Here is a 57,671-nt window from a genome sequence, read left to right on the forward strand (position 1 = left end):
TTGATAATGGTATGGCACGGTTTAGTGAAAACAATAGCGGGAAGTTTGATGTTATTTTTCAGAGGCACACAAGAATTAGGTTGTTAAGCAGGAATGCATTTGACTTGGCTACGTTGGAAATCCCGATCCTGACATTTGGAAGCTTTGAGCAAAAAATGGAGTATTTACAGGCTGTAACTTATAACATTGAAGATGGAAAAGTAATTGCTATGCCTGTTGATAAAAGTGCCATTATTGTTGAGAAAAATAAAAAGTTCAAAGTTACAAAACTCACATTGCCTAACATAAAAGAAGGTTCTATCATAGAGTTTGCCTATTCGGTAAGAAGCCCTGGCAATTATTTACCCGAATGGAGTTTTCAGGGTAGCTATCCGAAGCTGTGGAGTGAGTATGATATTACCATCCCTTTTTTCTACAATTATAATGTATATAAGAGAGGCACTCTGAATTTTTCGATGGATAGCATCAGGAGCTTTCATGTAGATTACGATTATTATAATAATGTACCTAATAAAAACAATACTACAAAACGTGTATGGGGCATTAAAGATGTACCTGCATTAAAGCGAGAGCCCTACACTACTACAACAGATAATTATATATCTAAAATAGAATTTCACTTAGCTGCTTATACAAGAACCGACGGCAACACGTTTCCTGTCAACGAAGATTGGGCGACAGTTTGTAATCACCTTTTTGCGGATGAATCATTTGCTTACAGTCTTACCTTGCCTTTAAAATGGCTTAATAGCGAAGTAAATAAAGCAGTAGGCGCTGCAGCTACACCCCTCGATAAAGTAAGGAATATTTTTGCTTATGTAAGAGATGAATATACCTGTACAGATAGAAGTGCAAGGTCTTTATCGCAAGAGCTTAAGCAAACGGTACAAACAAAGGAGGGAAATGTGGCAGATATTAATATGCTGCTTACGGCAATGCTGTTGAATATAAAAGTGGATGCCAAGCCTGCTATATTAAGTACAACAGATAATGGCAGAGCTTTTCCTTCCATGCCTTTTCTTTCGCAGTATAATTATGTTGTTTGTTTCGCGTACATCGACAGGAATGTGTATCTGTTAGATGCTTCCAATAGGCTCTTAGGTTTCAACAAACTGGACAATGAATGCTATAATGGTTATGTGCAGGTAATCGCGCCATGGTACAGTGCCAATGCCATCAACCTTGTAGCAGACTCTTTACAAGAAACAGAGGCTACCGCAGTCTTTATAATGAATGCGCAAAATGGTAAAGCTACTGCTACCGTTACCAATCATTTCAGCTATCAGCCTTCTTTGCAACTAAAAGAGGACATTAGAAGTGAGGATAGTGCTTCGTTTTTCGAAAAAGTAAAAGCAGATTACCCGATAGATATTGATATAAGTAATGCTGCCATAGAAAACCTGCGCGACCCGGAAAAAAATATTGCTATAAAATACCAGTTTGTTACAGATTTAGGACATGATAGTTTAATATACTTCAATCCCATGCTTGCAGGACAGGAAAAAGAAAATCCCTTTTTTGCAGCGAAAAGGTTTTACCCTGTAGAAATGCCTTTTTGTATGAATAAAACATACACACTCAATATGGAGATACCTGCAGGCTATACGCTAGATGCACTACCAAAATCTTTAACAACAAAGTTTAATGGCAATGATGGATTATTTTGCTATTCCATTGATGAGAAGGATAATCACGTACAATTGAATGTAATATTAAAGCTTACAAAGGCTACCTACGAGCCGGAGGATTATCAAAACTTAAGAGACTTTTTTACAATGGTTGTAAAGAAAGAAGCGGAACAAATTGTATTTAAAAAAAAGAAGTAATTATATTATGAAATACCTGTTGTTATTAATGGCATTAGGATGCCTGAACATTTTGAAAGCACAGGATTACAACGTAGCACTCATACCCGACTCGCTAAAAGCAAATGCGGATGTGGTAAAAAGAACGGAGGAACTGCACGTAATCATTAAAGACGAAGGTAAAGCCATCATTAAGCATAAATACGCTATTACTGTATTTAACGAGTCGGGCGATGAATATGCGATGTATGCAAACTCATATCGTAAGATGGAATCGTTGTACGATATAGATGGTAACCTGTATGATGCTGCCGGAAAACGATTGAAAAGCGTAAAGAAGAAAGACATAGCTGACGTATCAGGCGATGAAGAAAGCCTGGTATCTGATAGCAGAACAAAGTATCACAATTTTTATTGTCGCAGCTATCCTTATACTGTAGAATATGAAGATGAGCAGGAATTGAATGGTATATTCTTTTTGCCATACTGGTGGCCGCAGATTGATGAAAAATATGCTGTGCAGCAAAGCCGCTATATAGTAGAAGCACCAGCTAATTATGTGTTGAACTTCAAGCAATTTAACTATCCGACGAAGCCTGACATAACAAAGACAGAAAAGAACGTTACATACACTTGGCAAATCAATAATCAGAAAGCAATTATCAGCGAATACTTTCAGCCTTCATGGCAGGATGTTACTACTGCTGTGTACATAGCGCCAAAAAGTTTTACTGTGGGTGGATACACCGGCGATATGAGCACCTGGCAGAATTTAGGCAAGTTTATTCTTTCTTTAAACCAGGGCAGAGACCAGCTTCCTGATGGTGTAAAGCAAGATATACACCGCATAGCTGATACTGCAAAAACAGTAGAACAAAAGGTAAACCTGCTGTATCAGTACCTGCAAAACAATACACGCTATATCAGCATTCAGTTAGGTATTGGTAGCTGGCAGCCTTTTGATGCAAACTATGTTGCTACAAAAAAATACGGTGATTGTAAGGCGCTTTCCAACTACATGCACAGCATATTGAAGGAAGCTGGCGTACCTTCCAATTATGTATTAATAACTGCCGGTAAAGGAAGAAAGGGATTGTGGGAAGATTTTCCGTCACCTTATTTTAACCATGCGGTGCTGTGTGTTCCAAATGGTAAGGACACTATTTGGCTGGAGTGTACCAGTCAAACAAAAGCGGCCGGTTTTATGGGTTCATTCACCGGCAACCGTAAGGCATTATTAATTGCAAGTGATGGTGGACATGTGGTAAATACGCCGGTTTATAAATCAACTGATAATTTACAACTCCGAAAAGTTTATGCTACTATAGATGATAATGGTGATTTAGATGCCGCTATTCTCACCACTTTCAGCGGCGAACAGGAAGAGCCTTTACATTCATTGATGTATAGTACCAATAAAGAATTACGGGAAGAAATCTTAAATAATGCAATCAATCTACCCACTTATAAGGTAGAGAAAAATGATTACTCCGAAGTAAAAGGACGCATTCCGGTGATACACGAAGACCTGCATATTACATCACCAAACTATGCATCAATTACCGGCAAACGCTTGTTTATAAAGCCTAATTTATTTAATAAAACAGGCACTAAATTGTCTAAAGACAGTGCCCGCGTTTACGATATAGCCATCTCGTCTTCTTATATGGATGTAGATACCGTAATAATTCAAATACCTGCAGGTTATACAGTGGAAGCCATGCCGAAAGATGTTGCTTTGGAAAGCAAGTTTGGTAAATACAGTATCAACTTCAAAGTGGCTGATAGCGCTATCACCATGTTGCGTACAAACGAAGTGTCTGCTGTTATGCTGCCTGCATCCGAATATGAAGCTTTAGTCAATTACTACGATGCTATGTATAAGGCCGACCGCAGCCAGATAGTCTTTGTAAAAAAGGATAATTAAAAGGCTATTATTGTATATACTAAAAAACAGCGGTTACATGCAATAGCAGTAATCGCCGTTTTTTATTAATCCTATTTCATTAATGATTTTAACTTCAAATAAAAAGATGCTGTTATTACAACAGCATCTTTTTTTACATATATCAATTTTACACTCTAAACTTGTGAACCCGTAAATCAGTAAACTTCTAAACTTCAAAAACTATCCCGTCGCCATTGCTTTTGCAAAATTCTCCGGTTTTACTTCTGCATTAATGGTGCTAATAAGGCGAACAGTAGTAGCTGTAAATTCTTCAAAAGCTTTTTTAGTTATTGTATCATCACTTAGCATTACCGGTATGCCTATATCACCCCCCTCGCAGATGCTTTGTACCAGCGGAATTTGCCCCAGTAAATTAAGGTCGTATTCATCTGCAAGGCGCTTACCACCTTCTTTACCAAAAAGGTAATATTTATTATTAGGCAGCTCTGCAGGTGTAAAATAAGCCATGTTTTCTACCAGTCCGATAATAGGTACATTTAGTTGCGCCTGTGCAAACATGGCAATGCCCTTTCTGGCATCGGCCAATGCTACCTGTTGTGGGGTAGTTACAATAATGGCTCCGGTTACCGGTACCAGTTGCATCAAGGTCAGGTGAATGTCGCCTGTACCTGGTGGCATATCAATTACCAGATAATCCAGTTCGCCCCAATCCACATCGGTTACAAACTGGCGGATAGCACTGCTTGCCATTGGTCCGCGCCATACAACGGCACTTTTTTCATCTACCAGCAAGCCAATACTCATCAGTTTAATGCCAAAGCGTTCCAATGGCATAATAAAGCCTTTACCTTTTACTTCGCGCATCATCGGGCGCTCGCCGCGCACACCAAACATAATGGGTACACTCGGTCCGTAAATATCGGCATCCATCAGTCCAACGTTGGCACCATCCTGTGCAAGTGCAAGTGCTAAGTTAGCTGCCACTGTGCTTTTGCCTACACCGCCTTTACCACTCACAACAGCTATAATATTTTTTACACCGGGCAGCACTTTCCCTTCATCGCTGCGCTTAGAAGTAGTGTGCGAAGTGAAGTTTACATTCACTACAGCATCTTTATGTACCAATAACTTTATAGCATTTACACACGCACTGCCAATCCTGTCTTTCATAGGGCAGGCAGGTGTAGTAAGCACTACTGTAAAAGATACATTATTGCCATTAATTTGTATATCTTTTACCATGTTCAGGGTTACAATATCCTTACCCAAATCAGGTTCTTCTACATTGCTGAGCGCCTTCAATATTTCGGTTTCTGTCATCATACATATTTTTGTTAAATAAACTATTGCTAACGCAAAATTACTCCCTATGTGGGTTATTTTGTCGTTAAGGTTAAATAAAGGAACTTTATCGCTAATGAAGCATTTAATACAATATCTATTGATTGTTTTACTACTTTGCTTTGTGCAGCGCGCTGCTGCGCAAATGCAGGTAAAGAAAGATACGGTAGTACAATTGTATGGAGTGGTAATGACTGCTGATAGCCTGCAAGCTATTCCCGGTGCCAGCGTAATTGTAGAAGATAAAGGCCGCGGCACTATTACCAACAATCAAGGGGTTTTTTCTATTGTTGTTTTGAAAGGTGATAAGGTGCGGTTTTCGGTAGTAGGGTTTAAAGATAAAATAATTGATATTCCCGATAATATTCCCGGTAACCAATATAGCTTAATTCAATTGATGGTTACAGACACGGCTTACCTGCCAGCTACCATCATCAAAGCACGTCCTTCGCGCGCGCAGTTTGAGCGCGATTTTGTAAATACCGATATACCTGCCGATCAGTTGGAGATAGCCCGTCGAAATACGGATGAAGCTACGCGGCGCATCCTGCTTGCTACGCTGCCTGCCGATGGCCGCGAAGCAGTGAACATGCAATTTCGCCAGCAGGCAGTTAAGTATTCTTATATGGGGCAGCAACCACCTGTTAATTTGCTGAACCCCATGGCTTGGGCTGATTTTATTCAGGCATGGAAACGTGGCGATTTCCGTAAGAAGAGTGAGTAGATTTTCGAGTCACATGCTTCCTCTATAATTCGCTTAAGTAATACTACATTCATAATTTATAATCTGAGACTTTTAGTCCAGCCCCATTCGTTAACCTCCTCAGGAGCGATATGTTAGTAGTTAGTAGAAAGGGATGGCAATAAAAGTTCTCAATGAGCTCCGCAGGAGCGACACATATTAACGCTAAATATATTGCTTCTGTGAAGCTTAACTGCATGTAATATTTTTATATCTACTGGTGTACCACTGTTACAGGGCTTTGAAATACTTGTTTGATGGATGATTTGAATCAGGTTCTGTCAGTACCTTACATATTAAAGTTAATAAAAGTTAGTTTCTAAACTTAATTCATTCACCCTCTTACCATATTCTGTTACGCTCACTTCGTACTTTTTACCCGCTAAGCTTTTTCCAGCGATATTTGCAGCAGCACTATGGAAAAAAACAACTTTATAGATTATATCCGCATCTTTTGCCGGAGCGGGCATGGCGGTGCCGGCAGCCGGCATTTCATGCGCAATAAACTAACCTCTAAAGGTGGTCCCGATGGCGGTGATGGTGGGGGTGGCGGGCACATCATTTTGCGCGGTAACAAGCAGTTGTGGACGTTGCTGCATTTACGCTACTACAAAAATGTATTGGCAGAGAACGGTGAAAGCGGCAGCAAAAACAATCGTACGGGGCATACAGGTGCAGACATTATTTTGGAAGTGCCGCTCGGCACCATTGCGCGCGATGAAGAAACGGGTAAAATAGAAGCCGAAATATTGGAAGATGGCCAGGAGTTTATCTGGCTGCATGGCGGTCGTGGCGGCTTGGGCAATAGTCATTTTGCTACGCCTACCAACCAGGCGCCCGACTATGCCCAACCTGGTGAACCCGGGACGGAAGGCTGGAAAATTCTGGAACTGAAAGTATTGGCAGATGTGGGCTTGGTAGGATTTCCAAATGCTGGAAAATCTACCTTATTATCTGTTATTACGGCGGCAAAACCAAAGATTGCTAATTATGCTTTTACTACACTCGTTCCGCAGTTGGGCATGGTAGAATACCGCGATGGCAAAAGCTTTTGTGTAGCCGATTTGCCCGGTATTATTGAAGGCGCGGCAGAAGGCAAAGGACTGGGCCATCGCTTTTTACGCCATATTGAACGTAATGCTGCTTTACTTTTTTTAATACCTGCCGACAGCCCCAACCATAAACAGGAATTTGAAATATTGGTGAATGAGCTGGAGCAGTACAATCCTGAATTATTGCAAAAAGACTTTCTTATTGCCATCAGTAAGAGCGATATGCTGGATGAGGAGTTGAGGCAGGCGATCACCAAAGATTTACCCTCAAATATTCCGCATGTATTTATTTCATCTATCACTAATCAGGGGCTGGTAGAACTGAAGGACAAGTTGTGGCAAATATTGAATAAGCCAGTGAGCAGTTAGGGGTTATCAGTTTACAAGTTTACGGGTTTATGAGTTTTAAAGTTCAATCGTTCATAGGTTAAATTTATTCAATTTGCCGGTGTGGTTGAAAAGTTTAAAATTTACAGGTTTACAAGCTTGCACAGACTTGTAAACCTGTGATATTAAAAATAATTACTTATTATACTGCCTTAATAAATTATTATAACCTGTAAACAGCGAACTCGTGAACTAATAAGCACTTTATAACAACTTTCTAATTATGCTTGGCAACTGCACTGTTTTTCTTCTCAAATTTTACCACCTTATTATTCACCGGTTTTACGGTGCGCAGGTATGCATAAATAGCTTCCAGATCGCTTTGTTGCATATCTTTATACATCATCCAGGGCATCAGCGTATTTACTTCATCCGGGCTTACCTTGTGAGGTTTGTAAGAAGAATCGGCATACATTTTAAAACGTTGTACAAACATCTCTTTTGTCCACGTGCCAATGCCGGTTTCTTTATCCGGCGTAATGTTGGCAACGCGCAGGATGCCGGCCGGTTGCTGCATTTCGTTGCCGCCGGCAAACTCACCTTTATCTTTATTATTATGGCACTCGCCGCAACTGGCTACCTGCACTAAGTATTTGCCATAATTAATGGTATCACCCGGCGAAGGTTTATGGGTAAAAGCCGCTTTGGTGGGCATAGTGTGCATGATGATATTAAAAGGAAAAGCAGGTTCGGCTTTCGGCACATCCGTTTTTACCGGCTGCAACGTGCGGATGTAGGCAATAATGCTATACACATCTTCTTTATCCATTTTACCATAGTTCAAATACGGCATCATCGGGAAAAGTGCATTGCCATCTTTGCTCACACCGGTAGTAATAGCTCTGAATAATTCACCATCGGTCCACTTGCCTAAAGCATACGGCGTTAGGTTTCTGGAATAAAATACACCGGGAAAGCCTAAACTTTGGTCAAAGCGGTCGCCACCACCGCCAAAGCTGCCTTCTTTAACAGGTGCAGCATACAAGCTCCAGTCGCGGGTGCTGTGGCAGTCCATACAGGCAGCAACATTGTTGGCTAAGTATTTGCCCCTCGCTATGCGTTCGGGTGTTCTTTCGATGGTTAATGATTCGGGGCTGCCGGTGTTGGGTAAAAAAGCTACAACATAAGCGGCTGCGCCGGCAATTAATACAACTAACGACAATACAATAATTACAACTGTTTTGAAGATTTTGCGTTTCATAATTATAATGTAGGGTTGAGTATTTTAGTTTTTGGTATAAAATAATACTGGCAGCCAAACTACGCTTTATACAGTAATGGCGAAATACCTTCTTCTAAAAACGGGTGCAAAACTGAGCATTTGAAAGTGGAAAATACAATAAAAAGGATGAAGCGAAGTTATGGAGGTATGAGTTGCCGGTAAGTACTTTAAACGGCAGTAAAGCAAACAAGAAAGCTGTTTTCTAAAGCCATCATTATCAAAGGAAGAGCAGTATGCAACGGCAAATGTGAAGTAAAAAAATTTTATTCTTATTTCGAAAATACTATCTTAACACAATGAATGAAGCATTAGCAGCAGGCACATTACTAATAGCAGATCCTTTTTTAAAAGACCCTAATTTTATGCGCACCGTTGTTTTTTTGTGCGACCATCAGGCAGAAGGCTCTATTGGTTTTGTGATTAACAGAAGATATGAAAAAAATATAGGAGAACTGGTTACAGAACTGGAAATGTGCAACTTCCCCGTATATTACGGCGGCCCGGTGCAAAGGGATACACTTCATTTTTTGCATCAATGCCCCGACCTGATAGAAGGCGGCGTAGAAATAACCACCGGTATTTATTGGGGTGGTGATTTTGAGCAAGTGGCAGCGCTTATAAAAAAAGGAGAACTGGAATCGGGCATGATACGCTTTTACCTCGGTTATAGCGGCTGGGGCGAAGAACAGTTAGATAGCGAACTGAACGAAAAAACCTGGCTTATTACGCCAGGTAATGCAAAGCTGGTTTTTCATAAAAACATAAGTCTCATTTGGCAGGATGCGTTGAAACAGTTAGGCGGAAAATATGAACAGCTAATCAATTATCCGCTTGACCCGCAACTGAATTAGTGATTGTTTTGAAAGGAAAAATAATATTATAATGACAGGATTGGGAAACCATCCTGTCGTTGTTGTTTATTGGGTATAAATAAATTCTGGTTGATTTACGGTTATTTGAGTAAATATTAGTTATTAATTCTGTAGTAAAAAGTCGTTCTAATCCTTACCTTTGCAGCCATTTTACAAAATATACTTAATATAACCATATATATAACATGGCCAATACAGGTAAAATAAAGCAAATCATTGGTGCCGTTGTGGATGTGCAGTTTAGTGAAGGACAACTGCCGGAAATTTACAACGCATTGGAAATCATCAGGGAAAATGGCGATAAATTGGTACTGGAAGTGCAGCAGCACCTTGGCGAAGACAGCGTGCGCACCATTGCCATGGACGGAACAGAAGGGCTGGTACGTGGTACAGTAGTTACCGATACCGGCAAAGCCATAGCCATGCCTACGGGTGAAGCTATTAACGGGCGTTTGTTTAATGTAACTGGCGATCCGATTGATGGTTTGCCGCCGGTAAGCAAAGCAAATGGTCGTCCTATACACGCTTTACCGCCAAAGTTTGAAAACTTAAGCACGGCTTCGGAAATCTTGTTTACCGGTATTAAAGTGATAGACCTGATTGAGCCGTATGCAAAAGGTGGTAAAATTGGACTGTTTGGCGGTGCGGGTGTAGGTAAAACAGTATTGATTCAGGAATTGATTAATAATATTGCCAAAGGTTATGGCGGTCTGTCTGTGTTTGCGGGCGTAGGCGAAAGAACCCGCGAAGGGAATGACCTGCTACGTGAAATGATTGAAGCCGGCATTATGAACTATGGCGATAAGTTTAAGCACAGCATGGAAGAAGGCGGCTGGGATTTAAGTGCAGTAGATGTAGAAGGCTTAAAGGATTCTAAAGCTACTTTCGTATTTGGGCAGATGAATGAACCGCCCGGAGCACGTGCGCGCGTGGCATTGAGCGGTTTGACTATTGCTGAATATTTCCGTGATGGCGACGGGCAAGGTAAAGGTCGCGACATTTTGTTCTTTGTAGATAATATCTTCCGTTTCACACAAGCAGGTTCCGAAGTATCGGCGCTGCTGGGGCGTATGCCTTCTGCCGTAGGTTATCAGCCCACACTGGCCACCGAAATGGGGCTGATGCAGGAGCGTATTACTTCTACCAAAAACGGTTCTATTACCTCCGTTCAGGCAGTATATGTACCAGCGGATGACTTAACTGACCCCGCTCCGGCTACTACTTTTGCGCATCTTGATGCTACAACAGTATTAAGTCGTAAAATTGCCGACCTTGGCATTTATCCTGCTGTGGATCCATTGGATTCCACTTCCAGAATTTTGTCGCCAATGATTGTGGGCGACAAGCATTACGACTGTGCCAACCGCGTGAAGCTTATTCTCCAACGTTATAAAGAATTGCAGGATATTATTGCCATTCTTGGTATGGATGAATTAAGTGAAGAAGATAAAATGACTGTACAGCGTGCCCGTAAAGTACAGCGTTTCTTGTCGCAGCCTTTCCATGTGGCAGAACAGTTTACCGGTTTAAAAGGGGTATTTGTGGATATTAATGATACTATTCGTGCCTTCAATGCCATTATGGATGGCGAAGTAGATGAATATCCCGAAGCAGCCTTTAACTTGGTAGGTACATTAGAAGATGCCATTGAGAAAGGTAAAAAGTTGATGGCACAGGCGCAGGGATAAAAGCCCCCTCCCCTAAAGGGGAGTAAGGCAATATATTTTAAACTTAAAAATTCCCTTTAGGGTTAGGGTATGACACTGGAAATATTAACTCCGGAAAAGAGATTGTATAGCGGCGATGTGTATGGGATACAATTGCCGGGTATAGATGGTTTGTTTGAGGTACTGGATAAACATGCGCCATTGGTAAGTGCCTTAAGCAAAGGCACTGTAAAAGTATTACAGGATAAAACCCGTACCGAACGCTTTTCTATACAGGGCGGATTTGTAGAAGTATTGAATAATAAAGCTACCGTATTGGTAGAAGGTGCAACCGCATTAGATTAAAAGAAAGTTTTACTAGTCCGCATAGAGCCATTAGCTGAGAAGCTAATGGCTTTTTTATTGCTGATGATGTAACCAGATATACCATAGCTTTTACAACGGCTTTCTATTGGATGAGTATAAATTTTATCCTGAGGCAAGCTAATCCTGCGTTTGAGTTATTCAAAATACAAACTGATTTTTGTTAGCCTGTTCTTAAGTAAAAATCGGCATTTTAAGCACCATTTTTCGCTCTATCCTATGGTTTCTTACTGATAATAAGTGGAGTTTTTATAAGAGCGGTCAAAGGGCATAATTGCCGCTTATCCACTTCCGCAGACCTTTCTATGACAAAAAAATTTTAAGGCATTGCGCTTTTGTCAAGTTCCTGTCATATTTTTGCGGCCGTCCACAAGGGAATTTTTCTACATCCAACCTCTCAGACTGTGAATATGAATCACCATAGCAGATTAGGAAAACACATTGGTTCAGTTGTTATTTTATTTTTCTTATTTATAGTAGGTTTCAAGGCAAATGCTCAGAACGGGCAATCTCTGTTTGCAGCAAACTGTGCATCGTGCCACCAGGTAAATAAACGCCTTGTTGGTCCCGCATTAGCCGGCGTGGAAGAAAGAGGCCCGTGGACAGACCGGAAAGCGCTACATGCCTGGATACACAATCCGGCTGGCTTCATGAAAACGGACCCTTATACACAAGGTTTGTTTAAAGAATACGGCGGCGTAATGATGACAGCATTCCCCGGTCTGTCTGAAAAGGATATTGATGCTATACTGGATTACATTAAAAGTGTTCCGGCTGCAACGGCACCTGTACCGGGCGCTGCAACCGCTACAAACCCCGAAGCATCCGGCGATAATACGCTCTTGTTTGGTATTCTTACTTTAATCTTAGCCATTGTTTCTTTTGTATTGCTGCAGGTAAACAGCAATCTTAAAAGACTTGCAGACGACAAAGAAGGGGTTGGCGGTACAGAGCCATTGCCTTTCTGGCGTAACAAGGCATACATCGCTTTTGTTGCGGTTATCCTGTTCTTGATCAGTGGTTACTTTACTGTTTCCGGCGCTATTGGCCTGGGACGTTCACAAAAGTATGAGCCGGTTCAGCCTATATTCTATTCGCATAAAGTGCACGCCGGCACTAATCAAATAAGTTGTTTGTATTGTCACGGCAATACCGAAGTGGGCAAGCAAGCCAATATCCCTTCTGTAAATATTTGTATGAACTGCCACATGGGTATCAACGAATACAAAGGCCCTGATAAACTGGTAGATGGCGATGGTAAGGAGCATGATGGAACTGCTGAAATACAGAAACTGTATCAATATGCCGGCTTTGAATATGGCAAGCTGTGGGATGCCAGCAAAGCACAGCCAATACCCTGGGTGCGCATTCATAATCTGCCCGACCATGTTTACTTCAACCACTCGCAGCACGTGAAAGTAGGTAAAGTACAATGCCAGAGCTGCCATGGCGAAATACAGAATATGAATGAAGTATATCAGTTTGCTGACCTGAGCATGGGCTGGTGTATCAATTGCCACCGCAATACGCAGGTTCAATTTAAAGACAATGGTTTCTACAGCATTTACGAACAGTACCACGAAAAAATAAAAAACGGCACTTTAGATACTACAAATATTACTGTAGAAAAAATAGGCGGCACAGAGTGCCAGAAATGTCACTATTAAGATAATATCGGCTAATCAGCAGGTAACACAGCACAGAGCAATTTAGTACAGATGCACATTGGTTATTCAGCATAATTAGCTTTAATCAGCACATTACAGAATTTAAATTATGGGAAACAAGCACTGGCAAAGTTTTGGCGAGCTTAATCGAACCGAAGCATTCAATGATGCTGCCAAAGATGAATTTCGCGAAGACCTTCCATTCGTAGCAGATAATAAAGGACTGCTTGAAGCAGTAAGACCACGAAGAGACTTCTTGAAATATTTAGGCTTCAGTACGGCTGCAGCAGCCGTTGCTGCAAGCTGCGAAATGCCCGTAAAAAGGGTTATTCCTTTTGCCAATAAGCCTGAAGATATTGTACCCGGCACCGCCAATTATTATGCAACTACTTATGTGCAGGATGGCGATGCGGTGAGTATATTGGCTAAAGTAAGGGATGGACGTCCTATAAAAATAGAGGGCAACGAGTTATCGCCCATCACCTTTGGCGGTACATCTGCCCGCGTGCAGGCTTCGGTGCTCGACTTGTATGATACGGCACGGTTGCGCTATCCTTATATTACACGTAAGCAAAACGAAGTAACACACGAAGCTATTGACAGAGCTATAGCTGTTGACCTTGCCAATTTGGGTGGTGCTCCGGTAGTTCTTTTAACCAGCACTATCAATTCTCCTACCACTAAGGGGGTAATAGCGCAGTTTCTTGCAAAATACCCTGGCAGCCGCCATATACAGTACGATGCTGTTTCGCATAGCGGCATGTTGCTGGCAAACAAAGCCAGCTATGGCCGCCAGGCTATACCTACCTACCGCTTTGATAATGCAAAAGTAATTGTAAGTCTGTCGGCTGACTTTTTAGGTACCTGGCTTAGTCCCGTAGAGTTTGCACCACAATATGCAAAAGGTAGAAAAATAAACGAACAAAATCCTGCCATGAGCAAGCACATTCAGTTTGAGAGTGTGCTGAGTATGACAGGTGGTTGTGCTGATGAACGTTATTTGCATCGTCCTTCAGAAATAGGCGCCGTAGCAGTTGCCTTGCTGAATGCTGTTAATAGTACTGGTACTACAGGCATATCTGATGCTAAACTGAAGGCTGGTATTGAAAAAACGGCTACGCTGTTAAATGCTAATAAAGGTGCCAGCGTGGTAGTGTGCGGCAGCAACGACCCGAATGTACAAATAGTGGTGAATGCCATTAATGAAGCGATAGGTGCAAATGGAAAAACCATTGACTGGAATACGACTTTAAACTATCGCCAGGGTATAGATAGTGATTTTGCACAACTGGTAGAAGATATGAATGCCGGAAGAATTGGTGCTTTGCTGATTCACGGTGCTAATCCGGTATATACCTGGAGTGATAGCAAAAGCGTGGCTGATGGCATAAAGAAGGTAAAAGTAACCATTTCCTTTAACAGCAAAAACGACGAAACAACCCAGCTTTGCAAGTATGTGATTCCTGATCACCATTTTCTCGAGAGCTGGGGTGATGCTGAGCCAAGGTCCGGGTCTTATTCCTTAATGCAGCCAACCATTTATCCTTTATTTAAAACAAGGCAATGGCAGGATAGCCTGCTTAAATGGAGTGGCGCACCTGCTACAGATTATTATACTTATTTAAGGCAATACTGGCTGGGTGTTTTAGGCGGTGAAGATGGTTGGAACAAAGCCATCCAGGATGGCATAGTGCATCCCGCTACTTCGGCAACAACTGTTAAGACTTCTACTGCTACCCAAGATAGCACAATGGCTAAAAGTACGCCTAATGTAGCTATTCCTGCGCCGGTAACAACTGGCGCACCTACTAGCGGCGGTACTGCTGCCTATAATGGCGGTGGTTTAGCCGCTGCAACAGCTGCTATAAGTGCCAATGCGCCAAAAACATCGGGAACAGAATTGTATTTATACCAAAAAGTAGGCATTGGTGCTGGTCAGGGCGCCAGCAATCCCTGGTTGCAGGAGCTGCCCGACCCGGTAACACGTGCCACCTGGGACAATTATATTATTATTTCTCCGGCAATGGCAAAAAGCCTGCTGGGCATTGATCTGGAAAAAGCCGGCGACACAGATGATTACGAAGTACACCCGGAAAAGCAGGTGCTTAAAGTAACTGCTGGTAATAAAACGGTGGAACTGCCTTTCCTTATTGTTCCAGGTACACATCCAAATACTATTGGTATAGCCGTAGGTTACGGACGTACCCCCGAATTGGGTAAAGCAGTAACAGTAGGCGGTGGTAAAAATGTATATCCTTTTACCTCTTATACCGGTAGCACAATAAGCCATATTGTACCTGCTGTAACTATCGAAAAAACAGGCAATACTTATCCGTTGGCGCTGGTACAAACACATAATACTTATGATACGCCTCAGGGCAATCGCACTGAAGTGGTAAAAGAAATAAGTCTGGCTGAGTTTAAGGCAAAGCCAAATGAAATACTGGAAGAGCGGGAAGAGGAGTTGGAACCTTTTGGTGGATTGGAGCATTTTGAAAAACAAGGTACCATTTTCCCTTATCACGAAAAACCGGGCGTTAAGTGGGGAATGAGTGTGGACATGAACAGTTGTATTGGCTGCGGTGCTTGTGTAGTAGCCTGCATCAGCGAAAATAATATAGCGATTGTAGGTAAAGAAGAGGTACAGCGTTTTCATGATATGCACTGGTTGCGTATAGACCGCTATTACAGCGGCAATATGGATAATCCATTTGTTACCTACCAGCCCATGCTTTGCCAGCACTGCGATAATGCACCCTGCGAAAATGTGTGTCCGGTAGATGCTACCAACCACAGCAGCGAGGGCTTGAACCAAATGGCTTATAACCGTTGCATTGGTACACGCTATTGCGCAAATAACTGCCCTTATAAAGTACGTCGCTTCAACTGGGCCGATTATACCGGCGCAGACAGCTTCCCTGACAACCAACGGCAAGTACTGGATGCCGCAGTAATGAACATGAATGAACCGCTTACACGTATGGTGTTGAACCCCGATGTAACCGTTCGTTCGCACGGGGTAATGGAAAAGTGCAGCTTCTGCGTACAGCGTTTGCAGGAGGGTAAGCTGAAAGCTAAAAGAGAAAGCCGTCCACTGAAAACCGGCGAGAATAATGAGTGGGATTTAAAAACCGCCTGTCAGCAGGCTTGCCCAACCAATGTATTTGTATTTGGTAATGTAAATGATCCTAACAGCGCCATTTCTCAGATGAGAAAGAATAACCCGCAAAGATCTTATGGTGTGATAGAATTTCTTCACACGCTACCAAATGTTAATTATCTCACGAGGATAAGAAATATAGACGAACATATAGGTGTTGGCGAGGAGCATCATGAAGGTGAAGGAGCCGCATAGCATTTGCTGCCGTTGCAACTCATTGTATGCAGAGGTAGCAGATAAAAGATAATAGCAGCGATTTAGTTTATTCCCATAAATAAAAAATTCAGTTTTCTTAGATTTTAAAATATTGCCGGATGTCACTAAAATACGAATCACAGCTAAGGGAACCGTTGGTGGATGGAGATAAAAATTATCATCAGGTAACGGTAGATATTTGTACGCCTATTGAAGTGAAACCATCAAAACTGTGGTATGTAGGCTTTTACATTTCGGTAGCACTGTTGCTGTTTGGCGTGTACAGCGTGTACCGCGAAGTGGTATATGGCACCGGGCAGTGGAACTTGAATAAAACAGTTGGCTGGGGTTGGGATATCACCAACTTTGTATGGTGGGTAGGTATTGGTCACGCCGGTACATTAATCTCTGCCATCTTATTGCTCTTCAGGCAGGGCTGGCGTACCGGTGTAAACCGTGCTGCAGAAGCAATGACCATTTTTGCGGTAATGTGTGCCGGTCAGTTCCCTATTTTTCACATGGGGCGCGTATGGATGGGCTTTTTTGTAATGCCTTACCCAAATACCCGCGGACCTGTTTGGCCAAACTTTGATTCTCCACTGATGTGGGACGTGTTTGCCATCTCTACTTATTTTACTGTATCCCTTTTATTCTGGTACAGCGGTTTATTACCCGACTTTGCAACCGTGCGCGACCGTGCTAAAACAAAACTCCGTAAATTATTATATGGTATCGCCTCTTTTGGCTGGACGGGTTCTACCAAGCACTGGCAAAGACACGAATCGCTCTCGCTCGTACTGGCAGGCTTGGCAACGCCGCTGGTACTTTCGGTACACACCATCGTATCTTTCGACTTTGCTACTTCCGTAATACCTGGCTGGCATACCACAATCTTCCCACCGTATTTTGTGGCAGGTGCTATCTTCTCTGGCTTTGCAATGACGCAATCGCTGCTGATTGTTGTCCGCAAAGTGCTTCACCTGGAGGATTATATTACTATAGGGCATATAGAAGCAATGAATAAAGTAATTGTACTCACCGGCTCTATCGTAGGTTGCGCTTACCTTACCGAGTTATTTATGGCTTTTTATAGCCAGAATAAATACGAGGCCTATGCATTTTTCTACAGCCGCGGCAACTTGTTTAGCCCGTATGGCTGGAGCTATTGGGGAATGATGGCCTGCAACGTATTGTCTCCGCAGGTGTTCTGGTTCAGAAAACTAAGAAGAAATGTTACATTAACGTTCTTCATGAGCATCATTGTAAATACAGGTATGTGGTTCGAGCGTTTTGTAATCATCGTTACTTCCATATACCGAGATTACCTGCCTTCGTCCTGGACTGTATATTATAGCCCAAGCATCTGGGAGGTAGGCTTCTATCTTGGTACATTCGGTTTGTTCTTTACCTGCTTCTTCCTGTTTGCGAAATACTTCCCGGTAATTGCAACAGCCGAAATCAAGGCTATATTAAAAACATCGGGCGAAAATTATAAAGACAGAATGACGCCGATAGAAAAAGAAGAGCCGGCAGAATTTGTACACCAGTTTGCGCATTAAAAGATAGTATTAGTTGAAGTAAGTACAGCAATATATTTAACCATTAAATTTCCTGCGGGAATAGGATTATGGCAAAAAAGAAATTTGTAGTAGGATCTTTTGATAATGAAGATGTATTATTTCCTGCTGTGAAAAAAGTACGCACGGCTGGATACAAAATACATGATGTATATACGCCCTTTCCGGTACATGGGCTTGACCATGCCATAGGTATAAGGGAAACCAGTCTTCATACGGCAGGGTTTATTTATGGCATTACCGGTACAGCAACTGCCTTAGGTTGTATGGGCTGGATTTTTACAACGGATTGGCCGGTAAACATTGGTGGCAAGCCTCACTTTGCATTACCGGCTTTTATACCCATTACTTTTGAGTTGACCGTGTTGTTTTCTGCGGTAGGTATGGTTATTACTTTCTGCTATTTGTGTCAAATGATGCCTTTTGTAAAAAAACACCACTTTAGCCTGAGGGCCACCGATGATCTTTTTGTAATGGTGATTGAATGTACTGCCAAGACCAATGTAGATGACTTGAAAGCCTTTCTCACCAATAACGGCGCCATAGATGTAAATGTACAAGAAGCAGAACCCGGCTGGTGGTTTGGCCGTTACGATAAAGACCAGCAGCTGATAAGAGATACGTACGTACAGCCAGTATAAAACAGGAACTTATTTATGATGAAAAAGTTATCTATTATATTATTTTCTATTGCAGGTGTTGCTGTTGCGACCGGGTGTAGTGATATAAGACGAGAGCCTGGACTTATTTATATGCCTGACATGGCTTACAGCAGGGCTTACGAAACCTATGTTGTAAGAGATACGAACTATTTTACTATGGATTCGGCGAATCCGCATGGTAAAATTTTCTATAATGCTCGTCCGGTGGCAGGTACTATTATGAGAGGGGAAGACTTAACCTTTACCCTGCCAAAAGACAAGGCTGGCGATAGTACCTACTATGTAGCCTCCAAACAGATACAAAATCCATTAACCAATCCGGGTGCAGCAGATTTAAAAGAGGGCGAACGGCTATATTTAATCAACTGTGCAATATGCCATGGTTCCAAGCTGGATGGCAATGGCCCGCTTTATAAGGGTGGTCAGGGACCTTTCCCATCAGCACCTAAAAACCTGGTTAGTGATCCTTATACGGTAAATATGCCTCCTGGTCAGATGTATTATTCCATTACTTATGGTAAAAACCTGATGGGACCTTACGGGTCGCAGTTGGATCATCATCAGCGCTGGATGGTTATTAATTATATAAAATCGAAGCAGGCTGCTAATGCTCCTAAGCCAGCGAGCACCAGCAATACAGAGCCTGCTAATGCAGATGCCGGCGCCAATGCAAATACAAGCTCAACAACATCTGCTGGCACAAGTGCAACGAAATAAATATTTACTTCTGTTTTAAGCTATAAAAAAGAAATAATGGCTGCTATAAAAGAAAAATTTGAGATACCAGGTAAAATGCGAACATGGTCTTTAGCCCTGATTGCTATTGGACTGCTACTAACTATTATAGGCTTTATTACAAAAGGGTTAAGCAGTGAAGAGCACGAGCGGGCAGTGTTTTGGGGTACGCTCTTATATAATAGTTTGTATTTTATGATGATATGCAATGCGTGTATGTTTTTTATATGCGCCACTACACTGGCTATGGGCGGGTGGGATGCCACTTTTCGCCGTGTACCCGAAGCTATCTCAACGCTGGTGCCCATTTTTGGTACTATCGCAGGTCTTCTCATGATTTTTATTGTTTTGTCAGACAAAGGCTATATTTATCAATGGCTGGATAGTAAAGAGGTAGCACACAGTAAAATGATACAGGGCAAATCAGGTTTTTTAAATAAACCATTTTTTATTATCTGGACACTTCTTACTATTGGTTTGTGGAGTGTATTAGGTGCACGCATGCGCAGGCTGTCTGCCGAAACCGATAATGGACAGCTTAGCTATGAGCAAGGTAAAAGTTTTGTTTGGCGCAACACCGTTACGGCTGCCATGTTTATAGTATGGTTTGCGCTTACAACGGGTTCTGTTACACCCTGGTTTTGGATGATGAGTATTGATGCAGAGTGGTACTCAACTATGTATAGCTGGTACACCTTTGCAAGCACATTTGTAGCAGGCATGTCATTAATAACCTTATGGGTGATTTATTTAAAAAACAAAGGCTATCTCGAGCTAACCAACCAGGAGCATTTACATGACTTGGGTAAATTCGTGTTTGCTTTCTCAATTTTCTGGACGTACCTTTGGTTTGCACAGTATATGCTAATCTGGTATGCCAATATTCCTGAGGAAACTATTTATTTCAAACATCGTGTGGAGGGTGCATACAGAGGTATCTTCTTCTTCAATTTGATTGTAAACTTTGTTTGTCCTATTCTCATTCTGATGAAACGCTCTGTAAAGAGAAACTATACACTAATGACCTTTATGGCGGTGCTTATTGTATTTGGGCACTGGATAGATTTCTACCAAATGGTAATGGGTAGTATATCTGAGCAGCATGTAACACTGCTAAGTAGTGGCTGGCTCGATTTTGGAGTGGCCGCCCTGTTTATAGGTTTAATGATATTGATTGTAGGCAGGTCGCTGGCTTCGAGGCCACTGGTGGCAAAGTATCATCCATTCCTTAAAGAAAGTATTATTCACCATACATAACAGGCATAGTAAGAGAGGCAGGAGAGGAGGGTTGAGTACAAAATTTGTGAATTAAATAATAAATAAAGGAATTGAAGTAATTGCTGATACTAAACCGGGGATTATTGAATTTGGGGAGTAAGATAGTAAAGATAATTTGCCAGAAGGCAGATGAAGTATAGGCTAAACATAGCATATTTATAGAAAAGAAAACTTGTTTATAGCATGTCGTTGTTTTTTACCATTGCAGTAGTAGTACTGATTTTTCTGATCATATTTCAGATTGCAAAAGCTGCCGAATATGTAGCTGTATTGAAAGGTGAGCAAAAGTCTAACAGACAACAGAATAAGATTAATGCTTTTCTGATGATTTCATTTTTGGTGTTGGGCTTAATTGGTGTGTATTGGTCCAATGAATTGTTTTATAGCAAAACCGTAATGCCTATCGGGGCAGCCAGTGACCACGGTGAGAAGTACGATCAGATGTTTACATGGACAATCATTATCACTGGTATTGTATTTTTCGTTACACAAATACTGCTTTTCTGGTTTGCTTACCGTTATCAGCACAACGATAACCGAAAGGTTTACTTTTTTCCGCACAACAATACATTGGAATTGATTTGGACTGTGGTGCCGGCAATTGCATTAACGGTGTTGGTAGTAATAGGCTTAAGAAACTGGTTTGCAATGACGAGTGCCGCACCAAAGAATGCAATGGAAGTTGAAGTAGTTGGTAAACAGTTTGGCTGGCTATATCGCTATCCGGGCAGAGACCACAAATTTGGCCAAACATTTTACAGGGTAATAGATGATGGCGCCAATAACCCTTTAGGTCAGATATGGAGAGATAGTGCCGCGTTGAATTTACATGCAGACCCTGCGAATTTTGATGATGTAATGCCCACCACTTTGTACCTTGTGAAAAACCGCCCTGTGAAAATGATTATTAACTCCAGAGATGTGGTGCATGACGTGGGGCTGATACATTTTAGAATGAAAATGGATGCGGTGCCCGGTATTCCTACTACCATTTGGTTTACACCAACGCTCACTACAAAGGAAATGCAGGAGAAAACGGGCAATCCAAATTTTCAGTACGAGATTACCTGCGATCAGATGTGTGGTAATGGTCATTACTCCATGCGGGGCGTGATTGTAGTAGTAACACAGGCAGAGTTTGATGCATGGCTGTCTCAGCAAAAGCCTAATTATTATGCTGCTTTTCCCGAAAAGGATCCGGCAAATAAGGTACAGGTAGCTACGCCGCCTACTAACCCTAATACCGGAGATACTTCCAGATTAAGAGGTACAAGCGGTAATCCGGTAGGCAATTCTCCCAATTTAAAGTAAAGCAATACACGTAATTATTATAAAGGAGTTTGATATGAGCAACGAAGCAATTTTGCAAACAGGAGTGGGTGGAGCACATACCGCCGGTGTTCACGAAGAGCATCACGAGCACCATCATCATGAGACTTTTATAACAAAATATATCTTTAGCCAGGATCATAAAATGATTGCCAAGCAGTTTCTTATCACCGGTATGGTGTGGGCTGTAATTGGCGGTGCTATGTCTCTTTTATTCCGTTGGCAACTGGGGTATCCCAACGAACCGCTGCCAATGTGGGTGCAGGATATATTAGGTAAATGGTGGGTGAAAGATGGACATATTACACCTGAGGCCTATTATGCGCTGGTTACAACACATGGAACAGTACTGATATTTTTTGTATTGACAGCCGGCTTAAGCGGCACCTTTGCCAACCTGCTGATACCTTTGCAGGTGGGTGCACGTGATATGGCTTCGCCGCTGATGAATATGCTTAGTTATTGGTTCTTTTTTACTGCGAGTATTGTGATGCTGTCTTCTATGTTTGTAGAAACTGGTCCATTTTCAGGAGGGTGGACAGCATATCCGCCTTTGAGTGCTTTGGGCGACGCCTCGCCCGGCTCTAAAACGGGTATGGATCTTTGGCTAATAGCAATGGCGCTTTTTGTAGTATCGCAGTTATTGGCTGGTCTTAATTATATTTCCACTGTATTGAACATGCGTACCAAAGGTATGAGCATGACAAGATTGCCGCTTACTATCTGGGGTTTGTTTTTTACCGCAATTTTAGGTGTACTTTCTTTTCCTGTATTGTTCTCCGGATTTATATTGCTGATATTCGACCGCAACTTTGGAACCTCCTTTTATCTTTCCGACATATTTATAAGTGGTGTAGGTCCTTTGCCGCACGAAGGTGGCAGCCCTATATTATACCAGCATTTATTCTGGTTTTTAGGGCACCCGGAAGTGTACATTATCATACTGCCGGCTATGGGCATCGTTTCGGAAATAATGTCTATAAATGCACGTAAACCTATATTCGGTTATATGGCAATGGTAGGCTCCTTATTTGCAATTGCTGTACTGTCTTTCTTAGTGTGGGCACATCATATGTTTGTGTCGGGTCTTAATCCATTCCTTGGTTCAATATTCGTATTACTTACTTTGCTTATAGCAGTGCCATCAGCTATTAAAGTATTTAACTGGCTTACTACTTTGTGGCGAGGCAACATACGTTTTACGCCTGCTATGCTTTTTGCAATAGGCTTTGTAAGCATCTTTATCTCCGGTGGCTTAACAGGTATCTTCCTGGGTAATTCTGCATTAGATATTCACCTGCACGATACCTATTTTGTTATCGCACACTTCCATCTTGTAATGGGCGTAGCCGCCATGTTTGGCATGTTTGCAGGTGTATATCACTGGTATCCAAAAATGTATGGCCGTTATATGAATAATACTTTAGCCTATATACATTTCTGGCTTACGATGATAGGTGCTTATCTTATATTTTGGCCTATGCACTATCAGGGCTTTGCCGGTATGCCGCGCCGATATTATGATTATACTCCCTGGGTATCTTTTGACCATTTTGAAGGGCTTAACCGCTTCATGAGTACCGTAGCCATTATTGTATTCTCCGTGCAGATACTATTCTTATTCAACTTTTTTTATTCTATATGGAAAGGCAGAAAAGTGCGTACGCAAAATCCATGGGGTGCTAATACTTTGGAATGGACTACCCCTATCAAACCAGGGCACGGCAACTGGACCGGAGAAATACCGGAAGTACACCGCTGGCCATACGACTATGGTAAGGATAACCGCGAGTTTATACCGCAAACGACACCGGTAGGGGCAGATGAGAATATTCATTAAGTTATGAATGATAGTTGTATCAATCGTATTGAATAATATCTTTTAATTTTTCACTGATGCCCTGAGAAATCAGGGCATTTTGTTAATACTAAATTGTGAAATCGTTGACAGGGGAGCTAAATACAGAAAATCATACTTCATTAAGGCTGACGCTGAAGGTTAAGGATTACCTGCAGCTCACGAAGTTTACTTTGAGCTTTACGGTTGTTTTTTCATGTGTGATTTGTTATTTATTGGTGCCGGGTATTGTATATGACTGGACAAGAATAATCCTATTGTTTGTAGCAGGCATGCTAGTTACCGGAAGTGCGAATACCATTAACCAGGCTGCTGAACGGGAAACTGATGCTTTAATGAAACGTACAGCCGCGCGCCCCGTTGCAAGCGGAAGAATGAGTGCTAATGAAGCATATGGCTTTGCATTCATTACAGGCTTTGCAGGTGTATGGATGATGTATGTTTTTTTCAATGCAGAATCTGCTTTGTTGTCGCTTATCAGTCTTCTGTTGTATGCCTTTGTATATACGCCGCTTAAAAAAGTCAATTCACTGGCTGTACTGGTTGGCGCTTTTCCGGGTGCATTGCCATGTCTTATAGGCTGGGTAGCTGGCACGGGCATTATCAATCCATTTGCTACATTAGATGTATTGGGACAGCAGTACACCAACATGGGTGGCTGGGCATTATTTGCATTGCAGTTCCTATGGCAGTTTCCGCATTTTTGGGCAATTGCCTGGGTTGCTCATACCGATTACAGCAAAGCTGGATTTAAATTGTTGCCGTCCGACAAGGGGCCAACACGTTTTACCGCATTGCAAGCCATTATTTATGCTGTACTAATGGTGCCGGTAGGCATGCTGCCTTATGAATTAGGCATTAGCGGACAAGTAAGCCTGTTTGTTGTGCTGGTGTGCAATCTGTTTATCGTGTTTCAATGTGTGCGTTTGTATATTGAGATGGATGTAAAAGCGGCACGCCGGGTAATGTTTAGCAGTTATATTTATTTGCCGATAGTATTACTTGCACTATTGGCCGATAAGATGTAAGATCTCTTTTACTTAAAGTTTAAATCGAAAATATTTTATGATTATGAGTGTACAGCGTGCGGATTCAAACCGCCTTCACCCGCACAAGTTCACGCTGTGGGTGGCGATAGGTTCCATTATAATGATGTTTGCTGCGCTTACAAGTGCCTATATTGTGAGGCATGCACAGCAAAACTGGCTGGAGTTTGAAATGCCCAAAGTATTTTGGTATTCTACAGTTGTTATTATTATTAGCAGTATAACCATACACTTATCGCTCAAAGCATTTCGGGCGCGTGAACGGTTGCGTTATCGCATGCTGCTTGGCATCACCGCTTTGTTGGGCGTATTATTTGCGATATTACAAGGCTTTGGTTTTTACGATCTGTATTCACGCGGCATACAAATAATAGGCGATGGCAGTAATCCGTCTGCTTCATTTCTCGGTATTATTACCGGCCTGCATGTGGTGCATGTATTGGGCGGGGTAGTAGCATTGCTCATTTTTTTTATAAGAGCCTATAGTACCAGGATAAAAACGTACGATAGTACACCGCAGGAAATACTAAGTGTATATTGGCATTTTGTAGATATTCTATGGATATATCTGTTCATATTTTTCCACCTGGCAGGATAAGTACAGTAGAAAGAAGGAAGGAACAATAAACGAAAAGATAGTAGTAGTATAAAAGAAAAACTTTTGGTTTTATACAGTGTTTTGATAATCTGCTAATAAATTTGCGAACGAAACTTTAACAAGTAATATGGCAACAACAAATACAGTATCAGCAGCGCCGGAGAAGCTATGGGGCGGCGGTAGAAGTCCCTTTAATGTAGAGTATGGAAAAATAATGATGTGGTACTTTTTGATGAGTGATACTTTTACATTCGGTGCATTTCTTATTTCGTATGGTACTACCAGGTTTGCTACCAATGCCTGGCCCGACCCAAACAAAGTGTTCAATACTTTTCCAGGTCTGACAGGTAATAATTATCCGCTTTTGTTTGTGAGCTTAATGACTTTTATACTCATCATCAGCTCGGTTACGATGGTGCTGGCTGTGCAGGCTGGCCATGCGATGGATAAAAGAAAAGTCGTCATCAACCTGATATTAACCATCATTGGCGGTTTGGCTTTCTTAAGCTGCCAGGCGTGGGAATGGACGCACTTGTACCATGAAGGTGCATGGTGGGGAAGAAATCCTTTTCCAAACTGGAATGGTACGGTAGCAAGTCCTAACTTCACCAATTTCTTTTTTACTATTACCGGCTTCCACGGCTTTCACGTTTTCTCGGGCGTTATCATCAATATTATTATGCTTATTATGACGCTCTCCAATGTGTTTGAGCGGAGGGGGCATTACCTGATGATTGAAAAGGCAGGCTTATACTGGCACTTTGTTGATCTCGTTTGGGTATTTGTATTTACTCTTTTTTATCTTGTTTAAATTTATTAGTACAAAATCTTTAAAAACTTTAAAAGTATGGAACATTCCTCTGCAGTTGAATATCATGAGCATCATGGTGGCGGAACGAAAGAAATAAAAAGAGTAACCATCATCCTAACCATTCTTACACTTGTAGAGCTGGCGCTTGGTTACAGCATGATTCACATACCTGAAGACAATCCAACGAGGCACTTTGTAAAAGGGGTCATTCTCATTTTAATGCTGGCAAAGGCCTTTTATATTGCAGGCTATTTTATGCACCTGAAGCATGAGATAAGAAATATGATAATGACCATTTGTATTCCGCTATTTTTGTTTGTGTGGTTCATTATCGCTTTCCTGTACGATGGTAAGGCATACAACAATAACCGCAATGCTTATGATCCATATTATAAGGTGAAAAGCGAACAACCAGCACCTGTACATCACGAGGAAGAGGAGCATAAAGGGCTGGAGAAGAAGAACATGGAATAAGGTTACTACAGCATAAAAATAAAAGAGCAGGCATACCATCCTGCTCTTGCTTTTATCAAATACAATTGCACCTGCAGGATAACTGTAATAAACAAAAAATCGCTTAACATCCGTTAAGCGATTTTTTATTGTGTAAATGGTTACCTGCATTATGCCAACTAATTATTGAAAATAAACAGCATATTTTTTAAAATATACTATTTATTTATTCTTATTGCTTTTTAATTGAATTATGGGAATCAGTAAGATTACGCAACTAATTTATCCCTACTCTGATTAACCGGACTATCTACTTTGAAATGGTATTAATACTACTCCGTAAGGTTATCATATAGCCTGCAAGCAGGAACATGCGGATCTTCGAGCTAAACGCATATTATACTGCTTGATTGAAAACAGTATTAAATAAATCGTACTAAGAGCAGCAAAGTATTGATGGATATTGCCTGAATTTCATAATGTCAATAACAATAATATTTACCCTAACAAAAAGGTCGCCTTATGTAAAGCGACCTTTTGTTTATTAATTCTATGTTTTTATTGCTTAGTCAGTTTATAAGTATTATCAATGAAATTGACATCTATTTTGTAGGTACCGCTCTCATCAGGACCCGGAAAATTAGTTGGAGCATCGTACCGGAAAGTGCCAGCTGTTTTAGCACCTTCGGCAGAAGCATCATCAACTGCGAACTTATGATCCCAACTACCATTTACCGGCAAAAATAAATATTGCATACCGCCCGTAAGGTATATAGTCAGTTCAAACTGTGCAGAATTTAAACGGGTAAACTCCTGCAAGGGTACCGGCACCGGATTGTCCCAGCCACCCGGTGTAGCATCACCTACAATGTACAGGGTGCCGGGCAAAATGCCGCCGGTATAAGGCGCAACAGTAAACATACCCGACTGGAAATTAAGTGTAATAACATACAAACCTGAAGTGGCAGGTCCGGGAAAATTATCACCCAAATCGTAGCCAAATTCACCACCATTATTAAGTCCTGCAACCGATTTGTCTGCTACCGCATATTTATGATCCCAGCTACCATTTACCGGCAATACAAGGTATTCCCCGCCGCCATTCAACTGGAATACACCCGACCAGGTAGTTTCATCTATCTGCATAAATTTTTGAGAAGGCACCGGCACCGGATTATCCCAGCCACCGGCAGTAGCACTACCCACCAAATACAACTCGCCGGAAGAAGGCAATGGCACTTTGGGGGGTACTTTATACGGCGTGTACTGGATGGTAACTGTATTGGAAACCTGCTGGTCGTTGTTATTGGCATAAGAAGATACCAGCCTGATATCCATGCTGTAAGCTATGTTGAAAGCGAAGCCAAAACCCAGCGCTATGGTGTTTAAATCTTTTGCGGTCAAGCTATCTGAGAATTTGCCGGTAACTGTTCTGCTTACCGCATTAGCAAATCCTTTCCCGGCAGAATCAATCTGAACTACATACTTCACGGTAGAAGAATCAGTAGCATAATTAGGATTCGTCCAGGTGAGTGCTAATGCCACGTTATTCGAATCGGCAGGCGCAGGCGCAATCTGCATGGTACTTGCCGTGAGCGCAGGCGCAGTACCTGTATTATAAAAAGGTAAATTGCCTTCTTTATCGCAGGCCGTAATGAGCACACCGGCAACAATAAACAGGAAGAACTTTATAAGTAATTTCATTTTCATTTAGTTTGAAAAAGGTTATTGAGGTGTTACTGTAAACTTGCCACGCTGAAAATCAACTGTGATTTTGTAGGTGCCACTGTTTGCTGGTGCAGGAAAATTATCACCCAGGTCGTAGCCGAAATCGCCGCCGCCGCTCAGGCCGGCTATACTTTTATCCTTCACTGCATATTTATGGCTCCAGTCGCCATTTACCGGAATAAAGAGGTATTCTTGACCGCCAATCAACGACACGGTAATCTCGTATAAAGTAGGGCTTATCTGCGTAAATTTTTGGGAAGGTACCGGTACCGGATTGTCCCAGCCACCGGCAGTAGCACTGCCTACAAGGTACAACTCACCGGAAGCAGGCGGTGTCACCTTTGGTGGAATAGCATACGGTGTTAAAGTAAGCTGCAAAGTATTAGACGGTAACTGTGCCGAGCTGTTGGCCATGCTGGATATCACGCGTATTTGTAACGTATGTGGCATTCCGGCCTGTAGCAGCAATTGATTAAGCATAATATCATTCAGGTCTGAGACTATAAATGAATAGCTTAGGTCTTTGCTAACTGTGATTACCTTTTTATTTGGGTTCGAAAAATCGGCTGCCGTATCTATTTCTATATTGTAGGTAACATCCAGTGAGGAGATGCCTGTATTGAATTGGTACCCGGGATTTGTCCACGAAAGTGTCAGTGCAGTTTTACTGGCATTTACATAAGATACATCGGTACCTTGCTGTACCGTGAGCACCGGTGCGGTACCGCCTTTATAAATAACCTGGTGTTCGTCCTTTTTGCAACCTGCGGCAAACAGCAGCACCATTGCAATAAAAGAAAGTTGATACATCGTTTTCATTATTCAAATTTTTTTATACAAGTATATTTATTAATAACCCGGATTTTGTATCAGGTTGGTATTTGATACCATATCGGTGGATGGAATAGGGTAGAGCTGTAAATAACTGGCTACTGCAGTGCCATCTTTTACACCACCTTTCCATTGCCACAAATAATTGCCGGCAGTATATTTACCAAAACGTATCAGATCGGTTCTTCTGTACCCCTCCCAGTAGAGTTCGCGGCCTCTTTCGTCCATAATGTCATCCAGGGTAAGCGTGGTAAGATTGCCGCTGGTATTGCCATAAGCCCGCTCGCGTACGGCATTGAAAGCTGTTAGCGCTCGGGTTGCATCGCCGGTTCGTAACAATGCTTCGGCATACTCCAGATATACTTCTCCTAAACGGAACAAAGGAAAATCGGTAGAGCAAAATACACCTGCATCGGGTGGCGTACTGCCATCGGAATTGATGTTCTTAAATTTAGTTACACGCAATCCATCGGTAAACTGATTCATAGCAGTTACGTCTTTTATATCGCCAAAAAACATGGCTCTTGTATCGGTGCTGTCGCTTAAATTGCCAAATAAATTAGGCAATGTTGGCTTGGCACGGTTGCCGCCCCAGCCACCCGCAGGCACGCCAAAAGAAGAAGGCACCATATCGGAGTTAATGGATGAATTGACAATAAAAGTAGTGCCACCGTAGTTTTGTGTTCTTAGCGCATCGTAATTAACCGACAGGATAACTTCGGGATTATTCACGTTATTATCAGCTAAGAATAAATCCTTGTAATTTGATTTTAACTGATAACCTGCATCTATTACTTTCTTGGCATACATAGCAGCGTCGGCATAGCGGGCAGTACCGGTATATACTTCGGCATTGAGGTACAGACGAGCTAATAAAGCCCAGTCTGCGCCTTTATCAGCGCGTCCGTATTCATTTGCCCTTGCGTCAATCAGGTCTGGCTCAATAGCTTTCAACTCCGATTCTACATAAGTAAACAAACTGTCACGCGAAATTTGTTTGGGCAAAAAAGAGCCGATAGCATCATTCTCTGTAACAAAAGGCGGATTGCCAAACAGATCCATTAATACCCAGTATTGATAAGCCCTGAGAAAACGAGCTTCCGCAACATAGTGTTTTATTTCATCGGCATTGGCACCGGTAATTCCGTTTTTCGCCACTGCATCAGGCGTGGCTGAGCGAATGAAAGAATTGGCAACAGTAATCTGGTAAAAACAACGGTTATACAAACCGGTTAAGATAGCGTCGTTTGCCGACCAGTTCATAGTATTTAATTCCAGTATAGCACCGTTGGCATCGGTAATCCAGGCACAAACAGCTTCGTCCGAAGCCAACTCCTGCACATTCCAGTACATGCGGACAAAATCGGAAAGACCGGCATCAATACCTGCCAGGTCAGTAGTGCCGGGGCCATTACTGCCCGTAAGTGCAAAAGCAGCATATACTTTTGCTAAGGATTGTTTGTAGCCTCCTAAAGTGTTGTAAACGCTATCGGCATAAATACCATTGTTGGGCAGTCTGTCCAGTTTTTTGGAGCACGAAGCCATTGTGAGTACGCTGGCTGCTGCAATAAGTAAGAAATATATTTTTCTGTAGTTCATAACAAGTAATAATTAGCATTAAAAATTCAGATTCACACTCAACGTGTAAGTACGCGGACGCGGATAAATGTTGTTATCTACACCGCTGTACACTTCAGGGTCAAGCCCGCCATATTTGGTTACGATAAATACATTTTGGCAATAAGCACCTACCGTAAGATTGACCTTATTTTTGATAATCCTGCCTGCATTATAGCTAAGCCCTATATTATCCATTTTTAAGAAAGAGGCATTATATACGTAGTAATCCGATTCTCGCTCACGATAGGTTTGGAAGCCGGCAGATAATGCCGCAACCGGTACATTTTGTATAAAATTGTTTGGGCTGATAATAGCAGCAATATTACCACTGCCCGAGAATACCTGGTTGTACATGTAATTGCCAATATTAGCACGCAACAAAGCATTCAGTGTCCATTGCTTATACGTGAGCGAAGTGGTAAAGCCCATTTTCACTGGTGCAAAAGGCGATTTATAACGGTATTTATCATTGTTGTTAATAATGCCATCCCGGTTTAAATCGGCAAATAATCCTTCTATTGGTTTTCCGTCGGTATCATACACTTGCTTATATACGTAAAAAGCAAATGGGGTATAACCTATGGAATTGATTTGTACCTGTGTGCCTTGGGGGTCTATGCTGGGACCCACAGGATTGCCAAAAAAGGTAGGATCAACGGTTTTGGTAAGTCTGGTAATCTCACGATGGATGTACGTAAAATTGTACGAGAGATCCCAGCGGAAATTTTTGCTTACAACGGGCGATGCATTAAGTGTTACTTCTACGCCCTGGCTTTTCATATCGCCTACGTTATCGGTGATTTTGTTGGTAAAATTGGTGCCTACCGGCAGGTTCAGCGTATTCAGTAAATCTTTTGTTTTTCTGGTGTACACATCTACGGTTGCCGAAAGACGGTTTTTCAAAAAACCAATATCTATACCTGCATTATACGATTCGGTTTGTTCCCATTTGATATCTGCTGCATACGCCACCGGAGTGTAAGGATAGTAAAATGTATTGCCCAACTGGTACTGCGAGGTAGCAGCAGCGAGATAGTAAGCCGGTAAATAAGAATAATTGGCAATGCCTTCCTGCTGGCCGGTAACGCCATAGCTCAATCGCAGTTTCAGGTCGCTCAGTGCCCTTGAGTTTTTGAGGAAGTTTTCCTGATTGATGCGCCAGGTGAAGGCAGCGGAAGGAAACACACCCCAGCGGTTTTCCTTGGCAAAACGCGAAGAGCCATCTGTGCGGATAGAACCTTGCAGGATATATCTGTTTGCCAGCGTATAAATCAAACGCCCGTAGTACGAAATCAGTGTATTTTGCTGTATATCATTGAAATAGGTTGGTGCTGAGCCCGGTACTGTATCCTTGGTATCAACAAAGAAAGTATAGTTGTTATAGTTGGTGGACTTGTTATCATAATAGCCATAACCTGCTACTGCATTAATGTTGCTATTAATTGAACGAAGGTCCTTTAAATAGTTAAGATAAAACTCTGCAACATAGTTATTGTTGTTTTGCTTGTAATAACTGCGAACACCCCGGTAAGCATAGTTGTTGTTGCCCTGCCTTGAACTATCAGTATAAGGGCTGCCATGACCTTGGGAAACATCATAACCTAAGTTCAAATTGGCATGAAGGTCGGCCAAGAAATGAAACTTATAATCAAACTGTATATTGCCGAAGCTACGCGATACATAGCTCGTACTATGATATTGGTTGAGTAAAGCAACAGGATTAGAAATAGCATTGGGATTGAAGGTGCCATCAGACTGCAGCCATTCAAAATAACCACCTTTATCGTTATACACAGTTTGTGTTGGATCAAACGATACGGCTGCACCAATTGCGCTCTGGTTGGCAAAATTGCTCTGTGATAAACTACCCTTTACATTAATGTCTATTTTTAAATGCTTATCAAACAGTAACGGCGATAAGTTAATACCAACCGTACCTCTTTGCAGTAAATCGGTTTTCAGAGTGCCCTGTTGAGAGAGATAGCCAAGCGATAACCGGTAAGGCAGGTTTTTTAATGCGCCCGAGACACTCACATTATTATCGGAGGTAATGGCATTTTGAAAGACTAAACTCTGCCAGTCGGTGTTGGCAGTCCCTAACCTTCCCTTTTCAGCCTCAGTAGCAGTAGGACTATTATTTACAAAATTGCGCATCTCATCGGCATTCAATACGTCCAGTTTTTTGGCGATGGTAGCCACTGACAAATTGCTCACCACATTTACCTGCGGCTTGCCTCGGCGTCCACGCTTGGTAGTAATAATGATAACGCCATTAGAAGCGCGTGAACCATAAATAGCAGTAGAAGCCGCATCTTTCAGTACGGTAAATGTTTCAATGTCATTTGGGTTGATAAGCGCCAAACTATTTGCAGCACCAGATATGCCGCTGGTTCCATCACCTTTTCTGGGTTCACTCAACGGAATACCGTCCACAATAATTAGCGGGTCGTTACTGGCATTTAGCGATGCGCCCTCTCTAATGCGGATAGTACTGCCTGCACCTGGTGCACCGCCGTTAGATGTAACGCTAACACCCGCTACTTTACCCGCAATCAACTGATCTGGCGAAGTAATGGTTCCTTTTTGAAAGTCTTTACTGGTAACAGTAGCAATAGAGCCGGTTACATCTTTTTTTTGCTGGGTGCCATAGCCAATCACTACCACATCGGCAAGTGCTGCCGTAAGCGGTTCCAGTCTTACCACAATAGCGCCCTCAGCAATGGGTACTTCCTGCGAGGCATAATTAACAGAAGAAATAACCAGCGTTTGGGCCGTTGCCGGTACACGCAGGCTAAAGGAGCCGTCAGGTTTGGTTTGAGTACCTGTTGTGGTGCTCCTGACGAGTACCGAAGCACTTTGCAGAGGCCTTCCCGCCGTATCAGTTACGGTGCCGGTAACTGTTCTTTCCTGCGCTAAGCCAGGCACGGCAATACACCATGCCACAGCAAGCACAAAAGCCATAAAAGTCCACTTCAAATTCATAATGTGCAATTTATATTTGGTAAGAGTAATGACTAAGAGCAATACAAGTTGAGCGTGCAGTATTTAATTTTTGGTAAAGCATCGTTTGATTTGTATCAATGGCAGCAATATTTGCTTTAGTAATTAATGTGTATGTTTTACACAAAGACAAAAATGATTTAAATATTTATTATCATCAAAAATTTTTTTATATAAAAATGCAGTAGTATAGGAAACAGTAATTTTCTTGTTATGGTTGTGCTATTGGCGTGCCAATATTTTCCTTGTATTTATTAGTTACGTTTGTATGCTCTGTTTACTCGTTGCGTTAGCCTTTTCATCTATTAAGATTATTTAGCAGAGATGCTTATTTCATTCGTGTAAACTGCTATTTTTTGAAGTTGACAGAGCCAAACCGCCTGTTACCAGCTTTTTCAGTTTGCTTATTGTACAGTAATATAGCTTTCCGCAGTAATAAAAAATGGAGGCTTAATATTTTTTTATATTATATTCTATAATATAGCATTATCAAACACATTATAAATCAATATAGAAGCATGTGGTATAAAGAATAGGACTGAATATATTAAAAAAATATTTAATTGACTTACATATCTTTCAAACATTATTCTCTAAATTGCACCCATCCAAACAATACATATTTCCAAAACTAATATGAATACAGTACTCGAAATAGCAATTCAGGCGGCAATTGAAGGTGGAAAAAAAATTATGGAAGTGTATGCACAGGATTTCTCTGTGTTTACTAAAGAAGATAGTTCTCCGCTCACCGAAGCTGACCGTCAGGCGCACGAAAGCATCAAAGCTATATTAGCTGAAACAAACCTGCCGCTGTTAAGCGAAGAAGGCAAGCTAACGCCTTTTGAAGAACGCAAGAATTGGGAAACTTTCTGGCTGGTAGATCCGCTGGATGGCACTAAAGAGTTTATTAAACGTAATGGCGAGTTTACCGTGAACATTGCGCTTATTAAAAATGGCACTCCCGTATTAGGTGTTGTATTTGTGCCGGTTACAGGCATGTTGTATTTTGGTACAGAAGAGAAAGGTAGTTATTATCTTGAACTGGGTAGCACAGATGTTACCCTGAGTCCTGAAGACATTATTGCACAGGCAAAAGCATTGCCCTCTGCTCAGGATGCTGCCGTTTATACGGTTGTAGCCAGCCGCTCGCACAATACGCCGGAAACAGAAGCCTTTATTGATGAAAAAAGAAAGAAACATGGCGAAGTAAATACCATTAGTGCCGGCAGTTCGCTCAAGCTTTGCCTTGTAGCCGAAGGTAAGGCACAGGTATATCCGCGCCTTGCACCTACAATGGAATGGGATACTGCCGCCGGACATGCAGTAGCTAAGTATGCCGGTTGCCAGGTGTACGATTTTAAAAGCAATACCGAACTGCAATACAACAAGGAAAACCTGTTAAATCCCTGGTTTGTAGTAGAAAGAGCTTAAATTTATACCAATATTATTATTCCTACTTGTTTAATAGGAATTTGGAAGATTAAATTTGCAATCAGCAACGAGGTAAATGCTCAACATTATTATCCTTTACCATCGTTATCCTCCTGTGAAAGCTGCTTATAAAGCTCAACGCAAAAATGATAATGGAAGAAAAACTGCATATTATAGCGCATGATTATAAAATTGGTCGTGCGGAGCGCGAAAAGCGAAATGGCCATCGTGCGGCATGTCTTTGGTTTACCGGCTTATCCGGCTCCGGCAAAAGTACCGTGGCAAACGTGGTAGAGCAGGAACTGCATAATATGGGGTTATATACCTACATCCTTGATGGTGACAACATCCGTAAAGGATTGAACAGCGATTTAAACTTCACCGAGCAAAGCCGCATAGAAAATATCCGCCGCATTGGCGAAGTTGCGAAACTCATGATTGACGCTGGCATTATTGTACTGGCAGCCTTTGTTTCTCCTTTTATAAAAGACCGCCAAATGCTTCGTAACCTGATGGATGACAGCTTTGTAGAAATTTTTGTGGATGCACCAATAGAAGTATGCGAGCAGCGCGACGTAAAGGGCTTGTACAAAAAAGCCCGCGCCGGCGAAATCAGCAACTTCACAGGCATCTCTTCGCCGTTTGAACGTCCCATTCATCCCGATGTGCATATTCATACTGATAAACAAACCTTAGAAAATAGTGTACAAGCTATATTGGATATTGTTTTACCTAAAATAAAAATCAATTAACCGTCATGCATAAGTATTACCTCAACCACTTGCAGGAGCTGGAAGCAGAAGCCATCTTCGTGATAAGAGAAGTGGTGGCGCAGTTTGATCGTCCGGCAATTTTATTTTCCGGTGGTAAAGATTCAATTGTTGTAACTCACCTGGCACGCAAAGCCTTTGCGCCGGCTAAAATTCCGCTGCCACTCATTCACATTGATACGGGACACAACTTTCCGGAAACAATGGAGTTTAGAGATAACCTTGTAAAAAGATTAGGCATACAGCTTATTGTAGGCAGTGTGCAGGAGTCAATTAACAAAGGTCGTGTAAAAGAAGAAACCGGTCTGAATGCCAGCCGCAATGCGCTGCAGACCGTAACGTTGCTCGATACCATTGAAGCAAATAAAATTGATGCAGCCATTGGTGGCGCCCGCCGTGATGAAGAAAAAGCCCGCGCTAAAGAACGCTTCTTTTCGCACCGTGATGAGTTTGGTCAGTGGGACCCCAAAAACCAGCGTCCTGAGTTGTGGAATATTTTCAACGGTCGCAAGCATCAGGGCGAGCACTTCCGTGTATTTCCCATTAGCAACTGGACCGAAATGGATGTGTGGAATTATATCTGGAAAGAAAATATACCTATTCCTTCGCTTTATTTTGCGCACGAACGCGAAGCTGTTTACCGCGATAATACCTGGATGCCGGTATCTGAATTTTTGTCGCTCCGCGAAGGCGAAACAATCCAAAAGAAGCTCATGCGCTTCCGCACTTTGGGCGATATTACTATCACCGGCGGTATAGAATCGGATGCCGACACGCTGGAAAAAATAGTAATGGAAGTAGCTGCCACACGCAGCACCGAGCGTGGTAATCGCGGCGACGATAAGCGTTCTGAAAACGCAATGGAAGACAGAAAAAAACAAGGATATTTTTAGTGAATTGTCAATGGTCAATTGTGAATATTGAATTTCATCACTCACTACTCACAACTGACCACTCACAACATTCACAATTGACAATTCACCATTCATAATCTCACAATTCACAAAAAATCATGGCTACAAATACAAGAGAGCTTTTACGCTTTACCACAGCAGGCAGTGTAGATGATGGCAAAAGCACACTCATCGGACGTTTGCTGTACGATTCTAAATCTATTTTTGAAGACCAGATAGACGCTATCAGGCAGAGCAGCGAAAGGAAAGGTTTGGCACATGTTGACCTTTCTTTATTAACAGATGGCTTGCGCAGCGAGCGCGAGCAAGGCATTACCATTGATGTGGCTTACCGCTATTTTGCTACGCCCAAACGTAAGTTTATCATTGCCGATACGCCAGGCCATATTCAATACACGCGCAACATGGTTACCGGTGCTTCTACTGCCAACCTTGCGCTGATATTGGTAGATGCAAGAAAGGGTATTGTAGAGCAAACCTGCCGTCACTCTTATATTGCTTCGCTGTTGCAAATACCGCACATTATTGTGTGTGTAAATAAGATGGACTTAGTAGATTATTCCGAAGAAGTGTTCAACAAAATTGTGGAAGATTATACCGAGTTTGCCAGCAAGCTCGATGTAACGGACATCCGGTATATACCCATTAGCGCATTGAATGGCGATAACGTGGTAAACCACAGCGAGCACACCAAATGGTATCATGGTGCTACGCTACTGCACGAACTCGAAACCATTCACATTGGCAGTGACTACAACCATATTGACGCCCGCTTCCCGGTACAAACCATCATCCGTCCGCACTCTACCGAGCACCACGATTACCGCGGTTATGCTGGTCGCGTGGCTGGCGGTATTTTCCGCCCGGGCGATGCCGTTACCGTGTTGCCTTCCGGCTTAACTTCTACTATCAAAAGTATCGATACGTTTGAAGGTTCTATCAAAGAAGCCTTTGCGCCCATGTCTGTTTCTATTACGTTAGAAGATGATTTAGACATCAGCCGCGGCGATATGATTGTAAAAGAAAACAACCAGGCAGAGGTAAGTCAGGACTTAGACATTATGATGTGCTGGCTGAATGGCAAGAAACTGCAGCCAGGCTCTAAGTTTTATCTGCGCCAAAGTGCCAGCGAAGTACGCAGCATTGTAAAAGAAGTGTTGTATAAAATGGACATCAACCAACTGCAGCGCATTGAGGATGATAAAGAGATTGGTATGAATGATATTGCCCGTGTAAAGATCCGTACTACCAAGCCGGTAGCATATGATGCATACCGTAAAAACCGTTCTACCGGTTCTGTAATATTAGTGGACGAAAGCACCAACGAAACCGTTGCGGCTGGCATGATTGTAGAATAATGTATAGCCCTTCTCCGGCAGCCGGAGAAGGGCTCCTTTATAAAATAAATAATACCATAGCTGGCAAGCTTTAATATTATTTAGCGAAGGTTTTATAATTGAAACAGTAATTTACTGGGTATTTAAATTTTTATTTTTAGTCCATTTTAGCAGCACCCGAAAAACACATCATGCAAACTCCGGTATTTCCTAATACTTTTATTATTGGCGTGCAAAAAGCTGGCACTACAACCCTTAACGACTGGCTTAGCCAACACCCGGAAATATATGGCTACGACACACTTAAGGATGTGCACTTGTTTGCGCGCTTTAAAAATATGGCGGAAATAAAAGAGCGATTGCAGCAGGAGCCTGTACCTTATAAAGGTGAGCCTGTGGTATTGCAATCGGCCGTGAACTATGTCTTTTACGAGCAAATGCTGCGCGACATTGCACTGCAACAGCCCGAAGCGAAACTGATTATAATACTCCGCAATCCCGTGCAACGCGCTTTTTCGGCATATGGTTATTTCAAAAAAATGCTGCGTGAAAAAAGAACAGTACACGAGGCTTTGATGTACAAGCCGAAGGATGCGCTTCCTTTCTCCAAAGAAAATAACGATATTACTTATATAGAGCATGGTTTTTATTTTATCCAAATAAAAAACTGCCTTAAATATTTTAAGAAAGAACAACTACTGGTGCTGGAATATGAAGAGTTGAAAAATCCGCAGGTATTATTGCAAAAAATATTCACATTCTTACAGGTTAATCCTTCTTTTCAGCCCAATCTGGAAGCGAAAAATGTAACCGGCACTACTAAAAGTACGGCGTTGCAAAAAGGTATTATCGGGCAAAACAAACTGAAGAAATTTATTATTAAATACCTGGTGGATTTTTGGATGCCGGTAACCAGGCGTAAAAAGCTAAAGGCAAAGCTGTTTGAGATGAATACAACAAAAGCAGCACCGGCAAAAACAGCAGCAAAAGATACCTCTGATACTACCGGTATTAAGCAATATCTGGAAGGTTTATATAAAGAAGATGTGAAGCAATTAGACGCTTTGCTGCAAACCAACTTTTACTCAAACTGGTTTGCTGCCAAAGAAAGTGAACAACCAAAACAAGCTATTTCCAATGCGTAAAATTGTACAGGTACTGCCTGCATTGGGTTGGGGTGGCGCACAGGTTTTTTGCATACAACTTTGCAATGAACTCGCCCGTACACATGGCTACGATGTAACGTTGGTAAGCATGTACCATCACAAGCCAGACAAACACTTGCCTCTTCATTTGCTGGATAAAAAAATTAAATTCGTTACGCTCGGTAAGCGTCCGGCACTTGATCCTACCATGTTTTTCAAGCTGCGCAAACTGATTGAGCAGCAACAACCAGATGTAGTGCATACGCATTTACATGCGGGTTATTATTGTTTTCTGGGTTATTTAAACAATAAAAAAGGGTACAAAAAAGTACATACTTTTCACAACCTCGTAAAGCAGGATAGTCCATGGTTGGGCAGGCAGGCATTTAAGTATTTCTTCGGTAACAAAATTATTACTCCTGTAAGCATCTCCGAAGAAGTATTTAAAGGCGCTATAGAAGAATATGGGGAGTGCATAAAGGTACTGATTGAAAACGGCAGCGAACCGGCAAAGCCAACGGCTTTGTTTGAAGAAACAAAAGATAAAATAAACAAACTGAAGAAGAATGCTGATACCAGCGTATTGGTGAATATAGCCCGCATCAGCGTGCAAAAAAATCAGCAGTTATTGCTGGAGAGTATGCGGCGCCTGCAAAATGAAAATGTGATTTGCTTAATCATTGGTGATTATGCACAAGACGATAAAAAGATATACGACGCACTGATAGCGAATAAGCCGGATAATGTTTTCTTTATGGGTAAAGTAAACAATGTAAGCGATTATTTGCTGAATGCCGATGCGTTTGTATTATCTTCCATTTTTGAAGGCGCGCCCATTAGTTTACTGGAAGCACTTTCGGCGGGCGTGGTGCCGGTATGCACGCCGGTAGGCGGATTGAAAAACGTAATTACCAAAGATATTGGCTTTCTTTCAACGGAAGTAGCGGAAGATGCCTACACGAATGCTTTAAAGGCTTATTTGCATACTCCCGGGGAGGAAATTGAAAGGTTGAAGGAGAACGGTAAAGCACTGTTTGATGATATGTATAGTATGCGGCATTGTGCAGCACAATACAAGGAATTGTACCTTAAAGAAGCCTAAGAAAAACGCTCCTTAATGTCTTTGAATCTTTTCTTATTGAGATTTTAATAAGTCAATAAATTTTTATAAAAGATATTTACGTTTAGATCAGGTCTTTTATTTGCATTTTAAAACGAATATTGCTGACAAATAAGTAAAGTAGTAATGCAAATAGCATTGCTAACTCCTTATAGGTTAGTACTTAACAATTCAATTATAAACTATGAAAATCGTTGTGGTTGGTACAGGTTACGTAGGTCTTGTTACCGGTGCCTGTTTGGCCGAAGTAGGAACAGAAGTAGTATGTATAGATGTAAATCAGGAAAAAATAAGCAACCTTAAAAAAGGTATTCTTCCTATTTACGAGCCAGGGCTGGAAGACATTGTAATACGGAATTATAAAAAAGGCAGGCTGCACTTCAGCACCGACTTAGCCGATTGCATTCGCGGTGCGCAGATAGCGTTTATTGCTGTAGGTACGCCTCCGGGCGAGGATGGTAGTGCCGACTTAAAATATGTATTGCAGGTAGCTGATACCATTGGCAAATACATGACCGACTATCTGGTAGTGGTTACAAAAAGTACGGTGCCGGTAGGTACTGCTGCCAAAGTGGATGCTTGCATTGCCAAAGCTTTGCGCGAAAGGGGAGAAGATCTCGAATTTGATGTAGCCTCTAATCCTGAATTTTTGAAAGAAGGCGCTGCAGTTGAAGACTTCTTGAAACCCGACCGCATTGTGATAGGTGTGGAAAGTGAACGCGCAAGAACCCTACTGCAGCAAATGTATAACCCATTCTTACTGAATGGCCATCCTATTTTATTTATGGATGTACCGTCGGCAGAAATGACAAAGTATGCGGCTAATGCCATGCTGGCAACTAAAATATCTTTTATGAATGATATTGCCAACCTGTGCGAGTTGGTGGGTGCCGATGTAAACCTGGTACGCCAGGGCATTGGTTCCGACCCGCGTATTGGTAACCGCTTTATTTATCCGGGTATTGGTTATGGTGGTTCCTGCTTTCCAAAAGATGTAAAAGCATTGATAAAAACAGGTGAGAAAAAAGGCTATAACCTGCGTATATTGAATGCGGTGGAAGAAGTAAATGAAGACCAGAAAAAGGTACTCATCAATAAAATAAAGACCTATTTCAATGGCGATTTAAAGGATAAAGTATTTGCTATGTGGGGCTTATCATTTAAACCCAAAACGGATGATATGCGCGAAGCACCATCCTTGGTAATTATTGATATGCTGCTGGAAGAAGGCGCCAAAGTGCAGGCTTACGACCCTGTAGCAATACACGAAGCTAAACACATGATTGGCGATAAAATCACTTTCGCAGAGGATGCCGAATCCGCTACCAAAGATGCCGATGCCTTGTTGCTCATTACCGAATGGCCGGAGTTCAGGCTGCCAGATTGGACCGAGATAAAAGAAAATATGAAAGGTCGTGTGATTTTTGATGGCAGAAACATTTATACAGCCGATGAAATGATAGATAATGGCTTTGAATATTTTGGTATTGGCCGTTATGCAGAAGGATTGAGAAAAAAGTATGGCGAAAAGGTTACGGTGATTCGCTAAACTATTCTTCTTTATAGAACGTCGTTTATGAATTGTGAATGGTGAGTAAAAAACTAACTCACAACTGATCACTCACCATTCACAGCTCATTTTACTAAATCCAATGATGGAATGAAAAAAAGAATTTTAATTACAGGTGCAGCAGGTTTTTTAGGCTCTCATTTGTGCGACCGATTCATTAATGAAGGTTATAAGGTAATGGGCATGGATAATCTTATTACCGGTAATCTGCAAAACATCGAGCACCTGTTTTCGCTGCCCGATTTTGAGTTTTACCACCACGATGTAACCAAATTTGTGCATGTGTCCGGGCAGCTTGACTATATACTGCATTTTGCATCGCCCGCCAGCCCGATAGACTATTTAAAAATTCCTATCCAAACACTTAAAGTGGGTGCACACGGCACACACAATTTATTGGGCTTGGCAAAAGATAAAGGCGCCAGAATACTAGTTGCTTCCACTTCCGAAGTGTATGGCGATCCTACGGTACATCCGCAAACAGAAAGCTATTGGGGCAATGTAAATCCGGTAGGTCCGCGTGGCGTGTATGACGAAGCTAAGCGCTATCAGGAAGCTATTACTATGGCATACCACACCTATCATGGGGTAGAAACGCGCATCATCCGCATCTTCAATACATACGGGCCTCGTATGCGGCTGAATGATGGTCGTGTGTTGCCGGCGTTCATTGGCCAGGCTTTGCGTGGCGAAGATTTAACGGTATTTGGCGATGGCTCGCAAACGCGTTCTTTTTGTTATGTAGATGATCTGGTAGAGGGTATTTATCGTCTTTTACATAGTAATTATGCAGGTCCGGTAAATATTGGTAATCCCTCCGAAATTACTATCAGAGAATTTGCAGAAGAGATTTTAAAGCTTACCGGAGCCAACCAGAAAATTATTTATAAACCTTTACCAACAGATGATCCCAAGCAGCGTCAACCCGATATTACACTGGCTAAAAAACTATTGGGCTGGGAGCCAAAAGTAGATCGTAAGCAAGGTTTACAAATAACATACGAATACTTTAAATCGCTTAAAATGGACGATCTTTATAAAAAAGAACACAAAGATTTTTCATCGTACATCAGGCATTAATTTTTTATAAAACACATTTGCCACGAAGGCGCAAAGACACGAATAAAGGAATAAAAACTTGGTGTCTTCGTTACTTTGTGGCAACATTATTTTATACCAAAACAAACTATGCAACGCATAAAAGTTTTAGAGATTACACAATCGGTTGGCGGCGTAGAAACGTATTTAAAACAAGTCATCACCACCATAGACCACAGCAAATATGAACTGAAAATTGTAGGTACTATTTCAGAGAATTTAGAGCCTTACTGCATTAAATACAACGTACCTTTTATTCGTCTTAAAATGGCACGCGGCCTTAATCCTATTCTTGATATTGCTTCTATATTTCGCCTGAAGAAAATACTACAGCAAGAGCACCCGGTATGTGCGCATTTGCATAGTGCCAAAGGTGGTTTTTTAGGCAGGCTTGCGTGCAGATTGGCTAAGCAAAAATCGTTGTACACGCCACATGCTTTGTCTTATTTGTCTTTTACCGGCATTAAAAGAAAAATGTTTTTTGCATTGGAACAATTTGCCGGGCAGTTTACTTATAAATTACTGGCTATTTCGCACAGCGAAGCAGAGACATTAGTGAACGATTTGGGGCAAAAGCGTGAAGATATTTTTGTAATTCCCAACTCGCTCGTAGTAGAAGATTATTTTTATTCTTCATTCAGCAACAACAGCAACATACACAACTTGGATGGTGAAATAAGGATTGGTACCATCGCAAGGCTCACACCTCAAAAAAACCCGTTATTATTTATTGATATTGCTAATGATGTAATAAAAAAAGAAGGTGGCCGCGTACACTTTTATTTTCTTGGTGTAGGCGAGCACGATCATTTAAAAGCGGAGGTAGAAGCACGCATACAACAACACAATATTGGTAATAATATTCATCTGTTACAACGTGGTGATTTACAAACATCCATTCATTTTTTGCAACAGTTAGATGTGTTTCTTTTTCCTTCGGTGTTTGAAGGCTTATCGTATGCTTTATTGGAAGCAATGCTGCAAGGTGTGCCTTGTGTAGTAAGCAATGTAGCTGGCAATAACGATGTAATATATAACAATGTAAACGGCTTTGCCTGCAATACATTGCAGGAATATACTAATGCCATTTCATTACTCATTAATGATAAACAAAAAGCTGCTGTATTTGGACAAGCGGCAAAAGATTATGTATTGGAACATCACGATTTGCACAAGAATATTCATGAACTGGAAAAGATATACAGCGCATTTGCAAACATGCGTTATTAGTTGAGATTGAGACCGAGCGTAATGCCATACCACACTTTATGCTGATAAATCCATCGTGCTTTATATTTATCCAATAAATTATCCCAGCCTATAGCCAGGCCAAAGTTGAGTTTGTCAATGCCAATGATGGCGCCTATGCCTTTTGTAAATACCACACCATCGTATTCTTTATTAAGCAAAGGATTGGTTGTCCATTCTGTAATAGCAGTACCGCCTGCACCGGCAAATCCACCCAGGCTAATGCCATAATGTGTAATGTGGCGATTGTAAAAACCCATCCTGTTTTGATGATAGTTAATCTGGTAAATATCCTTCCGGTAGCCTGCATAAGCAGCACCGTTGAGGTTGGTATTAAACTGGTTAGGAAAGCCTTTTGTTGCCGGCCGGTATTTACCAATAATAGTCAGGAAATCTACATCAAAACTGTTGCGCATGAATTCATGACTTTCAATTTTCTTATTGGTAGTTATGGGTAAAATGGCTGCTTTGTAATGTGAAGTATCTATCTTATAAATTGTATTACTTTTAGAGATAGAGTATAGTTTAACAGTATCACCAATGTTATGTACATAAATAGGGTAGCGCTTTTGTCGTTGTTTCACCGTATAAAACTCATCCTTAAATTCATACTTCGGTGATGTTCGGTACAGGGCGCAACCGGTAAATAAAAGGGATTGGAATATAAGCACAGCCATCAAAGTATGTTTCATTTGCTGGGACGACCTATAATTAAGAAAAAGCATTTTTGAATACAAATAAAGAAACAATTTGCCCGTGCATTTCGGCAGTTTACAGGTACGCCACTTTAAACATCAGACTTTAAATCTTTTTCCGCCGGCGCAAAATCAATCATTCTCAACTGCACGCTTTTCATACCATTCCATTCATTTAATTCTACCGTAAAAACAATGTCTATCGGTATATGATTCTGCAATAAATAAAACTTATCTGCCATACCAAAACCAATACCCGTAAGTATAGAGTTTTGCTGCTTCAATACAAAGCGGATGTGCTGGTCCTTAATGATTTTTGAGTAGCCGCTTTCCGTAATATTACGGGCAATAAACACTGGCCGCATGTTTTGCGGACCATAAGGCTCCATTTGCGATAAAATATTATAAAAAGGAAAAGTGAGTTCGGTAAACTGTATCTCTGCATCAATCGCAATTTCGGGCACCAGCAAATCTTCGGTAATAGTAGCTGCTACAATCTCTTCAAATTTATTACTAAAGGCAGCTACATTCTCCGGCAACATCGTCATACCGGCGGCTGCAAAATGACCGCCGTAGCCCAACAAATGCTCGCGGCAGGCATGTATAGCTTCATACAAATTGAAGCCATTAACACTACGCGCACTGCCTGCAACAATATCACCACTTTTGGTAAGCACCACTGTGGGGCGATAGTAATTTTCAACCAACCTTGATGCTACAATGCCCACTACTCCTTTGTGCCAATGATCGCGAAAGACAACGGTAGTTTTGCGTTGTTCCAGCGTTATATCGTTCTGAATAATTTGCAAAGCCTCTTCTGTTATGGAAGTATCAGCTTCTTTGCGGTAAGTATTATCTGCATGAAGCATATCGGCATACTTGAGTGCCTGCTCATAATCTTTCTCTATAAACAACTGCACGGCTTTTTTTGCATCGTCCATGCGCCCGGCAGCATTAATGCGCGGAGCTACGATAAACACGAGGTTGCTGATGTGCAACGTTTGCTGCATACCAGCCAACTGCAACAATGCTTTGATGCCATTGCAGGGATTGCTGTTTATTTTTTGTAAACCATAATATGCTAATATCCGGTTTTCGCCGGTGATGGGTACAATGTCGGCGGCAATAGCAGTAGCTACCAGATCGATGTATTGCAGGTGCGCAGATGGCGGCAAGCCCAACTCTTCGCTTAAAGCCTGCATCAGTTTGAAGCCAACGCCACAGCCACACAATTCTTTGTAAGGATAAGTACAATCTTTTTGTTTGGGATTTAATACCGCTGCTGCAGGTGGTAATAAATCGTCGGGCAGGTGATGGTCGCATACAATAAAATCTATACCTTTTTCTTTTGCATAGCTGATAAGATTGTACGATTTAATGCCGCAATCCAAAGAGATGATTAAGGAAAAATTGTTTTCGATGGCATACTGAACGCCGGCCTGGGATATGCCATAGCCTTCTTTGTACCGGTGCGGAATATAATATTGCACATTAGGGTAAACATTTTTTAAATACTGGTACATAGCGGCTACAGAAGTAGTGCCATCCACATCATAATCGCCAAACACGAGTATGTGTTCATTGTCTTCAATAGCTGCGGTGATGCGTTTTACTGCCTGCAGCATGTCTTTCATCAACCATGCATCATGCAAGTCGCTCAACTGTGGACGAAAAAATTTTTTGGCATCATCAAACGTGCCAATACCGCGCTGCACCAGTATTTTGCAAAGGGTGCGGTTTATTTTTAAAGATTGCTGCAGAGCATCTACAGCAGTATCATCAGCAGTTAATATGTTCCATCGTTTTTGCATCAGAATGTACGGTCTGTTGTGTATCTTACTAATTCTTCCAAAGCTTCTCTTACTTCACTTTGCGGAAAAGCATGCAGAATTGCCAAAGCTTCGTCGCGAAAAGTAAACATTTTTTCGGTAGCATATTCAATGCCACCCGATTGCTGCACGGTATTTATTACAAAACGTACTTTTTGCTTGTCTTTGTTTTCGTTTTTAACAATGTATATCAGCTTTTTGCGAAGTGCCGCATCTACATTATTCAATGTATAAATAAGTGGCAGCGTGAGTTTTTTTTCCTGTATATCATTGCCGGTAGGCTTGCCTACATCTTTATTGCCGTAATCAAAAAGGTCGTCTTTTATCTGAAAGGCCATGCCTACCTTTTCGCCAAACAACTGCATTTTTTGTATATCCGATTCGTTGGTGAAAGTAGTAGCTGCACCGGCTGCACACGCTGATGACAGCAGGGAAGCAGTTTTGCCATTAATGATTTCATAATACACCTCTTCCTGAAGGTTGAGATTGCGGGCTTTTTCTATTTGCAGCAGTTCGCCTTCGCTCATCATTTTTACCGCGCGTGATAAAATCTGTAACACCCGGAAGTCATTATTGTCCAAAGAAAGCAACAACCCCTTAGATAATAGGTAGTCGCCCACCAGTACTGCAATTTTATTTTTCCACAATGCGTTGATAGAAAAAAAGCTTCTTCTTTCATATGCTTCATCCACCACATCGTCGTGTACAAGCGTAGCGGTGTGCAACAATTCTACCAATGAAGCTGCCCTGTAAGAAGCCTGATTAATATCGCCACCAAGCTTTGCGCTTAATAATACAAACATGGGACGTAACTGCTTACCCTTCCTTTTTACAATATAATTCATAATACGGTCAAGCAGCGATATCTTACTTTTTACTGCCTCCTTAAAGTACTGCTCAAATGCTATTAGTTCTTTGCCAATAATGCGGTTTGCTTTATCCATCTTGTGTATTCTTACCTCTAAATTGGGAATAAAAGTAACTAACTTACAGCGTTGGCATTGCAATTGCTATTTGGTAACTGAAATTTTATTGAAAACGCATGTGGGGAATTTAGATTTGTTAATTCATAATCAATATCTATTTTTGCCGCAGGTTTACAACAGATTGAAAGATTGAAAGTTAACCAGAATTGACTTTTAGGTAACCTTAAACAATAATTTAAATTATACCAACCATGGTAAGCAAAAAGTATGTAGCAATGCTGGGCCTTTTAGGAATGGCTCATGGTGTTTTTGCACAAGACACCAACACGACCACGACCACGACCTCTCCGCTTAGTAATACACAGAGTGGATGGGATGACTCTTCAAAGATTTCTACGAAGAACATGGCTCAATATAATGAGTTTAGAAACAATGCGTATCCTTATCCTGCCAAGCCACGCGATATGTGGCAGTTGGGTTTGATAGGCGGTGTTACGGTACCTTTGTTTGATGTGCCAAATGCCTCTTTCCCGGGCTATACTGCCGGGCTGTATTTAAGGAAGTCTTTGGGTTATACAGTGTCTATGCGGCTTGCTGCACAGTATGCAGGCGCAAAAGGTTATGGGTTAGCACCAACAAGCCCACTGAACCTGCCACCAGCAGTACGCAACGCATATACCTCTTCGGGAATGTCTTGGGTTCCTAATTATAAAATGCAGGCGGTTATCCCTTCTGTAGAATTAATGTTTTCTCTTAAAAACATTTTATTTCACCAGGGAAATCCTAAGTCAAATATATATTTGACTGCGGGTTATTCACCAATGTTCTACCATACAAAAATTGATGCATTGAACGGAAGTGCCCCTTATAACTTCGGTAGTATTAATTTTGATGGCGACCGCGGTGATATAAGAGATGCTGTAAAGAATATGCTTGATGGCGATTATGAAACAGATGCAGATATTCAACATCGCGTCCAGACCTTAGGCAGCGATTTTAACCGGGATAAATGGCGCTTTAGGCATGTAGGCTTTATTGGCGGTGGTTATGAATTCCGCTTAGGCCCAAGAGCTTCTTTAGGTTTTGAAGCTAAATACTACATCACTGGTGATGATTACTTAGACGGACGTGCTTTGCAGAATGATGGTTCATTGACACCAGAAAAAGATAAGCTTGTTACCGGTAATATTACCTTAGGCTTCAACATTGGTGATGCCAGCAAACGTACAGAGCCAAAATGGTTCATCAACCCGCTCAACTACATTTACAACGAAGTAAATGCGCCGCAGCACATGAAAATACCAACACCGGTATTGCCAGATGCTGATGGAGATGGTATAACTGACCAGTTTGACCAGGAACCAAACACACCAGCCGGTGCTGCTGTTGACTCTCATGGTGTAGCAAGAGATAGTGATGGTGATGGTGTACCTGACTATAAGGATAAAGAATTGCTCACACCGCAAAAATGCTTCCCTGTAAATGCTGATGGTGTTGGTACTTGTCCTCCAACATGCTGCGATTCTATAGCTGCTGGCTTAATTCAGCTTAAGCCAAAATGCGACCTCGGTATGTTGCCAAGCATCCAGTTCAAAGGCAGAGGCATTACTATCAGCACAGCCGCACAAGCTTCATTAGCAGCCGTAGCTCAGCAAATGCAGGCAAATCCTGATTGCAAAGTGAACGTAACCGGACACGGTGCTTCTGACAAACGTGCACAACAACTTAGCTGGGATAGAACAAATGCTGTAATCCGCTACCTGGTTGAAAAACAAGGTATCTCCGAAAACCGCTTTATCTTCCACTATGGTGTAGAAGGTGATCCTAACACGGTTGACCTCGAAGGCACTGAAGAAGAAGGTCCTAATACTGCTCCGGCTCCAAACCCGCAGTATCAACAACGCCGCAGATAATTTGCACATAAATTTTGCTTAAGCCGCCTCAATTGTGGGGCGGCTTTTTTATTTTAAAGTCCGTAAGATATATGTTGCTTAAGAATAGTTGTTTGTGCCACAGCGTTGCAAACGTCATCAAGCTGCACAAAGGAGGATATAGTTACATTGTATGACTATTTTGCCAACAGGCAGGCGTTTTTCGTTAAGTCTTCAGGGGTTTTATAAATGTAACAGCTTCTAAAATTGCTTGCCATCCTGTCAGCTACAACACCTCTGGTATTTTGTTTGTTATTCGGGTTTATACATTTGCCGGAGGTAATTGCTATGCTTTTGGCGAATGTTATTTACTTCATTTAGTATAAATAAAAATAAATATGCAAAAAGGACAGATACGTGTACAAACGGAGAACATATTTCCGATTATTAAAAAATTTCTCTACAGCGATCACGAAATATTTTTGCGCGAGCTGATAAGTAATGCCGTAGATGCTACGCAAAAGCTGAAGACTTTAGCTTCTATTGGCGAAGCCAAAGGCGAGTTGGGTGATTTGCGCATTGATGTAGAACTGGATGCAAAAGAAAAGACGCTAAGTATTACCGACCACGGTGTGGGTATGACCAAAGAAGAAGTAGATAAATACCTCAACCAGGTAGCTTTTAGCGGTGCCGAAGAATTTTTAAGCAAGTATAAAGATGCGAATATTATCGGACATTTTGGTTTGGGTTTTTACAGTGCTTTTATGGTGAGCAGCCGCGTGGAAGTATTAACGCAAAGCTACCACGAAGAAGCGCCAAGCGTGTATTGGAGTTGCGATGGCAGCCCGGAATTTGAATTGTATGAAATTGAAAAAAGATCACGCGGCACCAAAATCATTCTTCACATTAATGAAGATAGTCAGGAGTTTTTAGAAGCTAACAGAATTAAGGGTATTCTCGAGAAGTTTTGCCGCTTTTTGCCTGTACCCATTTACTTCACCGAAGCAGGAGAAAAGCTCGATGAGGAACAAAAGCCAATTAATAATACCAATCCTATCTGGACTAAAAAACCTTCTGAGCTAACAACTGAAGACTACCAAAACTTCTATCGTGAATTATATCCTTTTGGCGAAACACCACTGTTTTGGATTCACCTCAATGTGGATTATCCATTTAACTTAACAGGTATTCTGTATTTCCCTAAGATTAAACAGAGCTACGAAATACAGAAAGATAAAATACAGTTGTACAGCAACCAGGTGTTTGTAACTGATGAAGTAAAAGACATTGTACCTGAATTTTTGATGTTGCTGCATGGCATCATAGATAGCCCCGATATTCCGTTGAACGTAAGCCGCAGCTATTTGCAAGGAGATCCTAACGTAAGAAAAATTAATACCTACATTACCAAAAAAGTTGGAGATAAACTGGATGAAATATTCAGGAATGATCGCCCGTCGTTTGAAGAAAAGTGGGAAAGCCTCGGCTTATTTGTAAAATATGGTATGATAACCGACGATAAGTTTTTAGAAAAGGCAAATAAGTTCTTCATCATGCAAGATATAAAGGACAACAAGTTTTATACATTGGAAGAGTATAAAATGGCAACCGAAACGCTGCAGAAGAATAAAGAAGGCAAGCACGTTATTTTATATACCACCGATCCGGTGCAGCAGGATGCTTACATACAAGCCAGCCAGCAAAGAGGGTATATAGTGGTAAAAATGGAAACGCTGATAGATGCTGCTTTCATCAACAATATGGAGATGAAGTGGGAGAATGTACACTTTGTACGCGTGGATGCTGATATTGTTGACAATCTCATAGATAAGCAGGAAAAAAACGAAAGCGTACTAAGTAAAGAAGAAACAGAGCAGCTACAACAATTATTTAGTTTTGAATTGCCCCAATTGCATGCTACAGTAGAAGTAAAAGGTTTAAGTCCCGATACGCCGCCGGTAGTGGCTACACGTCCCGAGTTTATGCGGCGTATGAAAGATATGGCCGGCATTGGCGGTGGCGGTATGACTGCCTTTTACGCCCAAATGCCCGATGAAGTAATGCTTACAGTCAATGGCAATCATCCAATCTACCAGGCATTGCTGAAAGAAAGTGATGCAACTAAAAAGGAAAAGCAGATTCGTACTTTGGCAGATTTGGCATTGCTGTCGCAGGGGTTATTAAAGGGTAATGATTTAACCAATTTTATTAATCGTAATGTAGAACTGATGCAGCAGTCTGATAAAAGCACCGCCGGTGCAGAAGCATAAAAGATAATTTTTAGAATAAACAAAAGCGCCACCTTTATACAAAGTGGCGTTTTCGTTTAATAATAGCGGTTCTTTCAGTTTGTACCATTCTACATTCAATAGCATAAGATATACGTAATTCAAGCCTTCTTGCTTACAGTTTGCAGCTTGTGGCTTAAATAAGCAATCCGGTTGAAAATGCTTTTACATCTTTTCTACTTTGCCGCTGCCCGATATTTTAGTGCTTACGCTTGCATTGCCGGTGTAATAAATATGTCCGCTGCCACTTATTTGTGCATCAAGCGATTTGGAAGCATTCACGCGCAGGTTACCACTCCCCGACATTCTTGCATTCACATGTTGGCTCGCTACATGCCCGCAATCTATATCGCCGCTACCACTTTGTGCTACTTCCAAATCATCGTTTACCTCGCCTTCCATTTTTACCGAACCGCTGCCAGACATGCTGATAGACATGCCCGAAAACTTATCGAAATTTAAATTAATCCTGCCACTACCCGACACAGCAACAGCGGTTGTTTGTGTGCTTGTAAAGTTACCATTGCCTTTTATTTCTCCGCTGCCACTTTGTTTAAGCCCGTTAATCGTTGTCATGCTTACATGCACGCGCAAAGGTACCTGCGGCTTTATACTTGTGCGTTCTTTTACTTTAATGGTCAGCTCGCCGTCTTTTACATACGTTTCTATATAAGGCAAAAGATTTTCATCGCCTTCCAATTGTATGGTATTACTGCTGCCATACCCGATCTCTACTTTTATTGGTCCGCCGCAGGCCAACGATGTGTAGCCGCTCATGTCGCGTGTTTCGGTTTTAGCAATGCCATTGCCTTTAATAACGTCCCAGATAGCAAATGACGGTATGCTTGCTGCAAGGCAAAGCAGCAGTAATAGCTGTTTCATAATGATGTTTTACATACAACGTAGCAGATGAATAAAGGTTACAACCTTAAAAATTTGAACAGAACAATCCATCAGCAACATAAATACAAAAGCTTTATTTTGCTGTTAAACTATCTTTTTGCAACCACTACTGTTTATAGCATACCTGTTTATTTTTTGCTGGTTAATTACCCGTATTTCATTCTTTAAAAATGCGCCGCTCAGTAAGTGGTGGCTTATTGCTATTTTTTTATTGAAAATAATAGCAGGCTTTACTTATGCATGGTTCTTTGCACAGCCGCAATACATCAATACTGCCGATACCTGGAATTATTATCACGCCAGCTTAGCTGAAACAGACTGGCTGCTGCGCGACCCGGTTGGATTTATAAAAGATTTATTTCACAACAATTACGCGCAAAGCGGCAATTTATTTAACAATGAGTCTTCTTACTGGAACAATTTAAAAAGCAATTCCATTATTAAATTGATTGCAGTCATAAACGTATTTACCGCTAAAAGTTATTATGTCAATATCATCTTCTTCAATTTTTTATACCTTTTTGGCCCGGTAGCGTTGTACCGGCTGGCAGCCACTCATTATCCGCAACGAAAACTTCTATTTTTTCTTTCGGTATTCCTCTTGCCTTCTTTTTTGTTTTGGTGTAGTGGCATCCATAAAGACGGGCTTATTTTTTCGGCCATGATGCTGGCCGCTTATAGTTTATACAAGCAATTGCAGCAGCAAAAAATATTGGTCACACATTGCCTGCTCCTGTTGTTATATTCCATCGTATTATTTGCTTTGAGAAATTTTGTGTTGTTGCTTTTAATTCCTGCATTAGCAGCCTGGGTGCTAAGTGAAAAATATCCTTCGAGAAGAGGATGGATATTTGTTGGCATTTACCTTTTTTGTCTCATCGTTTTTTTTACTGCGAAATATATACATCCGGCACTCAATTTTCCGCAATATGTAGTAGAAAAACAGTCTGAATTTAAAGAATTAACTGGTAATTCCAGCGTTGTTCTTCCACCGTTGGAGCCTTCATTTACCGGCTTTACTGTCTTCCTTCCGTATGCCATAGACATGGCTTTGCTGCGGCCGCACTGGAGTGATATAAAAAATATAAGTTATGCTGCGGCCGCAGCCGAAAATGCATTACTGCTGTTAATGATAATAGCGGGTATTTGCAGTGCTATTTATTACAAAAAAATAACGCCTTTTACGCTGTTACTCATTCTTTTTAGCTGCACATTGTTATTGCTCTGCGGCTACACCGTTACATTTGCCGGTGCAGTGGTGCGATACAAAAGCATTGCTACGCCTTTACTGGCAACCGCCGTTTGTACCATATTACCGGGAGGTACCAAAAATCGCTCATATATATTATAAAAACATTTATTTGTATTTTTTTAAACAAGTCGTGTTTATTTTTTAATACTTTTGGCAAATTTTATAAATCATTGCATTCATTTATATTAAGTCTGCATGAGTCGTTGCATCTCTTTATTATTTTTTAAAAACTCTTTTTCAAATTATGTCATTAAGATTTCAGGCTATTAATGATCTTACCAACAATGGTGAAAAGCCAAAAGAAAGTTCGGCTAAAATCACCGCTATTTTTGGTGAAAATGTTTTTACATTAAAAAAAGCCCGCGAATTTTTGAGTGATGATGCTTACAAAAGCTTAGTTGGCAGCATCAGAGGCGGTAAAAAAATCGATCGCTCTATGGCCAGTCAGATTGCCAGTGGCTTGCGCAGTTGGGCCGAAGGTAAAGGTGTAACGCACTTTACGCACTGGTTTCAGCCACTCACCGGTACCACTGCCGAAAAGCATGATTCTTTTTTTACTATAAAAGGCGATGGCACTGCTATTGAAGAGTTTGATGGTGCCGCACTCATTCAGCAGGAGCCGGATGCTTCTTCTTTCCCTAGCGGCGGTTTGCGCGCTACTTTCGAAGCCCGCGGTTATACTGCCTGGGATCCTTCTTCGCCTGCTTTCATCATGGAAATTGGTAATGGTAAAACGCTTTGCATACCTACCATTTTTGTTTCTTATACCGGCGAATCGCTCGACTATAAAGCGCCGTTGCTAAAAGCACTGGAAACATTAAACAAATCGGCTGTAGAAGTAGCCAATTATTTTGATAAAAACGTAACGAAGATTACGCCTACTTTGGGCTGGGAACAGGAATATTTTGTAGTTGATGCTGGCTTGGCAAATGCCCGTCCGGATATATTGTTGGCTGGTCGTACTGTATTTGGTGCCGGTCCTGCCAAAGGTCAGCAACTGGAAGATCAATACTTTGGTTCTATCCCGGAGAGAGTATATGCTTTCATGCGCGACTTTGAAGCAGAATCGTACAAGCTGGGTATTCCTTTGCGTACCCGCCACAACGAGGTAGCGCCTGCACAATATGAGTGTGCACCTATTTTTGAAGAAGTGAATATCGCCGTTGACCACAACGTGCTGCTGATGGATATTATGACGCGTGTGGCTAAACGCCACAGCCTGGTGGTGCTGCTGCACGAAAAACCTTTTGCAGGTATCAACGGCAGTGGTAAACACAACAACTGGAGTATGGCTACCGATACCGGCGTTAACCTGCTGGCACCCGGCAAAACGCCAAAAACCAATCTGATGTTTCTTACTTTTTTTGTGAATACCATTAAGGCTGTACATGACTATGCCGATTTGTTGAGAGCTGCTATTGCATCGGCACCCAACGATCACCGCCTCGGTGCAAATGAAGCACCGCCAGCTATTATTTCTGTGTTTGTAGGGCAGTATCTGGCTAAAGTATTATCTGATATAGAAACCAGGGTTAGCAATAAATTTGACGAGCAGGATGAGGCAATACTGAAGCTGGACCTGCACCGCAGCATTCCCGAACTGATGCTGGACAATACCGACCGTAACCGTACTTCTCCTTTTGCCTTTACCGGCAATAAGTTTGAATTCCGGGCAGTAGGTTCTTCTGCCAACTGCGCCAATGCCATGATTGCATTGAATACTATTGTAGCCGAAACACTGAAGAAATTTAAAGAAGAAGTGGACGGGCTGATAGAGAAAGGGGATAAGAAAGAGATTGCTATCATGCACACAATACAACGGTACATAGTAGAAAGCAAAAAGGTATTATTTGAAGGGGATGGCTATAGCGAAGAATGGGCGCAGGAAGCCGCAAAACGTGGCTTACCTAATGTAAAAACCACTCCACTGGCATTGGATGCTATGGTTACCGATAAAGCCAAGCATCTCTTTGAAAGCAATAACGTATATAACCACCTCGAACTGGAGGCCCGCCATGAAATAGAGCTGGAAAACTACATTAAAAAAGTACAAATAGAAGCCCGCATTATGGGTGACCTTGCGCTGAATCATGTTATTCCGCCAGCCGTAACTTATCAGAATAAACTGGCAAAAAATATTGCCGCTTTAAGGGAAGCAGGCTTACAGGAAGATGCATATACAAGTCAGTGCGAAATTCTGAAGCAGATTTCAAGGCACATACAAGTGGTATATACTAAGGTAAAAGAAATGGTGGAAGCGCGTAAAGTGGCTAACAACATGACCAATACCCGCGAGAAAGCTATTGCCTATTGCGATGAAATAAAAGGTAAATACTTTGATGAAATCCGCTACCATGTGGACAAACTGGAGAACCTGGTAGATGATGAATTGTGGACATTGCCTAAGTACCGCGAATTGTTGTTCTTAAGATAAGAGAGCATATCATTAATTGATAAAGCAAAAAGGCTGCACTTGATGTGCAGCCTTTTTGCTTTATAGCACACGGATGACATGGACTAAAGCACGGATTTATTTTTGGATAAGGATTGTACTGATAAACAGCCACTGATTAATCTGATTCATTTCACTTAATAATCCCCTCTTATATGTGTCGCAGCCATATCATCCGTGTGCCTATATATATGTGCAATTCTTGTAATTCGCATTTGAATAATTCGTGCAAAAAACCTGTGCTTCAGTCCGTATCATCCGTGTGCTATTATATGATAAATTGTTTAAAACACTTTTCTTCAACTATTCTCCAAATGCCATTGGAATAATGTAAAAAACGCTATCTTTCACTTCAAAAAATGGAAGTGTAAAAAGTAAGTAAAAGACTGCTTTTACAACATAGCTTTCATTGATAAGAAGAAACCACCGCAAGCCATATACTATGCACATAGAAAAATCCTCCGAAACTTCCGCGGCTATAACAGCTCAGGCTCAGAAAAATAATTCATTGTTCGGTATTTCGTTGATTGCCGCCTTAGCAGGTTTTATTTTTGGATTCGATACGGTTGTTATTTCGGGTGCAGATAAGCCTATTCAGGAGCTGTGGCATACATCGCCATGGTTTCATGGATTTTTTATTATGTCAATGGCATTGTGGGGCACAGTGGTTGGGGCTTTATGCGGTGGCTGGCCTACACAAAAGTATGGGAGAAAAAAAGTGCTCATCTGGATTGGGGTTCTTTTTACGGTTTCTTCCATTGGCTCGGCATTGGCACCTAATCCATATATCTTTTCTTTCTTCCGTTTTATAGGTGGCTTAGGTATTGGCATTTCATCGGTAGCAGCGCCAACGTATGTTTCCGAAATTTCCACGCCAGCTTCGAGAGGCAGGCTGGTAGCCATGTACCAGT

Annotated in this window: 43 protein-coding genes (1 of these 43 cut by a window edge); 33 read left to right on the forward strand and 10 right to left on the reverse strand. The window is 41.6% G+C overall.

Going from position 1 to position 57,671, the window contains the following annotated elements; all coding sequences use genetic code 11:
• Window positions 1-11: 11 nt before the first annotated feature.
• Window positions 12-1,826 carry a DUF3858 domain-containing protein gene (locus FC093_RS02755; RefSeq protein WP_240743164.1) on the forward strand — a complete coding sequence of 605 codons (1,815 nt, stop codon included), beginning with the start codon at window positions 12-14 and terminating at the stop codon, window positions 1,824-1,826.
• A 7-nt stretch (window positions 1,827-1,833) separates the two neighbouring features.
• Window positions 1,834-3,732, forward strand: coding sequence for a DUF3857 domain-containing protein (locus FC093_RS02760; RefSeq protein WP_137260191.1), 1,899 nt, complete (start codon window positions 1,834-1,836; stop codon window positions 3,730-3,732).
• A gap of 201 nt (window positions 3,733-3,933) precedes the next feature.
• Here the strand turns inward: FC093_RS02760 and FC093_RS02765 are convergent, their stop codons facing one another.
• A complete protein-coding gene (locus FC093_RS02765; RefSeq protein WP_240743157.1) occupies window positions 3,934-5,037 on the reverse strand; it encodes an Mrp/NBP35 family ATP-binding protein in 1,104 nt (367 codons plus the stop codon).
• A 94-nt stretch (window positions 5,038-5,131) separates the two neighbouring features.
• On the opposite strand from FC093_RS02765, the gene FC093_RS02770 reads away from it, so the two are divergent.
• Complete coding sequence (locus FC093_RS02770) at window positions 5,132-5,779, forward strand: carboxypeptidase-like regulatory domain-containing protein (RefSeq protein ID WP_137260192.1); 648 nt, start codon at window positions 5,132-5,134, stop codon at window positions 5,777-5,779.
• A 434-nt stretch (window positions 5,780-6,213) separates the two neighbouring features.
• A complete protein-coding gene (gene obgE / locus FC093_RS02775; protein WP_137260193.1) occupies window positions 6,214-7,218 on the forward strand; it encodes a GTPase ObgE in 1,005 nt (334 codons plus the stop codon).
• A 235-nt stretch (window positions 7,219-7,453) separates the two neighbouring features.
• Here the strand turns inward: obgE and FC093_RS02780 are convergent, their stop codons facing one another.
• On the reverse strand, window positions 7,454-8,437 hold the full coding sequence (locus FC093_RS02780; RefSeq protein WP_137260194.1) for a c-type cytochrome: 984 nt from the start codon (window positions 8,435-8,437) through the stop codon (window positions 7,454-7,456).
• A 317-nt stretch (window positions 8,438-8,754) separates the two neighbouring features.
• Here FC093_RS02780 and FC093_RS02785 point away from each other — a divergent pair, with 317 nt between their 5' ends.
• The 15 genes from FC093_RS02785 (at window position 8,755) to FC093_RS02855 (ending at window position 26,750) form a co-directional block, all read left to right on the forward strand.
• Window positions 8,755-9,309, forward strand: a complete 555-nt coding sequence (locus FC093_RS02785; RefSeq protein WP_137260195.1) for a YqgE/AlgH family protein — start codon at window positions 8,755-8,757, stop codon at window positions 9,307-9,309.
• A gap of 206 nt (window positions 9,310-9,515) precedes the next feature.
• Window positions 9,516-11,018 (forward strand): F0F1 ATP synthase subunit beta, encoded by a 1,503-nt coding sequence (atpD, locus tag FC093_RS02790; protein WP_137260196.1) that lies wholly within the window; start codon window positions 9,516-9,518, stop codon window positions 11,016-11,018.
• Window positions 11,019-11,087: 69 nt separating this feature from the next.
• A complete protein-coding gene (atpC, locus tag FC093_RS02795; RefSeq protein ID WP_137260197.1) occupies window positions 11,088-11,342 on the forward strand; it encodes an ATP synthase F1 subunit epsilon in 255 nt (84 codons plus the stop codon).
• Between the two features lie 428 nt (window positions 11,343-11,770).
• Entirely contained in the window at window positions 11,771-13,027 is a 1,257-nt protein-coding gene (locus FC093_RS02800; protein ID WP_137260198.1) for a c-type cytochrome, read from the forward strand.
• Between the two features lie 109 nt (window positions 13,028-13,136).
• Window positions 13,137-16,382: a TAT-variant-translocated molybdopterin oxidoreductase gene (locus FC093_RS02805; protein WP_137260199.1), complete on the forward strand. Its 3,246-nt coding sequence runs from the start codon at window positions 13,137-13,139 to the stop codon at window positions 16,380-16,382.
• 119 nt (window positions 16,383-16,501) lie between these two features.
• Window positions 16,502-17,941: an NrfD/PsrC family molybdoenzyme membrane anchor subunit gene (gene nrfD, locus FC093_RS02810; RefSeq protein WP_137260200.1), complete on the forward strand. Its 1,440-nt coding sequence runs from the start codon at window positions 16,502-16,504 to the stop codon at window positions 17,939-17,941.
• A 68-nt stretch (window positions 17,942-18,009) separates the two neighbouring features.
• Window positions 18,010-18,600 carry a DUF3341 domain-containing protein gene (locus FC093_RS02815; RefSeq protein ID WP_137260201.1) on the forward strand — a complete coding sequence of 197 codons (591 nt, stop codon included), beginning with the start codon at window positions 18,010-18,012 and terminating at the stop codon, window positions 18,598-18,600.
• Window positions 18,601-18,615: 15 nt separating this feature from the next.
• Entirely contained in the window at window positions 18,616-19,338 is a 723-nt protein-coding gene (locus FC093_RS02820; protein WP_240743158.1) for a c-type cytochrome, read from the forward strand.
• A 36-nt stretch (window positions 19,339-19,374) separates the two neighbouring features.
• Window positions 19,375-20,613, forward strand: coding sequence for a quinol:cytochrome C oxidoreductase (locus FC093_RS02825; RefSeq protein ID WP_137260202.1), 1,239 nt, complete (start codon window positions 19,375-19,377; stop codon window positions 20,611-20,613).
• Window positions 20,614-20,817: 204 nt separating this feature from the next.
• Window positions 20,818-21,945, forward strand: a complete 1,128-nt coding sequence (locus FC093_RS02830) for a cytochrome c oxidase subunit II (protein ID WP_137260203.1) — start codon at window positions 20,818-20,820, stop codon at window positions 21,943-21,945.
• 34 nt (window positions 21,946-21,979) lie between these two features.
• The gene (locus FC093_RS02835; RefSeq protein WP_137260204.1) at window positions 21,980-23,803 is read left to right on the forward strand and encodes a cytochrome c oxidase subunit I; all 1,824 of its coding nucleotides are present in this window, start codon (window positions 21,980-21,982) and stop codon (window positions 23,801-23,803) included.
• A gap of 95 nt (window positions 23,804-23,898) precedes the next feature.
• Window positions 23,899-24,849 carry a heme o synthase gene (gene cyoE / locus FC093_RS02840; protein ID WP_240743159.1) on the forward strand — a complete coding sequence of 317 codons (951 nt, stop codon included), beginning with the start codon at window positions 23,899-23,901 and terminating at the stop codon, window positions 24,847-24,849.
• Between the two features lie 43 nt (window positions 24,850-24,892).
• The gene (locus FC093_RS02845; RefSeq protein ID WP_137260205.1) at window positions 24,893-25,465 is read left to right on the forward strand and encodes a cytochrome c oxidase subunit 3; all 573 of its coding nucleotides are present in this window, start codon (window positions 24,893-24,895) and stop codon (window positions 25,463-25,465) included.
• A gap of 127 nt (window positions 25,466-25,592) precedes the next feature.
• On the forward strand, window positions 25,593-26,276 hold the full coding sequence (locus tag FC093_RS02850; RefSeq protein WP_137260206.1) for a cytochrome c oxidase subunit 3: 684 nt from the start codon (window positions 25,593-25,595) through the stop codon (window positions 26,274-26,276).
• 36 nt (window positions 26,277-26,312) lie between these two features.
• Complete coding sequence (locus FC093_RS02855; RefSeq protein WP_137260207.1) at window positions 26,313-26,750, forward strand: cytochrome C oxidase subunit IV family protein; 438 nt, start codon at window positions 26,313-26,315, stop codon at window positions 26,748-26,750.
• Window positions 26,751-27,287: 537 nt separating this feature from the next.
• On the opposite strand, the gene FC093_RS02860 is transcribed toward FC093_RS02855, so the two are convergent.
• Genes FC093_RS02860 through FC093_RS02875 form a run of 4 tightly spaced genes read right to left on the reverse strand, consistent with a single transcriptional unit; the run spans window position 27,288 to window position 33,890 of the window.
• Window positions 27,288-28,433 carry a SusE domain-containing protein gene (locus FC093_RS02860; protein ID WP_170970974.1) on the reverse strand — a complete coding sequence of 382 codons (1,146 nt, stop codon included), beginning with the start codon at window positions 28,431-28,433 and terminating at the stop codon, window positions 27,288-27,290.
• A 21-nt stretch (window positions 28,434-28,454) separates the two neighbouring features.
• A complete protein-coding gene (locus tag FC093_RS02865) occupies window positions 28,455-29,276 on the reverse strand; it encodes a SusE domain-containing protein (RefSeq protein ID WP_137260209.1) in 822 nt (273 codons plus the stop codon).
• 30 nt (window positions 29,277-29,306) lie between these two features.
• On the reverse strand, window positions 29,307-30,887 hold the full coding sequence (locus FC093_RS02870; protein WP_137260210.1) for a RagB/SusD family nutrient uptake outer membrane protein: 1,581 nt from the start codon (window positions 30,885-30,887) through the stop codon (window positions 29,307-29,309).
• Between the two features lie 18 nt (window positions 30,888-30,905).
• Entirely contained in the window at window positions 30,906-33,890 is a 2,985-nt protein-coding gene (locus tag FC093_RS02875) for a SusC/RagA family TonB-linked outer membrane protein (protein ID WP_240743160.1), read from the reverse strand.
• 654 nt (window positions 33,891-34,544) lie between these two features.
• On the opposite strand from FC093_RS02875, the gene cysQ reads away from it, so the two are divergent.
• The 9 genes from cysQ to FC093_RS02920 all read left to right on the forward strand — a co-directional run bounded on the left by cysQ (window position 34,545) and on the right by FC093_RS02920 (window position 44,526).
• Window positions 34,545-35,342, forward strand: a complete 798-nt coding sequence (gene cysQ, locus FC093_RS02880; RefSeq protein WP_137260211.1) for a 3'(2'),5'-bisphosphate nucleotidase CysQ — start codon at window positions 34,545-34,547, stop codon at window positions 35,340-35,342.
• A 152-nt stretch (window positions 35,343-35,494) separates the two neighbouring features.
• Window positions 35,495-36,094, forward strand: a complete 600-nt coding sequence (gene cysC / locus FC093_RS02885) for an adenylyl-sulfate kinase (RefSeq protein ID WP_137260212.1) — start codon at window positions 35,495-35,497, stop codon at window positions 36,092-36,094.
• Window positions 36,095-36,099: 5 nt separating this feature from the next.
• Window positions 36,100-37,005: a sulfate adenylyltransferase subunit CysD gene (cysD, locus tag FC093_RS02890; RefSeq protein ID WP_137260213.1), complete on the forward strand. Its 906-nt coding sequence runs from the start codon at window positions 36,100-36,102 to the stop codon at window positions 37,003-37,005.
• Between the two features lie 119 nt (window positions 37,006-37,124).
• Window positions 37,125-38,384 carry a sulfate adenylyltransferase subunit CysN gene (gene cysN / locus FC093_RS02895; protein WP_137260214.1) on the forward strand — a complete coding sequence of 420 codons (1,260 nt, stop codon included), beginning with the start codon at window positions 37,125-37,127 and terminating at the stop codon, window positions 38,382-38,384.
• A gap of 170 nt (window positions 38,385-38,554) precedes the next feature.
• A complete protein-coding gene (locus tag FC093_RS02900; protein WP_137260215.1) occupies window positions 38,555-39,508 on the forward strand; it encodes a sulfotransferase domain-containing protein in 954 nt (317 codons plus the stop codon).
• Window positions 39,501-40,610, forward strand: a complete 1,110-nt coding sequence (locus tag FC093_RS02905; RefSeq protein WP_137260216.1) for a glycosyltransferase family 4 protein — start codon at window positions 39,501-39,503, stop codon at window positions 40,608-40,610. Before FC093_RS02900 ends, FC093_RS02905 begins: the two co-directional genes overlap by 8 nt.
• Window positions 40,611-40,812: 202 nt before the next feature.
• On the forward strand, window positions 40,813-42,177 hold the full coding sequence (locus tag FC093_RS02910) for a UDP-glucose dehydrogenase family protein (protein ID WP_137260217.1): 1,365 nt from the start codon (window positions 40,813-40,815) through the stop codon (window positions 42,175-42,177).
• Window positions 42,178-42,288: 111 nt separating this feature from the next.
• Window positions 42,289-43,278 carry a UDP-glucuronic acid decarboxylase family protein gene (locus tag FC093_RS02915; RefSeq protein ID WP_137260218.1) on the forward strand — a complete coding sequence of 330 codons (990 nt, stop codon included), beginning with the start codon at window positions 42,289-42,291 and terminating at the stop codon, window positions 43,276-43,278.
• Between the two features lie 108 nt (window positions 43,279-43,386).
• Window positions 43,387-44,526 carry a glycosyltransferase gene (locus FC093_RS02920; RefSeq protein WP_137260219.1) on the forward strand — a complete coding sequence of 380 codons (1,140 nt, stop codon included), beginning with the start codon at window positions 43,387-43,389 and terminating at the stop codon, window positions 44,524-44,526.
• On the opposite strand, the gene FC093_RS02925 is transcribed toward FC093_RS02920, so the two are convergent.
• The 3 genes from FC093_RS02925 to FC093_RS02935 all read right to left on the reverse strand — a co-directional run bounded on the left by FC093_RS02925 (window position 44,523) and on the right by FC093_RS02935 (window position 48,012).
• Window positions 44,523-45,221 carry a hypothetical protein gene (locus FC093_RS02925; protein ID WP_137260220.1) on the reverse strand — a complete coding sequence of 233 codons (699 nt, stop codon included), beginning with the start codon at window positions 45,219-45,221 and terminating at the stop codon, window positions 44,523-44,525. The genes FC093_RS02920 and FC093_RS02925 overlap by 4 nt on opposite strands.
• 110 nt (window positions 45,222-45,331) lie before the next feature.
• A complete protein-coding gene (gene recJ, locus FC093_RS02930) occupies window positions 45,332-47,050 on the reverse strand; it encodes a single-stranded-DNA-specific exonuclease RecJ (protein WP_137260221.1) in 1,719 nt (572 codons plus the stop codon).
• Window positions 47,050-48,012 carry a polyprenyl synthetase family protein gene (locus FC093_RS02935; RefSeq protein ID WP_137260222.1) on the reverse strand — a complete coding sequence of 321 codons (963 nt, stop codon included), beginning with the start codon at window positions 48,010-48,012 and terminating at the stop codon, window positions 47,050-47,052. Before FC093_RS02935 ends, recJ begins: the two co-directional genes overlap by 1 nt.
• Before the next feature lie 233 nt (window positions 48,013-48,245).
• Here FC093_RS02935 and FC093_RS02940 point away from each other — a divergent pair, with 233 nt between their 5' ends.
• On the forward strand, window positions 48,246-49,907 hold the full coding sequence (locus FC093_RS02940; RefSeq protein WP_137260223.1) for an OmpA family protein: 1,662 nt from the start codon (window positions 48,246-48,248) through the stop codon (window positions 49,905-49,907).
• Between the two features lie 356 nt (window positions 49,908-50,263).
• Window positions 50,264-52,135: a molecular chaperone HtpG gene (htpG, locus tag FC093_RS02945; protein WP_137260224.1), complete on the forward strand. Its 1,872-nt coding sequence runs from the start codon at window positions 50,264-50,266 to the stop codon at window positions 52,133-52,135.
• Between the two features lie 183 nt (window positions 52,136-52,318).
• On the opposite strand, the gene FC093_RS02950 is transcribed toward htpG, so the two are convergent.
• Complete coding sequence (locus FC093_RS02950; protein WP_137260225.1) at window positions 52,319-53,035, reverse strand: head GIN domain-containing protein; 717 nt, start codon at window positions 53,033-53,035, stop codon at window positions 52,319-52,321.
• 118 nt (window positions 53,036-53,153) lie between these two features.
• Here FC093_RS02950 and FC093_RS02955 point away from each other — a divergent pair, with 118 nt between their 5' ends.
• The 3 genes from FC093_RS02955 to FC093_RS02965 all read left to right on the forward strand — a co-directional run.
• The gene (locus tag FC093_RS02955) at window positions 53,154-54,407 is read left to right on the forward strand and encodes a hypothetical protein (protein ID WP_137260226.1); all 1,254 of its coding nucleotides are present in this window, start codon (window positions 53,154-53,156) and stop codon (window positions 54,405-54,407) included.
• A 145-nt stretch (window positions 54,408-54,552) separates the two neighbouring features.
• Entirely contained in the window at window positions 54,553-56,742 is a 2,190-nt protein-coding gene (locus tag FC093_RS02960; protein ID WP_137260227.1) for a glutamine synthetase III family protein, read from the forward strand.
• Window positions 56,743-57,202: 460 nt separating this feature from the next.
• Window positions 57,203-57,671: the beginning of a sugar porter family MFS transporter gene (locus FC093_RS02965; RefSeq protein WP_137260228.1), read on the forward strand. It continues 932 nt past the right edge of the window; the window shows 469 of its 1,401 coding nt (coding positions 1-469); the start codon lies at window positions 57,203-57,205; the stop codon falls past the right edge of the window.

The organism is Ilyomonas limi (genome assembly GCF_005233845.1).
Classification (GTDB): Bacteria; Bacteroidota; Bacteroidia; order Chitinophagales; family Chitinophagaceae; genus Ilyomonas; species Ilyomonas limi.

Bases quoted from the DNA above. Each gene is read 5' to 3' on its own strand.
- FC093_RS02755 (WP_240743164.1), top strand. From the start codon at position 12: ATGGCACGGTTTAGTGAAAACAATAGCGGGAAGTTTGATGTTATTTTT.
- FC093_RS02760 (WP_137260191.1), top strand. From the start codon at position 1,834: ATGAAATACCTGTTGTTATTAATGGCATTAGGATGCCTGAACATTTTG.
- FC093_RS02765 (WP_240743157.1), bottom strand. From the start codon at position 5,037: ATGATGACAGAAACCGAAATATTGAAGGCGCTCAGCAATGTAGAAGAA.
- FC093_RS02770 (WP_137260192.1), top strand. From the start codon at position 5,132: ATGAAGCATTTAATACAATATCTATTGATTGTTTTACTACTTTGCTTT.
- obgE (WP_137260193.1), top strand. From the start codon at position 6,214: ATGGAAAAAAACAACTTTATAGATTATATCCGCATCTTTTGCCGGAGC.
- FC093_RS02780 (WP_137260194.1), bottom strand. From the start codon at position 8,437: ATGAAACGCAAAATCTTCAAAACAGTTGTAATTATTGTATTGTCGTTA.
- FC093_RS02785 (WP_137260195.1), top strand. From the start codon at position 8,755: ATGAATGAAGCATTAGCAGCAGGCACATTACTAATAGCAGATCCTTTT.
- atpD (WP_137260196.1), top strand. From the start codon at position 9,516: ATGGCCAATACAGGTAAAATAAAGCAAATCATTGGTGCCGTTGTGGAT.
- atpC (WP_137260197.1), top strand. From the start codon at position 11,088: ATGACACTGGAAATATTAACTCCGGAAAAGAGATTGTATAGCGGCGAT.
- FC093_RS02800 (WP_137260198.1), top strand. From the start codon at position 11,771: ATGAATCACCATAGCAGATTAGGAAAACACATTGGTTCAGTTGTTATT.
- FC093_RS02805 (WP_137260199.1), top strand. From the start codon at position 13,137: ATGGGAAACAAGCACTGGCAAAGTTTTGGCGAGCTTAATCGAACCGAA.
- nrfD (WP_137260200.1), top strand. From the start codon at position 16,502: ATGTCACTAAAATACGAATCACAGCTAAGGGAACCGTTGGTGGATGGA.
- FC093_RS02815 (WP_137260201.1), top strand. From the start codon at position 18,010: ATGGCAAAAAAGAAATTTGTAGTAGGATCTTTTGATAATGAAGATGTA.
- FC093_RS02820 (WP_240743158.1), top strand. From the start codon at position 18,616: ATGATGAAAAAGTTATCTATTATATTATTTTCTATTGCAGGTGTTGCT.
- FC093_RS02825 (WP_137260202.1), top strand. From the start codon at position 19,375: ATGGCTGCTATAAAAGAAAAATTTGAGATACCAGGTAAAATGCGAACA.
- FC093_RS02830 (WP_137260203.1), top strand. From the start codon at position 20,818: ATGTCGTTGTTTTTTACCATTGCAGTAGTAGTACTGATTTTTCTGATC.
- FC093_RS02835 (WP_137260204.1), top strand. From the start codon at position 21,980: ATGAGCAACGAAGCAATTTTGCAAACAGGAGTGGGTGGAGCACATACC.
- FC093_RS02845 (WP_137260205.1), top strand. From the start codon at position 24,893: ATGAGTGTACAGCGTGCGGATTCAAACCGCCTTCACCCGCACAAGTTC.
- FC093_RS02850 (WP_137260206.1), top strand. From the start codon at position 25,593: ATGGCAACAACAAATACAGTATCAGCAGCGCCGGAGAAGCTATGGGGC.
- FC093_RS02855 (WP_137260207.1), top strand. From the start codon at position 26,313: ATGGAACATTCCTCTGCAGTTGAATATCATGAGCATCATGGTGGCGGA.
- FC093_RS02860 (WP_170970974.1), bottom strand. From the start codon at position 28,433: ATGAAATTACTTATAAAGTTCTTCCTGTTTATTGTTGCCGGTGTGCTC.
- FC093_RS02865 (WP_137260209.1), bottom strand. From the start codon at position 29,276: ATGAAAACGATGTATCAACTTTCTTTTATTGCAATGGTGCTGCTGTTT.
- FC093_RS02870 (WP_137260210.1), bottom strand. From the start codon at position 30,887: ATGAACTACAGAAAAATATATTTCTTACTTATTGCAGCAGCCAGCGTA.
- FC093_RS02875 (WP_240743160.1), bottom strand. From the start codon at position 33,890: ATGAATTTGAAGTGGACTTTTATGGCTTTTGTGCTTGCTGTGGCATGG.
- cysQ (WP_137260211.1), top strand. From the start codon at position 34,545: ATGAATACAGTACTCGAAATAGCAATTCAGGCGGCAATTGAAGGTGGA.
- cysC (WP_137260212.1), top strand. From the start codon at position 35,495: ATGGAAGAAAAACTGCATATTATAGCGCATGATTATAAAATTGGTCGT.
- cysD (WP_137260213.1), top strand. From the start codon at position 36,100: ATGCATAAGTATTACCTCAACCACTTGCAGGAGCTGGAAGCAGAAGCC.
- cysN (WP_137260214.1), top strand. From the start codon at position 37,125: ATGGCTACAAATACAAGAGAGCTTTTACGCTTTACCACAGCAGGCAGT.
- FC093_RS02900 (WP_137260215.1), top strand. From the start codon at position 38,555: ATGCAAACTCCGGTATTTCCTAATACTTTTATTATTGGCGTGCAAAAA.
- FC093_RS02905 (WP_137260216.1), top strand. From the start codon at position 39,501: ATGCGTAAAATTGTACAGGTACTGCCTGCATTGGGTTGGGGTGGCGCA.
- FC093_RS02910 (WP_137260217.1), top strand. From the start codon at position 40,813: ATGAAAATCGTTGTGGTTGGTACAGGTTACGTAGGTCTTGTTACCGGT.
- FC093_RS02915 (WP_137260218.1), top strand. From the start codon at position 42,289: ATGAAAAAAAGAATTTTAATTACAGGTGCAGCAGGTTTTTTAGGCTCT.
- FC093_RS02920 (WP_137260219.1), top strand. From the start codon at position 43,387: ATGCAACGCATAAAAGTTTTAGAGATTACACAATCGGTTGGCGGCGTA.
- FC093_RS02925 (WP_137260220.1), bottom strand. From the start codon at position 45,221: ATGGCTGTGCTTATATTCCAATCCCTTTTATTTACCGGTTGCGCCCTG.
- recJ (WP_137260221.1), bottom strand. From the start codon at position 47,050: ATGCAAAAACGATGGAACATATTAACTGCTGATGATACTGCTGTAGAT.
- FC093_RS02935 (WP_137260222.1), bottom strand. From the start codon at position 48,012: ATGGATAAAGCAAACCGCATTATTGGCAAAGAACTAATAGCATTTGAG.
- FC093_RS02940 (WP_137260223.1), top strand. From the start codon at position 48,246: ATGGTAAGCAAAAAGTATGTAGCAATGCTGGGCCTTTTAGGAATGGCT.
- htpG (WP_137260224.1), top strand. From the start codon at position 50,264: ATGCAAAAAGGACAGATACGTGTACAAACGGAGAACATATTTCCGATT.
- FC093_RS02950 (WP_137260225.1), bottom strand. From the start codon at position 53,035: ATGAAACAGCTATTACTGCTGCTTTGCCTTGCAGCAAGCATACCGTCA.
- FC093_RS02960 (WP_137260227.1), top strand. From the start codon at position 54,553: ATGTCATTAAGATTTCAGGCTATTAATGATCTTACCAACAATGGTGAA.